The following is a 40557-nucleotide window of genomic DNA, read 5'->3' as shown; positions in this document are numbered from 1 at the left end:
TCCGGCGGTCGGCCCAGTACAACAAGGTAGCCAACCAGAAAATCCACCAAATGCTGTCGGGACAGGTGCGGCGGATGCTCACCTACAAGGCAGAGAAGTTGGGGATGTGGGTGGTGTTGCAAGAGGAACGGTACACCTCGCAGAAGTGCCCGCGTTGCCACATGCCCCACAAGCCCACTGGTAGGGAGTATCATTGCCGGGCTTGTGGCTTTCGGTTTCACCGCGACGGCGTAGGGTCGGTAAATCTGAGACGAAAGTATCTGGGGCAGTTTGATGTCCCAGTAGTTGGGGTGATGGCATCCCCCATCGGGTTGAGGTTTCGACCCCATACCCGGTGTAGCTCAGTAAGCAGGAGTCATTCTGCAACCTGAGAAAGAATCCCCCGGCTTCAGGCGGGGGAGAATGTCAAATAAGATGGTGGTGTATGATTTGAGCCGATGGCGGGCGATAAGAGGGGGAAGTCCTCATTCTGGGGTTAACTGCAGCTTCGTTGCCTGGCCGTCCTTGGGCTGCCGTTTCCAACACCTCAACCACGCCGAGCGCACCCATAGCATGAACGCTTCTGCTGCCCAACCCAACCCTGCTCACCCGGTCTTGATCTTCACCGATCAGATGGGTCGGCGCGGTGTTGTCCTGGACAACATTTACTACTCGGTAGGCTGGGCAGTGAACAACCACATTCGCCTTTACGACCCTTGCGTCTCTCGCAAGCATGCGTTGATCATCCGCATTCCCGATGAGAACCGGGTTGGATATGGCTATGTGGTGTTCGATGGCGGCTCTGGATCTGGCCGCAGCACCAACGGCCTATTCGTCAATGGGAAACGGGTTTTGTCCCATCGCCTTGAGTTGTTGGATAAGATAGGCTTTGGCCCGAATGTGACGGCAATTGTGGAGAGCACCGACCGCCTCACTCCCGAAACCCTGGCCGGTCTGTTAAAGCCTTTATCCCCCGGCGACCACAGGGCCCTGCTGGGATCCCAGAAGAAAACCTCGGAAGAGATCCCGAAAAAAAACGGCGACTTTACCGCCGCCTGATTCCCTGCCCCGAATTCAGCAGATGATCGAGCTCTGATTGCTGTGCCCCCCATTCCACCTGCGCTGAGCGGCTACTGGCAAAATGCCTTTGACCTAGAAGACCATCTGGGATCCTTCCTGGGCCTTGCGGCTGCCGATCTGCGGGAGAGGCTGCGGGCAGGGCAGCAAGAATTGGCGGAGTTGGGCCGGCGAGACTTTGGCTGGGATCGGGCAGATGCGTTTTATCGGGATCAGGTGGGATCCGCCTATTTGCTGGACTTGGCTGCTTGGCACCTGAGCAGCACCGACTACATCGGCGATACCTTACGCCTGGTTGCGGATCATGCCCGCGGGCTGGTGCTGGATTTTGGCGGCGGCATTGGCACCCATGCGATTGGGGCAGCCCTTTGTGGGGCGGTGGAGCGGGTCATCTTTTGGGACATCAACCCTGTGCATCGACAACTGGTGCGGCTGCGGGCCGAGAAGTTGGGCCTAAAAGAGCGGATCCACTGTCCAGAAACCTTCCCAGAAGGGATGCAGTTGGATACAATCCTCTGCTTTGATGTGATAGAGCATTTGCCAAGTCCGGCAGAGCAGTTGCGGCAGTTTTATGGTTGGCTACAGCCGCAAGGTAGGCTGTTGATCAACTGGTATTTCTTCAAGGGGTTTAACGGCGAGTTTCCTTTTCACCTGGACGACCCGCAAAAGGTAGAGCAATTCTTTCAGGTGCTGCAAAGCTGTTTTTTGGAGGTGTTTCACCCCTATTTCATTACCGCCCGCTGTTACCGCAAGTGGGATAAAAGCTGAGATTGGAGAAAACCAAGGTGCTGCGCTATTTGCGGATACTGTGGCTGTTTTGGAGCACCTCAATCGCGGCAGAAATGGAGTACCGTGCCAATTTTTTCTTTGCCAGCCTCAGCAGTCTGGGTGGCTTGGGATCCGCTCTGTTTGGGCTGTCGTTGTTTTACCAGCAGGGGCACCGGCTGGGCGGTTGGAGTTGGCCGGAAGCCCTCATCGTGTTGGGGGTGTTCACCATTCTGCAGGGGGTGTCGGCCAGTCTCTTTAACGTCAACCTCAATCGCATTGTGCAGCAGGTGCAGGAAGGCACCTTGGATTTTGTTTTGCTAAAGCCAATAAGCAGCCAGTTTTGGCTGTCGGCCAGGGTGTTTTCCCCCTGGGGCCTGGTGGATATCGGCTTTGGCCTGTTGCTGATTCTCTACGCCGGGATCCAGCTCCATTTGCCTGCTTGGGCCTATGCTCTGGGGCTGCTGCCTCTGCTGCTGGGGCTGATCATCCTCTACAGCCTCTGGTTTATGTTGGGAGCCACCAGCATTTGGTTTGTGAAAATCTACAACGTGACCGAGGTGTTACGGGGCTTGGTAGAGGCAGGGCGGTTCCCGATGGTGGCTTATCCGGTGGCCTACCGCGTGTTTTTTACCTTCATCGTGCCGGTGGCTTTCCTGACCACCATCCCGGCGGAGACCCTGCTGGGGCGAGCCCAATGGCCGTGGCTGCTGGGATCCGGTCTGCTGGCGGCGGGGCTGTTGTGGGGATCCCATCTTTTCTGGCGCTTTGCCCTGCGCTTCTACACCAGCGCTTCCAGTTAAAGTCTGGTCCAAAACCCTTGGATCCCAGGCATCCGAGTTCTGGGGAGTTGAGTAATTTCTACAGACGCGCCCCATGCGCTGCCATCGCAGAGAACAACTGCCTTCTCCTTCACAAGGCAGAGGGGATCCCAGCCTGCAGCCGGGATCCGGGAGTTCTCTCGATGGACTGCAAAAAAAGGTTTCCACTACAGCGATCTGCAGCCACAGGCTCTGTGGTTTAGGGGGGCTTGTCTGTCAGTGGTTTTGATGGTTTGTCGATCTTTTGAGGAGCCTGTTCAATGCACAAACACACAAGCTTTGTAGCAGCATCTGTGATAGCCGGCAGTTTTGCTCTCTTGGGCTGTGGCAGCAGCACTTCGTCTTCGATGATGCCTTCCCAAGCGGATTTGGTGGCTTTGAGCGGCGGCAATCGCCTCACTTTCATCCGCTCTGCCGATGCCTTTGTGCAGGGATCCCTGACGGTAACAGGAGTGAACGGCAACCTCATTGGTATCGATGTGCGCCCTGCCAACCGGCTGCTTTACGGGCTGACCGACACCAGCATCCTTTACACCATCAACTTGCAGACCGGTGTCGCTACCGTGGCCAGCACTCTGTCGGTTCCCTTCACCGCGGGCACGCTTTCTGGCATGGATTTCAACCCTGTTCCGGATCGGCTGCGCTTGGTGGGAGCCAATGGCCAGAACTTCCGCATCAATGTGGATACGGGCGAAGTGATCCAAGATAGACCTTTGGCCTTTGGCCCAATGGAACTACAGGGATCCCAGCCGGCCATCACCGCCGCCGCCTACACCAACAATGTGGCGGGTGCCCAATCCACGCGGCTGCTGAACATCGACGGGCAACGGAACCTGCTGGTGTTGCAGAATCCCCCCAACGATGGGGTTCAGGTGCCCATTGGCCCCCTGGGGGTGAACTTCGGCCCTGTGGGCGGGTTTGACATCCGTACTGCTGATGGGGTGGATACCGGCTTTGCCATCGGCGGCTCCACCTTGTATCGAATTGACCTCAACACCGGTCGGGCCACATCCCTGGGCACGCTGCCGGGTGGGCCGTTCTTTGGCTTGGCTGCCCTCTAGGAAGGCCGATTCCTATTTGCCTATCTAAATCAAGATTCATCAGCGTTAATCAACATTTTGAATTCATGGGTTTGGATCAACTTTTTGAAATCATTGCCGCAGTTGATCCCTTGCGTGGCCCGATCCCAGCTCAGGATTGGGCCTTCTATTTCCCCACAAGTCAGGGTTGACCTTCGCCTATGCAGACGATAAATTATGAAAGCCGCTGCCCTGCTTGGGTTGTCCTGGGCGATGCTTGTGCCTCTGCAGTTTCTCTCTCTCTTCCATCCCGTTTCCTCTTCCCGCTCATGAAGATCGAGGGCGACAAAGCTGAGGGATCCCTGCAGGAAAAAACCGATGCAGAGGTGTTTGCAGCCCTAAAAGCAGGCCGGTCACAAGCTCTGGCCATTCTCTACGACCGACATGCCGGCTTGGTGTACGGAATTGCCTGCAAAATGCTGGGCAACACTGCCGAAGCCGAAGATCTCACCCAAGATATTTTTTTGAACTTGGCCCGTTCCTCCTTTGATCCCAGACGGGGATCCCTGCGCACCTACCTGAGCATCTTGGCTCGCTCTCGCTGTTTGGATCGGCTGCGCTCTTGGCGGAATCGACAGCGCTCCCTGGAACAGGGCAGAGTGGAATTGCAGGGTAGTCCTGCTGCGGATCCCACCTTGGAGCAGTTGGCCCAAGCGGAACGGGTGGCCGAGGTGCAAACGGCTTTGGCCGAGTTGTCCGAAAGTCAACGGCAAGTCTTAAAGATGGCCTATTACGAAGGCATGAGCCAAACGGAAATTGCCAAGCAACTGGATCTGCCTTTGGGAACGGTCAAAGCCAGAGCTCGGCGGGCTCTGCTGCGGCTGCGCGAGTTGTTGGGAGGCCCCTCATGAAAGCCGAATCTGTGTCTCCCGAAGAACTGCAACTGTGGCTGGCAGGCTATGTGCTGGGGGATCTCTCCCCGGAAGAGGCCGACCGGCTGGAGGCATTGCTCAAGCTGCGCCCGGAGCTGCACCGAGAACTGCAGGCTTTGCAACAGGCATTGGAGACAGCCTACGGCGTGGAGGAAAAGCAACCTCCCCCCGCCCTGCGGGCTTCTCTGTTGCAGGCACATGCGGAGCAGGCAGCCCAACCGATGCGCACCCCCACCTGGGTTGCCAAGGGATCCCGTCTCTGGCAGCGGGGCTTGGGGGCAGTGGCCGCAGGCTTGATCGTCGCTTTGGGGCTGGGGAACCTCTACCTGTGGCGCAGGCTGCAGCTAGCCCAGACTCAAGGGATCCCTGCCGAGGTGTTGACTTATGAGTTGCAGCCGACTGCGGAGAACCTAACCGGCTCGGTCAGGCTTGAGGTGGATCCCCAGCGCTTGCAAGGGCGATTGGTGGCCCAAGGTTTGCCACCTCTGCCGGAAGGCCGGGTCTATGCCCTGTGGGTGGTGGTGGATCCTGAGGCGCCCTTCACCACCGATAGTGCGGGGGCCATCCTCATGGCAGCTTTTCCGGTGGATGAAACAGGAAACCGCCAACAGGAGCTGCGCCTACCGCCGGTGTTTGAATCTGCAGAATGGGTGCGGGCTGTGGCCATTAGCGAAGAGGACAGCGAGCGTCCCCAAGAGCACGAAGGATCCCCCTTGTGGATTTCCGGCTAGGGAAAGCATCGGCAGGCCCATGGATTGGCGTGGCCTGATGGCGTAAATAGGCGATTATTATGCAGATTGATATCCACCCAGTCTTGTGACCCAGACAGAAAACCTTAAGATAAAAGTCGCCACCCGGCGAAGAACTCGGAGGCTACCCCATGGGCGAAGCAAAGCGCCGTAAAACCCGCATCAGCCAAGATCCCGACCAAGAGCTGGTGTTTCCCAACCTCAAAGACATTCCCCTCACCAAAGGGCAAGCTCGCGCGATCTACAATTGGACAACCCGTGGTGCTTGGGCAGGCATTATTCTGCTGGCGATTGTTTGGGTTGTGATCCGATTTGTGGGGCCTGCCTTGGGCTGGTGGCATCTGGTCGGCTAGCCGGCCGGATCCCCTTTAGCATCCTTTGGAGTTTCCGTCTATGCGCTCTTATCTGGCAGCCGCCATTCAAATGACCAGCATTCCCGATCTGGCCAGCAACTTGCAGCAGGCGGAAGAGTGGATCGACTTTGCGGCGCGCCAGGGGTGCGAGCTGGTGACGCTACCGGAAAACTTTGCCTTCATGGGGCCGGAAGCCGAGAAAGCCCGCCTTGCCCCCGAGATTGCGGAGCGGGCTGAGGAGTTTCTGAGCAAGATGGCCCAGCGCTACCAGGTATTTATTTTGGGAGGAGGGTATCCTGTGCCGGATGGGCAGGGCAAAGTTTACAACACCGCCGCCCTCTACAGCCCTGACGGCAAAGAGCTGGCCCGCTATCGCAAAATTCACCTGTTCGATGTGAATTTGCCCGATGGCAATACCTACCGCGAGTCGAACACGGTGGTCAGCGGAGATGAGGTGGTCACCTGCGAGCAAGAGCAACTGGGGAACCTCGGTTTGTCGGTCTGCTACGACGTACGCTTTCCAGAGCTGTACCGATCCCTGGTGGATCGCGGAGCCCAGATTTTGCTCATCCCTGCCGCCTTCACGGCCTACACGGGTCGGGATCACTGGCAGGTTTTGCTGCAATGCCGGGCCATTGAGAACACCTGTTACGTGATAGCCCCCGCCCAGGTGGGCACCCACTACGAGCGGCGACAGTGTCACGGCCATGCCATGATCGTGGACCCCTGGGGGACTATCTTGGCGGATGCGGGTGGCGAAAAACCGGGGGTGGCCATTGCTGAAATTAACCCAGAGCGTTTCCAGTTGGTCAGGCGGCAGATGCCTTCCCTACAACACCGTCGGCTGGCCTGCACCGTCACCCGCTAGGGATCCGCTATGCCATCCCCTTGGCCTGCGCTGATTCTCTACAGCAAGCCCGGCTGCCACCTGTGCGAAGGCTTGGCCAATAAGTTGCGGCAAATCCCTGAGATCACCCTGTTGGAAATCCGCGACATCACCTCCAACCCGAGTTGGTGGGAGCAATACCAACTGAAAGTTCCCGTGCTCACCCTGGCAGGGGATCCCGAGCGACCTTTGCCACGTCCTTCCCCTCGGCTGACGGTGAGCCAGTTGCGGGCTTGGCTTGAGAAACAGCTCCGTTGAATTTCTCCTGCTGCTGCCGGAGCTTTCTCTGCCATGCCTATGGAGAGAGCAGCGATTCGCTGCGGGCGGTGTAGCCGGCTTGACGCAGGGCTTCAACGGCGGCTTGGGCATTGTTAACCCAAAATTGGGATCCCATTCTCACCCAAAGGGTATGGGGATGGGCGGTGATGGCAGCCACGACAGGAATGCGATTTTCTTCTTTGGTTTCCGAGCGTTGGCGGGCGATCAAGGTTTGTAAACGATATCGATCCTCCAGTGTCCCGGCAGAGTCGAGAGGGATCTCCACCGTTACCCAGCTAACAGATTCAATCGGTTGTAAATCTTCCACAATCAGTTGCACCTGTTCATCCCGCTGATCCACTTTGGCCCAGACCCACAGCCGTTGATCCACCTCCAGGCGACCTCGCAAACGTTCGTAGGTTTTGGGAAAGATCACCGCTTCACAACTGCCGGTGAGATCTTCCAGTTGCAAAATGGCCATGCGATCCCCTTTCTTGGTTGTCACACTTTTCATGGCAGTCACCAAGGCGAGAACACCCACAGAGGCATCGGCTGCACAGCCGCCCAGGTCAGCTAGGTTGACGGGGGCCAGTAGCCGCGCTTGTTCCTGAATGCGACGCAGCGGATGATCCGAGACATAAAACCCCAACAGTTCCCGTTCCAGCCTCAACTTTTCCTGGGGTGGAAAATCCTCGGTAACCGGCCCACGCGGAGCTTCCACAAATCCATTGCCGGCGCTGCTATTGCTCCCCAGTAGATCGAACAAGCTGGCTTGGCCGATGGCTTTGGACTTGGCTCGCTGCGCTGCCCAACTGAGGATGGGATCCAAATCGGCAATTAGTTGTTTACGATTTCCAGAAATACAATCAAAAGCGCCCGCACAAATCAGGGCCTCCAGGGCACGACGGTTAACAATACGCAGATCCACCCGCTCACAGAAATCGGCCAGAGAGGTAAAGGGGCCACCAGCTTGACGGGCGGCAAGAATGTTTTGAATGGCACCTTCCCCCACATTCTTCACGGCTCCCAGGCCAAACAAAATGCTGGATCCCTGGGGAGTAAAGTCCATTCCAGAACGGTTGATATCCGGTGGCTGAATTTGGATCCCAATTGACAGGCAATAGGTGATGTAGCGCTGTACCTTGTCCTGATCCCCCCCCACAGAAGAGAGCAAGGCTGCCATATATTCGGTTGGGTAATTGGCCTTGAGGTAAGCTGTTTGAAAAGTAATCAACCCATAGGCAGTAGAATGCGATTTATTGAAGCAATACTCGGCAAAAGCAACCATTTGATCAAACAATTCTGTGGCAACTTCTTGGCTTACACCCCGCTTGGCTGCCCCCTGCACAAATTGCTCGCGGTGTTTCTCCATCTCGGAGACTTTCTTTTTCCCCATCGCTCGCCGCAGCAGATCGGCTTGGCCTAAGGTGTATCCGGCCATGTCTTGGGCAATGCGCATGATCTGTTCCTGGTAGAGGATGGCTCCGTAGGTATCCTGAAGAATGGGCTTGAGGAGTTCGTGGGCATAGGTTACCGGTTTGCGACCGTGCTTGCGATCGATAAAGTCGGGGATCATTCCCGTATCCAATGGGCCTGGCCGGTACAAGGCCAATACTGAAGAAATATCTTCCAGGTTGGAAGGTTTGAGCTCCCGCACCACCTGCTTCATGCCAGAAGATTCCAGTTGGAAGATCCCTTCCAGCTCTCCCTTTTCCAAAAGCTGGTAGGTTTTCTTGTCGTCTAGGGGTAGGTTATCCAGATCTATATTGACGCCATTGTGTTCTCGGATCAGTTCCACTGCCCGCTGAATCATCGTCAGGTTGCGCAGACCCAAAAAGTCCATCTTCAGCAAGCCCAAAGACTCGATATCTTCCATCGAGTACTGGGTGATAATTTGGCCTTCATTGTTGTACTGCAGAGGCACGATCTCATCTAAGGGATCCTTAGCAATCACCACACCGGCAGCGTGAACCCCGAAGGTTTTGTTGGTGCCCTCCAACAAACGTGCCAGCTCGATCCAGCGGTGGGTGGTTGGGTCTTTCTCGTATTTTTCTTTGAACTCTGGAGCGGGAGTATCCTCGCCAATCATCTCTTCCAATTTTGCGGGCTTGCCTCGGGATACCGGGATCAATTTCGCCATTTTGTCGGCTTCTGAGTAGGGAATGTCTAAGACTCGACCGACATCTTTGAGAATGGCTTTAGAGGTCATGCGGTTAAAGGTGATGATCTGGGCGACTCGCTCTTGGCCGTATTTGCGGGTCACATAGTCGATCAGCTCTCCCCGCCGCTCGATGCAAAAATCCGTATCGATATCCGGCATCGATTGACGTTCTGGATTGAGAAATCGCTCAAACAGTAGGCCGTATTTAACCGGGTCAATGTTGGTAATTTGTAGGGCATAGGCCACCAGGGATCCTGCTGCCGAGCCTCGCCCCGGCCCCACCGGGATCCCCTGCTCGCGGGCATAGCGAACGTAGTCCCAGACCACCAGGAAATAGCTGGAGAAGCCCTTTTGTTGGATGATGTTCAGCTCAAAGCGCAGGCGCTCCTGGTAGTTTTGGGGGATCTGATCCGGCTGAGCAACACCGCAGCGCTTCGCCAGCCCCTGCCAGGCCAATTCTGTGAGATAGCTATCGGCAGAATGGCCCGGTGGAACCGGGTAGTCGGGCATGCGCATTTCCCCAAATAGGTCATAGCCCTCGATCTTTTCCAGCACCTTCAGGGTGTTGGCGATGGCCTCGTCAATCACCTCCTGTTCCAAATGGTCACGGCAGAGACGGCGCATCTCTTCTGGGCTTTTCAGGTATTCGGTTCCGGTGTAGCGAAGGCGATTTTTTTCAGTAAGGGATTTGCCTGTTTGAATGCAGAGCAGCGCATCGTGGGCCTCTACATCCCAGCAGGAAATAAAATGGCTATCGTTGGTGAGGATGATCGGGATCCCCAATTCGCGGGCGATGCGCACCAACTGCACATTGACAAAGCGATCTTCTTGATAACCGTGATCCTGAATCTCGATGTAATAATCATCCCCAAACTGCTCTTGGTACCAAGCGGCAACTTCACGGGCAATTTCTGGCCGCCGCTGCAAAATAGCTTGAGGCACTTCTCCTGCCAAGCAGCCGCTGGTGACGATCAGCCCTTCTTTGTATTGCACCAAATACTCTTTGTTGATGCAGGGGCGAGAGAAAATCCCTTTCCCTTGAATGCCATGTAGATGGGAAATGGTGGTTAGCTTCACTAAGTTTTTGTAGCCCTGGGTGTTTTTGGCCAGAACCACCTGGTGATACTTGGGGTACTTGCGGCTTTTATCGCGGATATCGCCGTTGATTACATACATTTCATTGCCGATGATTGGAGTAATCCCTTTGCTTTTACACAGTTTCACCAGCTCTAACGCCCCATACATGACACCGTGATCCGTCAGGGCCAGCCCCGGCAAACCCATAGCGACCACCTGCTCGATCAGACGCGGCAATTGGCTGGCGCCATCCAAGAGGCTGTATTCGCTGTGGAGATGCAAAGGAACAAAAGACATGGCAACGCTATGGATAGTGGGATCCCTTTAACCTTAACTCAGCGTGTCCATTTCTCGACTGCCTGCAGATGCCGCTACAGTAAAGTCAGCTGATGTTTTTTCCCTTTTCTTGAATCTATGGATGCTCCCATTCGCCTCACCCAGTACTCCCACGGCGGTGGCTGCGGCTGTAAAATTGCCCCGGCCCTGCTGCAACAAATTCTCAGGGATGTGCCCCTGCTATCCCCAAATCCGGCTTTGTTGGTGGGAGCTGAAACCAGCGATGATGCGGCTGTCTATCAACTAAACGACCACCAAGCCCTAATTTTGACCACCGACTTCTTCATGCCGATTGTGGATGAGCCGGTGGATTTTGGTCGGATCGCGGCGACCAATGCCCTTTCCGATGTCTACGCGATGGGGGGCACTCCCATTCTGGCTTTGGCAGTTTTGGGCATGCCGGTCAATACCCTGCCGATGCAGGCCATCCAAGGGATCATGGCCGGAGGGATCCAGGTTTGCCAAGAAGCCGGGATCCCTTTGGCAGGGGGGCACTCCATCGATTCGCCGGAGCCCATCTTCGGCTTGGTGGCAGCAGGTTTGGCCCATCCACACCACATTCGCCGCAATGCCACGGCCCAAGCCGGGGACGATCTGATCCTGACCAAGCCGCTGGGGATCGGGGTGATGACCACCGCTCTGAAAAAGGGTCAGCTCAGTGCGGCAGGCTACGCGGAAGTTTTGCAGGTGATGACCCAGCTGAATCGCATCGGCTCGCAACTGGCTCGGCGACCGCAAGTTCACGCCATGACGGATGTAACAGGGTTTGGCCTGGTGGGACACTTGCTGGAAGTCTGCCGCGGCTCGGGGGTGGGGGCCAGTTTGGATCTGGCTTCCATTCCGTTTTTGGCAGAAGCGCTCTCGCTGGCAGAGGCGGGGATCTTTCCAGGGGCGGCTCGTCGCAATTGGCAGGGCTATGAGGGGGTACAGGCAGAATCCCTGCCCGAGTGGCAGCAACTGCTGCTGGCGGATCCCCAAACCAGCGGGGGCTTGCTGGTGGCGGTGGATCCCGGCTACACCTCAGACCTCTTGCAAGAGCTGCACAGTGCCGGCTACCCCTACGCCCGTCGCATTGGCCGCTGCCAAGCCGGAGACACCAGAATCCATGTTACCGGCAAGATCAGCCTCAGCCCAGCGGCAGCCTGAAGAAGACCCTCTGGCAATACTGATACATTCACGCTGAACTCTCCTGAACATGGTTCAGGAAAGAAGCGATCGCATCCTGCCTATCTCTGTTCGCGTCAGCGGGACGGAGTCCAAACAGGAAGGCGGTATCCCGCAAAGCCCTGAGGAATACCCCCCGAGCGCTTTCCCCCTTCACTTCCCGGCAACCGTTGCGGTGGACTCAAGGATCAGGGGGAAACTTGGTCTACTATATCCCTCTCAATGACTTTTGCCAAACCGCCTAAAGCTCAGTAAATTCAGCAAAGTTCAGGGTTTTGGGGGTTAGAGGCATGCTCACCATGCAAAGTCTCATGCAAAGTCTCGATAGAGGGCTCAGTATGAAGATTGCGTCAAGCAGCTCTGAGAAAGTTAAAGATACCATGTGAGGCAAGGGAAGGTTGAGATATCCTGAGATCTATGAGCGAGCTTCCCCCCAGCCGTAGTCTGGTTCAGCGAGTTGAGCCTGGCCAGCTGATTCGAACCCTCAGCAGTGGGCAATTGCTGATGGTGGACCCCCAGCGGCACAACGCCCTGATCATCTGCAAGACGTTTCATGCTGAGTTTGCCGGGCCGGGTGCTGCTGTTGGGGGGCCATTGGATGTGGAGTCCGGCGGCGTTGTCCCCATTGGGGATGTGGTTTTGCTGCATCCGCAAGACCACCAAGAGCGGCAAAATGCCTATGCCAAGCGGCTGCACTGGATGCGTTGGCTGCAGCAAATCACCGACAATCCTTTGCCGGCCCAGCGGGCGCGGGTTTTGCTCTTTAGCTTAGAGGAATTTTTCTCTGCGGATTTGGTTAGCCAATTGCCCGATGACATTTTGGCACGGCTGGTGGGGGTGCTGCCCCAGACGGTTGCTGCGGTGCGGATGGAGATGATGGCCCGCTATAGCCCCAGCTATTCCTTGGCAGGCTGAGCTTGTCTTGGACTGGGGAAGGGACTCGTCCTGCCAGCATGAATCGGTGACACCTTGCAGCCCTCTCTGCAACTGGAACAAGACACGATCAGCTACACTGAAAGCCAATTTGCGTTGGCATTTGGTTCAACTGGACTCGACTGGAATCTTTGCCTCATGCAGTGGTGGAAACGGCTTCGCCGCAATCGATGGGCCCAAGCAGGAGCCTACATTCTTCTTGTTTTCTACGCCTGCGCCATTTTTGCCGAGTTCGTTGCCCCCTACAGCCCACTGGAATCTCAACCGGGGGGATCCCTTCTGCCGCCCACCGCCATTCACTTTTGGGATGAATCGGGCGCTTGGATTGGGCCCCACGTTTATCCAACCCGCCAGGGGCCAGTGGATCTGGAAACGGGAGAACGCCCGCTCTTGGTGGATACCAGCCGTCCAGCCGGGATCCGCTTGTTTGTGGCCGGTACTCCCTACCGTTGGTTGGGGTTGATCCCCTCCAATCGGCATCTGTTCGGCACCGTCCCGCTGCGGCCTGTTGCAGAAGCAGGACAAGTGGGATCGCAAATCAGCGAAGAGCCACCTGTGGCACGGCTGCACCTGCTGGGCACAGATGATCAAGGTCGGGACTATTTCAGTCGCTTGGTCTATGGCGGGCGCGTCAGCCTGTTTATCGGCTTGGTGGGCATTGGCATCTCTTTCCCCATTGGTCTGCTGGTGGGGGCCATATCCGGCTACCTTGGGGGCTGGGTGGATACGCTCCTGATGCGCTTGGCAGAGGTGTTGATGTCGATTCCGACGCTGTATCTGCTGGTGTCGCTGGCAGCGGTGTTGCAGGTGAATCCGCTGACCGGGGTGCCTTTCAGCAATGCCGAGCGCTTCTTGGTGATTGTGGTGATCCTCTCTTTTGTGGGTTGGGCGGGCCTAGCCAGGGTGATTCGTGGGCAGGTGCTGTCCTTGCGAGAGCGGGACTTTGTGCAGGCAGCGCGGGTAGCCGGGGCTGGATCCCTGTACCTGCTGGTGCGCCATATTTTGCCCCAGACAGCTACTTATGTGGTGATCTCGGCAACCTTGGCGGTGCCCGGCTACATTGCGGCAGAGTCGGTGCTGAGCCTCATTGGGTTGGGGATCCAACAGCCGGATGCCTCTTGGGGCAACATGCTCTCGCTGGCCACCAACGCTTCGGTAATCATCCTACAGCCCTGGCTGGTGCTGGCCCCCACTTTGATGGTGGTGCTGACCTCTCTATCCTTTAACCTGCTGGGGGATGGTTTGCGGGACGCCCTCGATCCTCGGGAAGGGTGAGCTGCTTCCCCATTGCGCCGAGTGAGGGGAATGGAGTGGCCTGCAAATCACCGCTTTCCGTCGGGATAGAGCCGGTTTAGACCCTTGCGAGCCTTAGCATGGACATCCAGGGTGGCATCCATTTTCAGGATCTGCCGGTAAACTTGCTCGGCACGAGCCACTTCCCCTTCCCGTTCCAACTTTTCTCCTAGCTTGAGCAAGTTTTGGGCTGAGAGATCTGCCCAAGGATTCTGTTCGGCTGTTGGCTCCTGCAGTTGCCGCAGCTCTTCTAGGCGCTCTTGCACCATCGGTCGTAACAGCCAAGAGTCATCCAGATCCAAAACCTCTCGGTAGTAGCGCTGGGCCTCTTTAAAGTTCTTTTGCTCGTCGTAGGCTTCCGCCAGTTGTAGCGCCAGTTCCGCTGTGGGCTGATCCTTAAACTGGCGATGCAGTTGGTTCAGTCGCCGCACAAAGGGGGATCCCTGCTGCGGGTTTTTCAAATCCGGGGCGTGCTGAACCGGCAGATAGTCGTCCCTCTTCGCCGATGGTTGAGGAGAAGGGGCAGGCTCTGCAGCTTGAGGTCGAAGGGGCGCTTGGCGGCTGATGCTTTTGGGATCGATGGGGGTGGGCTTGTAAACCCAAATTGGCTGATCCGGAGGAGATGCGGGTGGGGTTGGGCGTGGGATCGGCTGCGGCAAGGGAATGGTCTTGCGATCCGGCGGTTCAGGCGGTGGCTGCTTCAGCTCCTCAAGGGTGCTGGGAGGTTTGGGGGCCTGAAATTGAATCGCTTTGGGAGTCTCCCTGCGCTCTTGGGCCAATTCTCGGTACAGAGCGGCCAATTGAAGGTAACCCGCCTCCTCGTAGGCGGTGGCCAGCCAACGGGCATTCTCTGGGCTGGGATCCGCACGATAAGCTCGCCGGAGCAACTGCAAAGCAGTGCCGTAGTTGCGCTCTCGAATGGCTGCCCGTCCCAAACTCGCTGAGCTGACCCCGATGGTATCGCTGGCCATAGTCCCCCATCTGTCTTGGCGCCGACAATAGAGCTAAGAGTCAAGGCTGAGCTGCTGATAATTCATGTTTTCCAAGCCAGCCACGTGGGTTGACGCTTGCTTAATATAACTGGATTCCTTGGCCATAGCATACCCTCACCAGCCGGGATGTTATCTGCTCGGACAGCTCCCTCTTGTTGAGATCTCTCGCTCTATATCAATTCAATGTCGATATTGAGGGTGGGATTGGATTGAGATCTGGATGCCAAGTTAACTTTCGGGCTAGCTTGTAGTTAGAGCTTCAGCAGCAACAGGTTCTGACGCCAACATGATCCAAGACTTTCGAGAGCGGTACCCTATGGGCAGTTTGCTCACCGATCTGTTGCGGGTGGAAGAAGGGATCTACATCGTCAGAGCCCAGGTGGTGGTGAACAACACGGTTTTGGGCAGTGGCATGGCTGGCTCGAACACCGTCGAAGAGGCGGAAGATGCTGCCTTGAAGCGCGCCCTCCACCACGCAGGATTTGGTCGCCCCACTTCCTCTTTGAGTTTGAGCATGGATTCTGCTGCCGCCAGGGTGCCTTATCTGCCAACTCCTGAGTTGGCCAACGGACACGCTCAGTCTTCCCCTGCTTCTCCAGCCCCTGAGTCGATAGGGATCCCTGCAAAGCCAAGTTCCCCAGAGCTGCCCGGTCTAAGTGAGCCGGCGGCCTATGGGGATGACCTATCGGACATCATTGCCCAAACGGATGTGGAGATGCAGCGCATTGGCTGGGGCCGCAAGGAAGGACAAGAGTTTTTGGAACGTCGCTTTCAGAAGAAATCTCGCCACCAACTCAGCGACGCCGAGCTGCGGGAGTTTTTGCGCTACCTAAAACAGCAGCCCTCCCGCCTCAGCAGCGAACCCCGCTTTTGAAGTCTTCTCGGCCTTGCCGCCAAGATCTCGGGATCTGGAGATCTGGCAACTCCTATCTTCCAACTAGGGTTGTTCCGAGCCCGTTCAAGTAGCCTCTGACCCTTGCCCCCGGCCCCTCTGGAAGGGGGAGTTGGGAATCAAGCCAGCCAACTGTTTTACTGCTAGTTGGCTGCTACTTGGAATAAGCCCGTTCTACCGTCGGTGTCTTGCTGCTGCTGAAGCTAGGGCGCACCTACAATCACGCTGGTGTCTTCCATTTGCTTCACGACCGTTTCTCCCCCTTCCGAGAGCACAACCCGTCGCTCTGGCACCGATACTCCGGCCACCTTGGCGGTTTGGTAGTTTTGACCGGCCTGCACCACAGAGGGAATGACACCTGGGCCAGAAACCAGAGCAAAGGACTCGCCGCCAATCTGTATCATCCCGGAAACCTGTACACTGCGGGCAAAGGCAGCCGGGTCAGGGGTAGGCGTTGGGATCGGGGTAGCCACGGCTACAGGGGCGCCATTGCCACTGCCAGGAGGGGGCAAAACCGGAGGTGGAGGCAGGGGCGGCAGGACAATCTGCGGTTCAGGAGCACGCACATTTTGAGGCACAAAGGGATCCACACGGCCAGCCCCACTCAAGGCCCGCTGGGTTTCCTGCTCTCGATCCACTGGCGGGATCAGGCTAGAGGCAGCTTGGGTAGCCTGCAGAAGGGAGGGCACCGGCGGCGGGGGTTGATCGGGGGCGGTCTGGCCAAAGCCGGCAGGCAAGTTCACCGTTTGTTGCCGGGCGAGAGCTTGCATCTGGCTGGCTCCGCGGGCCAAGGTGGCGCTCATATCCTGTTCCCAAGTCCCTGCAGCATTCAGCCGCATGATCACAGGGCTGGTTCCTCCCCGAGACTCCACCCAAATTTCCGCTTCTGTGTCGCTCAATCGCCGCGAGCTGAGGATCCGGGATCCCGGAGGCAAGAGGGGCCGAAGCGCCAGTTCGGCCTCAGGAACAGCCTGTTCGTTGGCCAGAGCCGGGAACCAACGGGGGGCCAAAAACGCAACGCCCCCTGCCAACAGCAGGCCGGCTACAAGAAAGCAGGACAATGGGCGAGCAGGCAGCGATTTCAGCATAGAGACCACCGGGAGAGCATGACTCTAGTCAATAATAAGCTCAACTATACTGAAAATAATGTATAATATGTTCAGTACGGATTACTACCAGTTGATCTTTCTGTTTACTTTCGAGTCTGCCAACATGGTAGCCAAAGCAAAGCAGAAAATTGGTAGTAAGACGACACGGAAACTGCGCTTTGGGTATTCTACTCAAAGCTTTGCGGGATACCGCCATTCTGGTTGGAAACAAACAGAATGCTATCGCTGCATAGTTGAACAGTGATGTTCAGCAGTGTTCAGCGTAAATGTATCAGCCTCGTATCCTCTCCACCAAAATATCCAAAATCTTCGTGATGGGGCCAAGTCAACCTGCTTTTCTCGACAACAGTGCTAGGATTTGTCGATCGAAACAGTGGCACCATGTCCCCAGAGATCCCGACCGGGCCAGACAAAGACGGCCTCTGTCCAAGCGCAGCCTCGTTTGCCATACTGAAGAAAGATTGTAAATATTTGTTAACGCCATGACTGTCTCTGCTTTGGATCCCGCCAACCCCGCCCGTTTACAGGAGATCGCTCAACGCTTGCGCAGCCCGCGTTCTGCAGACCGGATGGTGGCCTTGGCCCAGTTGCGGGATGTGCCGGCAGAGCAGGCGGTGCCGCTGATTTTGCAGGTCATCGACGATGAGAACCTGCAGGTGCGCTCTTTTGCCGTCTTTGCCCTGGGGATCAAGCAAACGGACGCCTGTCTGCCCAAATTGCTGGAAATCCTCACCCAAGACCCGGATTATGGCATTCGCGCCGACGCGGCAGGTGCCCTGGGCTACTTGGAAGATCCGCGGGCTTTTGAAGCTTTAGTGCGTGCTTTCTACGAGGATGTAGAATGGCTGGTGCGCTTCAGTGCCGCGGTGGCCTTGGGGAACTTGAAGGATCCGCGGGCTTACGACGTGCTGCTGCGGGCGTTGGAGGGGCCAGAAGAGCTGCTACAACAGGCGGCCATCGCAGCTTTGGGAGAACTGGGGGATCCGCGGGCCCTGGATCACATCCTGCGGTTTGCCCAATCGGAAGACTGGCTGGTGCGGCAGCGGCTGGCCCAAGCGCTGGGCAATTTGCCTTCCCCCAAGAGCGTTTCTGCTCTCAACTACCTGGCCAGGGATCCCCACGATAGCGTTGCGGCGGCGGCTCTGGATTCGCTGCGGCGCTTGCGGCAAAGGGGCATCTCAGAAACCACCCCTGAGAAGGGATCCGGGCCAGCCAATTCTGAGGAAGGCTAAAGTAAAGATCCCGGCTCAGCTTGTTCCGGGTTCCCCAATTCCCAGAGAGAGGCTTCCTCTGTTTCCGGCTGAGCCTTTCTTTTCCTAGGATCCCTTGTCTCAATGGTTATCAGCCCCCACTCATCGGTTTCACCTGTTGCATCCCCGTCGCGGCCCCGCATTGTGGCGGCCCTTTCTGGGGGTGTGGATAGCTCTACGGTGGCGGCCCTTTTGCAGGAACAGGGCTACGCCGTGGAGGGGGTCACCCTCTGGCTCATGAGGGGGAAGGGCCAGTGCTGCACCGAAGGCTTGGTGGATGCGGCAGCTGTTTGTGAGCAGCTGGGGATCCCGCACCATGTGGTGGATAGCCGCGAGCTGTTCCAGGCCAACATTGTCGATTACCTGGTAGCCGGCTACGCGGAGGGCATTACTCCCCTGCCCTGCTCCCAATGCAACAAGCTGGTGAAATTCGGCCCGTTGCTGGCCTATGCCCGCGAAAAGCTGGGCATCTCCCAGATTGCCACCGGCCACTACGCACGGGTGCGCTTTAACGCCGGGCTAGGACGTTACCAACTCCTGCGGGCGGTAGATCGGCAGAAGGATCAGTCCTATTTTCTCTACGACCTCAGCCAAGAGCACCTAGCCCATAGCCTCTTCCCCTTGGGCGAGTACACCAAGGCCCAAACCCGCCAGTTGGCCGCCCGCTATGGGCTGGTTACAGCCGACAAGCCCGAAAGCCAGGATCTCTGCTTGATTGAAACCTATGGCTCGATGCGGAGCTTTTTGGATCAGTACCTTGGGCAAAGGCCAGGGGAAATCGTCGATACCCAGGGGCGAGTGCTGGGATCCCATGAGGGCATCCACCACTACACGGTGGGCCAGCGCAAGGGGTTGGGGATTGCCTCTTCCCGTCCGCTTTACGTGGTGCGCATCGATGCGGCCATGAACCGCATTGTCGTGGGGGAACGGGAGGAGGCTACCCAGGCTGAAGCGTGGGTAAGCCAAGTCAACTGGGTCTCTATCCCGGCGCCGACGGCATCCTTGGCTGTTGAGGTTCAGGTGCGCTACCGTACCCCCCCAGTGCCCGCCATGGTGATCCCGGAATCGCCAGAGCGGGTAAAGCTGCAGTTTGCCGAGCCGCAGTTTGGGGTCACTCCTGGCCAAGCCGCCGTCTGGTACCACGGGGATCTCCTGCTGGGGGGAGGGATCCTGGAGCGCCCTTCTCCCTAGGCCAACTGCAACTTCCCTCTCGCCAGGGGGGAAGGATTGGGGGTGAGGGCAAGCCAAACTACGCTGCTTGCGCTTGCAGCTGCTGCAGGGATCGGAATAGGAGCACCGTATAGATATCGAAGATAGGCGCAACTGCTGTGGCGACGGCATTCCGAACCACAACTGCACCTAGGGTAGCTCCCAGGATCCCCCCAACAAAAAACGAAATCAGGATCGCGATGCCGAAGATCAAGGCCACAGCCAGAAATGCCCAAAACACCCCCCACCAACGGCCCCTGACGAGGTTCCAACTGTAGCCCAACCCTTCCGTGGCACCTTTGTCTTCCAGGGCAATCGCGCAGAGCGTGAAAGCCAGCCTCACCCCCCAGTAGATTCCGGGAAGCACAAACAACAGCATCCCCAGCGAGACAATCAGCACCAGCAGAATGCTGCCGAATACCAGAGGCACTGCCCTAGAGACAGCCCGATCCAGGCTGTTGCCCAGGGGAGGAGTGCGCTGCTTCAAGTGCTGATCCACCAGCCAAAAGGCTGCCCCGGCCAGGATGGGCAGGCCGATCAGGCCATAGGCCAGGAGGAGCAAGGAGAGGATCATCCCGAGGGAAGGTGAGGTCAGACCTACAACGAAGAACGCGATATGGCTAGAAGAGGTCAGGATCAGCAGCGGCCAGTAGATGGGACCTACCAACTCAAACGACCGCCGCAAGAGCAGAATCGGGCTAAGGGTGGCGCTTTGCATGGCAGAGGGATCCTCGTGGGCAGCCCAGTCCACCCCCTTCATACCACGGGATCTCACCTAGGACATCTTGGGTTGAGCCGAAATCCCAAAAAGGGATCCCTTCTCATCTCAAAGCTAGGCACGGGGAGCACCCTTTTTGCTATCCCCAATGGGGGCAAAAGCGGAAACTAGGAGGCTGCTTGCCCCTTCAATCGTTGCAGGGATCGGAACAGGAGAACCACATAGACCCAGAAGATGGGCACAACGGCTGTGGCAGCGGCAGCCGCAACCATTCTCACCCCAAAGTCGCCAACATCAGCCACAACTATGACAAATCCAACTATCAATCCACCCGCAAAACCAAGAATCAAGCCCAGGACCAGAAGGGCCCAAAACACGCCCCACCAACGACCTTTGACGAGATTCCAACTGTAGCGCAGCCCTCCTGTAGTTCCTTGATTTTCTAGAGCAATGGCACAAGGTGTGAGGGCCAGCTTAACCCCTACATAAATGCCTGGAATGATCAGAAAGATGGAGGCAAGGGAAGAGAGGAGTGCTGCTAAGAGGGTGCCCAGAACTAGAGGCACTGCCTTCGAGACAGCTCGGTTGAGGCTGTTGCCCAGCAGGGGAGCTTGCCGCTTCAGGTGCTGATCCACCAGCCACAAGGCTGCTCCAACTAGGATCGGTGCAACAATGCCATAGGCCAGTTGGAGGATCCCCCCGAAAAGTGGGGTCAGCTCCGTGACGATGGCCCGAATAAAGCCTGGAGAGGCCAGGATCAGCAGCGGCCAGTAGATGGGGCCTACGACTTCAAACGACCGCCGCAAGAGCAGAATCGGGTTAAGGGTGGCGTTGTGCATGGCGGAGAGATCCTCCTGGGCAATCCGATCCACTCCCTTCATACCACGGGATCTCACCTAGGACATCTCGGGTTGAGCCGAAATCCCAAGAAGGGATCCCTTCTCATCTCAAAGCCAGGCACGGGGAACCCCCTTTTTGCTATCCCCAATAGGAGACCGCCTGCCCCTTCAATTGTTGCAGGGATCGGAACAGGAGCACGACGTAGACATTCAGGATAGGCACGACTGCCGTGATGGCAGCAATCCCAGCCACAGGGCTTCCAGCTTCCACGATTCTGTCAGCAAAGGTCTCAGCGGAAGGCGAAATCACACCTACCGTGAAGCCAAAGATGAAAGCTCCAGCAAAAGGTGCCACAATCATTGCCATGAAGACAACCATAAGAAGTGCCCAAAACACTCCCCACCAGCGACCCTTGACAAGGTTCCAACTGTAGCCCAACCCTTCTGTGACTCCTTTGTCTTCCAAAACAATCGCGCAGAGAGCGAAAGCCAGCCTTACCCCCCAGTAGATGCCGGGAAGTACAAGCAGCGGCATCCCAAGCAAGACAATCAACACCAACAGGATGTTGGCGAATACCAGAGGTACTGCCTTCGAGGCAGCTCGGTCGAGGCTGTTGCCCAGTAGGGGAGCTTGCCCCTTCAGGTGCTGATCCACCAGCCACAAGGCTGCTCCTGTCAGGATGGGCATGCCGATTAGGATATAGGCCAAGCTAAAGATTCCCCCGAAAAGTGGGATCAGTTCCGCGATGATGGCAATGACGACAAAGCCAGGAGAGGCCAGGATCAGCAGCGGCCCATAGATGGGGCCTACCAACTCAAACGATCGCTGCAGGAGCGGGATTGGGCTAAGGGTGGCGTTTTGCATGGCGGAGGGATCCTCGTCGGCATCCAGTCCACCCCCTTCATACCACGGGATCCCGGCTTTGGTTCGGGGAGTAGAGTTAAGAAAGTCTACATTGCTTTTTTTTACAGATCTAGGCCGATTTTTGCAGGATCCATGCTGCTGCCTGTTCGCCGCTGCGCAGTGATCCCTCGATGCTGCTCTGGTGGGTGTATTCCCCAGCCCAGAGAAGGCCTGGCAGACCGCTATAGGTGGGAACCAAATGCTGCTGGAAGCTAGGCGGCTGCAAAAACTGGGCAAAAGGGATCCGGTACACCCGCAGCAGGCGCAGTTGCTCCAAGGGGGCTTTATCGCTACGCGACGCTGCCGCGACGGGGAAGTAAGTTTGCAGCTCGGCCCGGCAGGCTTGGGCCAGTTCCTCGTCCCTCAAGGGGGGATCCCCTAGCACCACCACCGAATACAGGTGTTGGCCAGGAGGAGCCAGCGCCGGGCTGATGCGGGTAAGTTGGACCCAATGGTTGATCCAGCCCTGGCCGGTGGCGTTGAGGTACAAGTAGGCGCCGCGGCTGAGGGAAAAGGGGGCGCAGAAGTAGAGACAGGTCACCGCTCGCCCCTGGGTGGGAATGGGGGTGGGGGCTTGAGGGCACAGCTCCGCCTGCCAGGCCCGTGCCTGAGGGGCATCAGTAGCACAAACTACCCACTCGGCAGGGATCTCTTCACCCTTGGCGGTGCGGATCCCGCGCACTTTCCCGTCTTCTGCCAGGATGCGCTCCACCGGGGTTTGGTAGCGAATCTGTTCGGGGGACAGGTGACCGGCCAGTTGTCGGGCCAGTTCTCCCATGCCCAAGGCCGGGGTGACAATGGATCCCTCGGCCATCATCTTGAAATAAAAGGCAAAGAGGCGGGCGCTACTGCCCAGATCCGGATCTAGAAGGATCCCGCGGAAAAAGGGGTAGAAAAAGTGCTGGCAGATCTGTTGGGAAAAGCCGTACTGCTCCAGAAACTCCCGCAGCGAACAATCGGATCCCCCTAGACCTTCTTGAAAAACCTGCTCCGGGCTGCGGCGCGCCAGCTCGGATCGCAATTGCAGCACCTTGAGCTTGTCCCCAAAGCTGGCCAAGGGGTTGAGCAAAGAGGGGAGAAGGCTGGACAGATCCCGCAGGGGATCCCCCAACAGCCAGCAGCGACCGGGTTGAGCCAAAATAGCGCCGGGCCGGTAGGGACGGGGATCGAGCTTGCCCAGATCCAAATGCTGTCGCACTTTGGGATAGGCGGTGAACAGCACCTGAAAACCGCGATCCAGGCGAAAGCCATCCACCTTGTCGGTACGCACCCGCCCCCCAGGGCCGTCGCTTTTTTCCAGAACCAGGACATCCCTCCACCCCGCCTGGCTCAGCACTTTGGCGCAAGCCAAGCCGGCCAGCCCCGCCCCAATGATGACAACTTTGCCCATGCTCTGCCGGGATCCCTTCTTCGTCGAGTATTTTATCTGCTTGGATCCCACTAGGGCTGAGCTGGGTCGGCTGGCCCCCAAATGCGAATTGAGCCATCGGCGCCACCACTGAGAAGGGTCTGCCCATATCGCTGCGCGACGCTTCCGCGACCGGGGCCAAACAGCAAGACGCTCACCATCCAAGTCTGGCCGCCCAGGGTGCGCAACTGTTCTCCGCTGCGCAGATCCCAGAGCTTGATCTGGTGAGCGCGGTAATCGGTGCCGCTGGCGAGCAAGCGGCCATCAGGGCTGAGGGCAAGGGCGGCCAAGCCGGACAAAGTCTGGGGCAAGGTGCGCTCCAAGGATCCCGTGCCCAAGTTCCAGACCAAGATGCCACCGGTACTGCCAGCGAGCAAATAGCGGCCATCTGGGCTCAGAAGCACCTGCTCGATGGGGTAGTCGGCCTTTAGGGTTTCCAGCAAGGCCCCGCTGCCAGGATCCCAAAGGTAAACGGTGGGATCTCCATTGGCGGCCACCAAGATCCAAGGGGGGATCCCTTCAGACTGGCGGGAAGTATCCATACGGGTGGGTCTTGGGCCAAAGGCCACCGCTGTAATGCCTGCCCTCTGAGTGGTCTCCTGGGCGGCGGCAGCAGTGTGAGGCGATAGGGTGCGGATCAACTGGCCGTTGTCGGCCTGCCAAAGGCGGATGGTGCGGTCGGCGCTGCCACTGGCGATCCAGCGACCCTCTGGGCTGATGGCGACGCTGTTGATCAGCTCCGTGTGTCCCTGCAACTGCAACCGTGGCACCCCATCCCCCGGCGGGAGAGCCGGAAAATCCCAGACGCGCACTGTTTTGTCGGCCCCCCCACTGACCAGAAAAGTGCCATCCGGGCTGATGGCCAACGCTTCGATGGATCCCTTGTGGCCTGCTAAGGTTTGGAGAAGTTCACCGGCGTGGGGATCCCAAAGCCGGATTATGCCGTCGTCTCCCCCGGCAGCAAGGAGATTTCCATCCGGGCTGATGGCCAGAGCAGTGATGGCGGCAGGGCCTTCCAGCGTGGCCTTGAGCTGCAAAGACTTGGCCCAGTCTGCCGGGTCGTTATCGCTACGCGACGCTGCCGCGACCGTGACGGCGGTGGGGACGGAGGCATGAGAACCGTTCTCGCGAGTAGGACGGAGTCCTAGGCCGTTGCGCCCTGCCGGGCCAGAGGATCCCGTTCTCGTGAGGGGGACAGAATCCTTGGGCTCCCCCCGCAGGCCAAGGTTCGCCCTCATCTGCCAGGCCCCTGCCACCATCAACACCAGCAAAGCCGCTAAGCTGCCCCCCGCCCAAACCGGTGGGATCCAGGGACGCGCCCGCAGAGCAACGGGAGAACGGGGTGGAGTGGTCGGCTCCTGCAGAGGATCCGCCGCAGCGCCGGGATCGGGAAAAAGCAAAGTGCTCCGCACCCAATCGGCAGCAATGGGGGCAACGGAGCTGTCACCTGCCGGCAAAGCCTGCAAAGCGGCCAGAGCTTCCGCTGCTGAAGGAAAGCACTGCTGTGGGTTGCAGCCTACCAAACGATCCAGAAAGGCAGCGAAAGGGGCGCTGAGAGCAGGATGGAGTTTTTTGGAGACCAGATCATGCCAGCGCAACTCCCCCGTCAACGGATCGCGAAACAACTTCTGGGGCGGGATCCCGCTGAGGGCCTGCAGGGCGATCAGCCCAAGAGCATGGAGGTCGCCGCAACGCCTGGAGCCAGGAGGGTTCTCGGAGCCAGAGCCGGAAAAGGCCCCAACTCCCCACCCCAACAACACCCATCGGCCATCCGGCTGACGGTAGATCAAGCGAGAGGGCTGCAGGTTGCAGCAGCTCACCCCTTCCCGGTTTAGGAAGGCCAAGGTTTGTAGCACATCTTGCAACAAGGCCCGTACCTCAGCCTCCGTCCAGTCGCGTTCGCAATAGCGGTGCATGGCACTTTGGTGGGAAGGAGTCGTTGGCTGGCCCTTCTCGGTTGTGTCGCCCAGCAATAGAGTCTGTTCCAGGGTGGGCCCTTCAACCCATTCTTCCACCCAATAAAACTCCCCCTCTTGCTCAAAGCAGGCCAACAGGCGGGTAATACCTTCGTGGGATCCCAAGTGTTCCCGCAGGGCCGCTTCTTGTTGAAAGAGATGCCGCAGCGAGGCGGAGTCCTCACCCCGTTCGCGGTGCAGAGCACTTTGGCCGGGCTGCCAGCGCCTGATCACCACCCGAAGCCGCTCAGGGTGATGGCCATCTTGTGCCAAGTAGGTCTGTCCGCTGGATCCCAGTGCTTCCAAGATCTGATAGCGGCCACCCAGGGTCTGCCCTACCATGGGGAGAGTGCGAACCTTTTCCTTCCGACCCATCATGCCATAGCGACGTGAGACTCAGGCTAACCGTTCACCCTTGCGTTCACGGTGCGGAGCGCCTGGGTGGGATAGAGTCCTCGCCGCATCAGTCCTCCACCGCCATGGCTGAGGTGAGCAGAGCAAAAAGCGAAAGGGGATCCCGACAGCCGCTTTCGGTCAACTTTCTCCCTGGAGCAGGCTGAGTTGCTCAGCGACCTGGGGGATGTTGTTGCAAAACCTGCTTCAAATATCGCCCTGTATGGGATCCGGGGTGCTCAGCCACCTGTTCTGGAGTGCCAACGGCGATGATCTGGCCGCCGTGGTCGCCGCCCTCTGGCCCCAAGTCAATAATCCAATCAGCACAGCGGAGAATGTCCAGGTTATGCTCGATCACCAGCACGGTGTTGCCTGTATCCACCAGCCGTTGCAGGACGTTCAAGAGCTTGTGGACATCGTAAAAAGACAAGCCGGTGGAGGGCTCATCCAGCAGATAGAGGGTTTTGCCGGTGGAGCGGCGGGCCAGTTCTGCGGCCAGCTTGACCCGTTGCGCTTCCCCACCGGAGAGGGTCGGGGCTGGCTGGCCCAGCTTGATGTAATCGAGGCCCACATCGGCCAGAGTCTGCAGGATCTTGGCGGCGGGGGGCAGAGCCGAGAAAAAATCCAGCGCTTCCCCCACTGTCATGTCCAGGACTTCGGCGATGTTTTTGCCTTTGTACTTGATCTGCAGGGTTTCGCGGCTGTAGCGGCTGCCCCCACAGACTTCACAGGTGACGTACACATCGGGCAGAAAGTTCATTTCAATCACGTTCACCCCCTGCCCTTTGCAGGCTTCACAGCGCCCCCCCTTGACGTTGAAGGAAAAGTGGCCGGATTGGTAGCCTCTGGCCTTGGCATCCAAGGTTTGGGCAAAGGTTTGGCGGATCGGGTCGAACAGGCCGGTGTAGGTGGCAGGGTTGGAGCGGGGGGTACGGCCAATGGGAGATTGGTCGATCACGATCACCTTGTCAATGTGTTCGATGCCCTCAAGTGCTCCCATCTCCGTGGGTTGGGGCACCTTGTGTCCAAGATGGTGCTGCAGGGCAGGGTAGAGCAATTCGTTGACCAAGGTGGATTTGCCGGAGCCAGAGACGCCTGTAACACAGACCAACTTGCCCAGGGGGATCTCTACATCAATGTGCTTGAGGTTGTTTTTGTGGGCATTGGTGAGCTTGAGAGAAACCGCCTTGCCGGCCCGCCGCTGCCCAGGGGTCGGGATCCGCTCCCGCCCTGAGAGATAGGCTCCGGTGATGGAGCGTTCGCAGGCCATGATGTCCGCCAGGGATCCCTGCACCACCACTTCCCCCCCGTGGATCCCGGCTCCAGGGCCGATATCCACGATGTAATCGGCGGCACGGATGGTTTCTTCGTCGTGTTCCACCACGATCAGCGTGTTGCCTAGATCCCGCAGGCGAAACAAGGTCTGCAACAGGCGCTCATTATCCCGCTGGTGCAGGCCGATGGAGGGTTCGTCCAACACGTAGAGCACGCCCGTCAAGCCGGAGCCCATTTGGCTGGCCAGCCGGATCCGCTGCGCTTCGCCGCCGGAGAGGGTCATGGCCGGACGGGCCAAGGTGAGGTAGTCGAGGCCCACATCCACCAAAAACTGCAGCCGGGTTTTGATCTCCCGCAGCACCAACTCGCCGATCTGCGCTTGGCGGGGGGTAAGGTTTAGCTGCTCCAGGCGGCGCAGGCAGTCTCTGATAGAGATTTCGGTGAGATCCGTGATGCGGTAGCCCCCAATGCGCACGGCCAGAGCTTCCGGCTTGAGACGGGATCCCCCACAGGCGGAACAGGGACGGTTGGTGAGGTAGGTTTCCAGCTTTTGCCGATAGACTTCGGAAGTGGTTTCCTGGTAGTGCCGCTGCAATTGGGGGATCACCCCTTCATAGCGGCGATAGTACCCCCGGCCTCGGTATTGAGATTCCGCCTCGACGATATAGATCTCTTGGTCTGCACCGTAGAGGATGATCTGCTGTTGCTGGGGGGTGAGATCACACCAGCGGCTGCTGAGGTCAAAGCCAAAAGCCTTGGCGGCTCCCGCCAACAAAGCCAGATAGTAGGGGTTCTCCCGCTCTGCCCAAGGGGCGATGGCCGCGTACAAGGGGAGCTTGGGATCGGGCACGATCCGCTCGGGGTCGAAGATGGGCTCAAAACCCAGCCCGTGGCAGACAGGACAGGCCCCAATCGGCGAGTTGAAGGAAAACAGGCGCGGCGACAGCTCGCCCATCACCGAACCGTGCTCCGGGCAGGCAAATTGCTCAGAAAAAATCAGCTCCGTTGGCTTGCTGTTCAGGTATTGCCCCGCCGACTCGGCCACCTTTTGCAGCAGGAATTCTTGTTCGCCCTCGCGAGGCATCACTTCCACCACCGCGATCCCCTGCGACTGCCGCAGACAGGTAACCAGAGAGTCGGTGAGTCGCTCTGCCAAATCCGGGCCTTTCACCAGCCGATCCACTACGATCTCGATGTCGTGGGCTTTGTTTTTGGCCAAGGTGATCTCCTCACTCAGCTCCCGCACCTGGCCATCGACACGCACCCGCACAAACCCCTGGTGTCGCAGGCTTTGTAACAAGTTGGCGTGGGTGCCCTTTTTTCCTTTCACCACCGGCGAAAGCAACTGAAACCGCGTCCGATCCGGCAGAGCCATGATCTGATCCACAATCTGATCCACCGTCTGCGGGGCAATCACCCGGTTGCAATGGGGACAGTGAGGGATCCCAGCTCTTCCGTACAGAAGCCGCAGGTAGTCGTAGATTTCGGTAACGGTGCCGACGGTGGAACGGGGGTTGTGGCTGGTGGACTTTTGATCGATGGAGATGGCCGGACTCAGCCCTTCGATGCGATCCACATCCGGCTTGTCCAGTTGCCCCAAAAACTGCCGCGCATAGGCACTGAGGGATTCCACATAGCGCCGCTGCCCTTCGGCAAAAATGGTGTCAAAGGCCAAAGAAGATTTGCCCGATCCGGAGACGCCCGTGAATACCACCAGGCGATCCCGCGGGATCCGCAGCTCGACATTCTTGAGGTTGTGCTGCCGCGCCCCCACCACGTGAATTTCGTTTTGGCTGGACATCTCACCACCTTTTCGCGCAGCGTGTCACAGGCATCCCGTCGAGACCGGCGAGTAACAAAATCTTAACGATTCTTAGTTAACGATTCTAATGCTCTTCGCTTTGTCCAAAAGGGGATCCCAGGGAGGGCAAACCGGTAGCAAAAAAGACTTGGCTATGCTGGAAAGGATTGAATCCCAAGGGCCATGACCTGGACACTGCCATCCGTTCAAAAGGTGTTTGTTTACCTGTTGGTGGGGATCGCCTTCACGGCCCTTTGTCTGGGGGATCAGGCTCTGTCGCCACCGGTCATTGCCGTTTGCTTGGCCGCAGGGGCCTGCAGTTGGTTTTGGGAGCCGCCAAGGATTGCTTTTGCCCGCTATGCCCCCCTGTGGATGCCCCTGACGGTGGCGGTGTTGCTTAGCCTGCTGGCTTTGGTTATCTTTGGGATCCTTCCCTTTTCCGATGGGGCCATTGGCTTGGTGCTTTACCTAACGGGGGCCAAGCTGTTTCAGCGGGAACGGGCAGCCGATCACATCCAGTTGGCGGTGCTGTCTCTGCTGCTGATGGCCATTGCCACCCTGTTCAACGAAGACATCAGCTTTGGGCTGCTGTTTTTGCTGTACGTGGGGGTAGGGCTAATCAACCTCACCCTTTACCACCTGCGCCTGCAAGCAGAGCAGCACCCGCAGGCAGCCAGCCAAACCCGTGGCATCAACCTCAACTTTTTGGGCTTTCTCGGATCCCTGGCTTTGCTGGCGGTGATCCTGTCCGTGGCTTTGTTTTTCTTGTTCCCGCGGGTCAGTTTAGGAATTCTGGGTCGCCAGGCCCGCTCGCCGGTGATGACCACTGGCTTTGCCGAGGAAGTCAGCCTGGGAGCATTCGGCACCCTCAAAACCGATAACACCGTTGTCATGCGGGTGGAATTTCCGGCAGGGGTGCCGCCCCGTGTGGAGTCCCTCTACTGGCGCGGGATCAGCTTCGATCGCTACGATGGACGGGCCTGGTCGCGAACGCTAGACCGCTTCATCCCCATTTTCCCCAACGCAGCAGGGGTATTTGATCTCTCTGCCTCCAGCTTGATCCCCACTGCTCCTGACCTGCTGCTTCTCCCCTTGGAGCAGCTTATCTATCTGGAGCCGCTGGTCACCAACACCGTTTTTGGGGTGGCCCCGCTGGTGGAGATGGAATGGCTGGAGCGGGGCGGAGCGGCGACGGTGCAACAAGCTTGGCAACGGCAGAATCGCCGCCTCATCTTGAGCGAGACCGGAGATGTTGGCCATTCTCTGCCTCGGCAGGTGCCCCATCTTTACCGCGCCCGGAGCCGGATCTCAAGGGAGTTAAGCCCGCGCTTGCGCCGGCTAGGCCACGCGGAGCTGTTCAGTGCTCTCGACCCAGTCCAACAGGCAGCCTATCTGCAGTTGCCAGCAGACCTGGATCCGCGCATTCCCGCCTTGGCTGAAGACGTTACCGCTGGGATCCCCGATGTCTTTGGCAAGGTGACGGCTTTGCAGAACTACCTGCTGGAGAACTACGCCTATACCACCGATCTGCCGGATCCCGGCCCTGAACCGCCTTTGGAAGCCTTTCTGTTCACCCATCGGCGGGGCCACTGCGAATATTTCGCCACAGCCCTGACGATACTGGCCCGCAGCATTGGCATCCCGGCCCGGATGGTGAATGGCTTTTTGGGCGGGCGCTGGGTGGCGCAGGAAAATTATCTGGCAGTACGCAATGCCGACGCCCATTCCTGGACGGAGATCCCCTTTGGCCCCTACGGCTGGGTCATCTTTGACGCTACGCCGGCAGAGGCCAATGTTAGTCAGCGGCAGAGCTGGTGGGATCCCCTTCAAGATTTCTACGACAGCTTGCGCTTCCGCTGGTTTAAGTACGTCATCCAGTACGACCTATCCACCCAGCGGCAGATCTGGCGGCAGATCCAGGAGCTGGCCAGCGCTGTAGCCGCCTCTCCGGATCGAGAGGATGTCGGTGCTGGCTTCCGTCGCAGCCTGGTTGCCTTGGGGCAAACGTTGCAGCAGAATGGCCTGCCGGTGTTGGGGGTGGTTTTGATCACCGGATCCATGGCCTATTGGGGTCGCCGCCGCCGCTATCGGGCTTTGCGCTGGCAGGATGGGGGGTGGATTCTCCTAGCCACTGCCGGCAATGGGGTGGTGATGGGATCCCTGTGGCAGCCTCCGCCCCCCTGGCCCACCTGGATGGTTGGCCTCTTGCTACCGAGTCTGGCCTTTGCTGGGATGCGCTGGATCCCGGCGGCTCTACCCAAGTCGCAGCAGCGCCGCCAGCTTATCTCAAGGCTTTATCTGCAACTGCGGGATCTGGCGACGGCGGTGGGGATCCCAGCCCACCTAGGCCCTGAGGCCTGCCTGGAACACTTGCGCCACTCCGACTTACCACAAGCCCAGGTGGCCATCCAGTTCTTGGAGCGCTACCTGGAGGTGCGCTTCGGTGGGATCCCGTTGGAGGCGGGCGAATTGCAGCGCTGGCAACAGCAACTCAGACAGCTTAGGCAAGCATGGCAGCCACTGGCCAAAACCCCCAGAAGAGCCGCCTGACCAGAAGGACGGCTATGCCCTGGAGCAGGTACCCCAAAAGCCCTGCGAGAAGCCTTGACAGTTATGAGACAGTTAAGAGATAGTTAACGTTAGTTATAGACCCCGTAAGCTGCACTGTCAGACGGGGAAATCGCTCAGTGGCGCACTCGCTTCAGGCACGTCTCGCGCTGCTGCATCGCTATGCCCTTGCAAACTCATCTGAAGCTGTGTTACGTTTCTTAACGTTCAGCTTCGAACGAGCAAGGGCGTGTTAGCTATGCGTAGCTATTCTTTGAGGGTAGCGTTGGCTGCGACTGTATGCGTTTTGTCTTCTTCCGTCTTCTCCTCTAGCCTGGCTCAAGCAGCGCCTCAGCCGACCGGAAACGGGGCCATCTTCTTCCACCCGGATGGCACTTCGGCTTCCCACTGGGACATCACACGCATTCTCCACTACGGCCCCGATGGCTTTCTGAACTGGGATCGTCTCCCCGTGATTGCCCCCTATCGCGGGCACCTTCTCGACCAGCTTGGGGGAACTTCCAACGCCGGAGCGGTGATCCATGCCACGGGAACCCGTGCCCACGCCAAGAGCTTTGGGTTGGATCCGGACGGCAAGGAGTATCCTTCTGCCAACGGCACCCTGAACACGATCATGGAAGATGCCGTGGCGGCAGGCTTGGGTACGGCTCTGGTGCAAACGGGATCCATCATTGAGCCGGGGACGGCTGCCTTCGTTGCCAAAGCTGCCAAGCGCAGCGACTATGAGGAGATTGCCCTGCAGGTGGTGGAGTCGGGGGTGGACATCATTCTCGGGGCTGGCGAGGAATGGCTGCTGCCGGAAGGTGTCCAGGGCCGCTTTGGCCAAGGGAAGCGCAAGGATGGCCGCAACCTGATTGAGGAGGCCAAGAAAAAGGGGTACGCCGTTGTCTACACCCGCGACGAGCTGCTCAAGCTGCCGGCAGATGTCTCCAAGGTTTTGGGGGTGTTCAACGTCGAGGACACCTTCTACGACAAGCCTGAAGAAGAGTTGCGGAAAGAAAACTTGCCCAACTACATCGCCAGCGCCCCCACCATTGCCGAGATGACCGAATTTGCCCTGGCGCGGATCTCCCGCAATCCTAAGGGCTTCTTCGCCGTCATCGAAGAAGAGGGCACTGATAACATGTGCAACAACCTCAATGCCTCTGGCTGCCTGGAGGCCATGAAGCGGGCCGACGATGCCATCGGGGTGATTCTCAACTTTATCGAGAAGAATCCCAAGACCTTCATGATCACCACCAGCGACAGCAATGCCGGTGGCATGCAGTTGGTGGATGTCGAGTCCGCCGATGAGCCGTTGCCCCCTACTGACCCCGAAGGCAGTGGTGCCCCCATTGACGGAGTTGACGGCACGGGCACAAAGCCGTTTATTTCTGCTCCTGACAAGAATGGCAAGCGCTTTCCCTTTGCCGTGGCTTGGGCTAGCGGAGATGACGTGGGCAGCGGCGTCATCGCTCGCGCTGCGGGCTTGAAGGCCCAAGAGCTGGTGCCGACCACCGGGATCCTGAACACGGACATTTATCGGATTCTCTACTTCGTGCTCTTCGGGGAGCAGATCCCCAGCGAGCTGAAGCCCTAGTGCTGCAGTTACCTGCTTTGGACGGGCATTTGCCTTAAGCTCTGGTAGCCACGGGGGATCCATTGGATCCCCTTTTTTTACGAGACTACACAACGCTTGGATTTCTTTCTATGATCGTTTGATCGTTGAACAGACTTGGAGTACCCCTGCTGCACCGCCTGGTAGCGCCGTTTGAACGCCTGCTGCTGCACCTTGTGATCCACAATGGGATCCGGATAGCCACAACTTCGCCGTTCCCGCAAAGCCCAGGCTCCCTTGGGGTCATCTCCCACCCACAGCAGAGCCGGCGTATCCAGCCGTGCCAGCTCCGGCAGATAGCGACGGATGTACTCTCCTTCCGGGTCATAGCGGGCTGCTTGCGTGGCCGGGTTGAAGATGCGCAGGGGCTTGGGATCCGTGCCCACACTGGCGCTCCACTGCCAACCGCCGTTATTGGCCGCCAGATCCCCATCCACCAGCTTTTGCATAAAGTAGCGTTCCCCCCAGCGCCAATCGATAAGCAGATCCTTGGTTAAAAAGCTGGCTACAATCATGCGGCAGCGGTTGTGCATCCATCCAGTTTCGTTCAGTTGGCGCATGGCCGCATCCACGATGGGGTAGCCCGTCTGACCGGTGCACCAGGCCTGAAACCAGTCCTGCCGATTGTCCCACTCCAGGGCGTCGAAGGCTCGTCGATAGGCTCCGGTTTCCACGTGGGGCCAGTGGGCCAAGACATGCTTGTAAAACTCTCGCCAGCACAGCTCCTGCCGCCAAGTTTGCAAGCTGCTTTCGGCCTCTTGGCTGCGCACCTCGGCTTCCACCTCCCGCGTGGCTTGCCACACCTGGCGAATGCCGATCGTTCCCCAGCACAAGTGGGGGCTCAGTAGAGAAGTGCCCGGCTCAGCCGGGAAGTTGCGGGCTCGCTCGTAGTCCAAAATGCGCAAACCCTGACAAAAGTCTTCCAAAAGGGCTTGAGCCGCTGCTTCCCCCGCTGCTGGGATCCGCTGGTCGCAGACAAAGCCCAAATCTGCTAAAGTGGGCAGAGGCTGCGCCTTCAGACCGGACACCGGTTGTAGCCCTTTGGGAATCGGGTAGGGATCCCGCTTGGGCAAGCTCGCCCACCTGCGCCAGAAGGGAGTGAAGACCGAATAGGGCTCCCCCGCCTGGGTCAACACTTCCCCCGGCCCGTGCAGCAGCATATCTTGGTAGGAGAAGGACTGGATCCCGGCTGCGGCCAAACTGGCCTGCACTCGACTCTCTTGCTGTAGGGCGAACGGCTCCCCATCGGCATTCCAAAACACGGCCCTGGCTCCCAGGTCTGTGGCCAAGCACCGCAACTCCACCGAGGGATCCCCCAGCCGCCAGATCAGTGGGATCCCCATCTGGGCGTAGCGCTCTTGGAGCTCTTGCAGAGCCTGGAGCAAAAAGGCCACCCTAGCTGGGGCCATGTCCGACCGTCTCAGCATCTGCGGGTCGAAAATGAAGACAGGCACCACCTGGGAGCTGCGCTGGGCTGCCTCATGCAGGGCTGTGTTGTCCTCTAACCGCAGATCGCGACGATGCCAAAGCAAAACGGGGGAAGTCATAGGCTGCCAAGCAATGGGATCCCATCTTGGCTGGTTTCCACCGCCTCTTTCAACTCACCCCCCCCAAGGCCGGGATCCTGGGCAGCCAGAAGCTACACTGCGTTGTAAAGAACCTTGAAGAACCCTATCAAAGCTCTAGACTGTCGAACACCCGACTGGGACAATAGCGGCAGCGCTCATCCGGCTTTTGCTGGCCATCGCTGTATCCCATCGCGTAAGCTGTATCCCCCAACATCACCACAAGCTGAGTCAGCTTCAGGGAAAGCAACGGGTCAAGCGGCTCCGTCACATTCAGCATAAACTGCTCAATGGAGCGCCGCAGCGCCTCTGGCGTCTTGATCATCACGTCTCCATCCATCCATCGATGGCTTTAGGTATTCATACTCAAGGCAAGATGGACATGGACTCAGGATAAAGGTGGAAGGAAGAGATGCTCGTAGCATTGGCTACTGTTCTTGGGGCCAAGCTGGCGGGGGCTATGCTTCACACCGACCAGAGCAGGCTTGCGGATGATGTTAGCCTAGGTATCCAAAAATGGCGACAGCGCGACGAGTGGCACGGGTAGCAGAACTGATCAAACGAGAGGTCAGCCAAATCCTGCTCTCGGAGATCAAAGATGACCGGGTCGGGGCAGGGATGGTCAGCATTGTGGATGTCGAGGTTTCCAATGACCTGCAAAATGCTCGCATCTTCGTCAGCATTTATGGGGATGAGACAGCTCAACACCGGGCCATGGAAGGGTTAGCGGCGGCCACACCCTTTGTGCGGCGGGAAATCGGCCAGCGCCTCAGCCTGCGACGGGTGCCAACAGTGGTGTTTTTGCAGGATCGCTCTTTGGAGCGGGGATCCCGCGTTTTGGCTCTGCTTAACCAACTGAGACAGACCTCTGAGGCCCAGGAACCGGAGGGATCCCAAGCTGGGGTTGAGGACACCGCCGAGGGCGAAGAAAACGAATCGAGCGGCGAATAGTTGCACCATTTCGAGGGATCCGCGCTGGAGCTCAGCCTGCTTTGCACGAGAGAGCAAAGGATCTGCCTTGATGGCCACTAGATAGAGGGGCCTTTGCTTTGCAGCAATGCGGACAACATCCAAGAAAAGTTTTTGACGTTCGCGTAAGCGGGCCGGAGGCCCTGAAGTTCTTGGATTTGTTAGGCTTAAGGGAGCCATACAGCCCTTCCTCTGGTCATCCATCTGTACAGGACTCAATGTCTGCGGCACGCTTGCGCAAACCAGAGCGCTCTGCTCCAATGGGCAGCGGCGTTGTTGTGGTCAACCTGCGAAAGGGCTGTAAAGTTGCTGTTCATGCCTTTTCTGCCTTTTCATGGATGTTCAAAGCCCACTGCAACCGGATCCCTCTTTAGCGGGTGCTACTCCACTCCAAGCTCTGCAGGCCCTCAACCAGAGTGTTGCCGAAGCTCTGGTTTCCTGCTTGAAAGGGCAACCCCAACAGGCCACTCAGCACCTTTTGCTGGCTCTGCCGCAGCTCATGGCAGCTCTGGGGGCCTTGAGGCAAAAATCTTCCGTTCGCGTAAGCGGGCCGGAGGTCTTGGCCGAGCCTGCAGGCTGCCCTTCAGAAGCCCAGCCCAAGCGCATCCTTCACATCGAAGGCAACCGCGTGGAAGTGTGGGTGGATAACCAAATTCGCAGCAGTTGGAGCATTTGGTCGGTGGGAGATCTCAAGGAAGTCTGCCGGCTGGCAGAAGAGTTTGACTGTGGCCTCAGCTATTCTCTAGGAGAAAACTCAGAGTCTCAGTCGGAAATGCTGCTGTTGCCCCCCAATTCTGCTGGTGTGTCCGACCGACTCTCCAACCCCGTTCGCGCAAGCGGGCCAGACGCCTCAGGCTCCGCCGCCTAGTACCCTCAGCTTCGGTTGCTGCTTTTGCTGTTCAAATCCCTATGGCAGAACCCCAACGGCTACAGAAGCTCTTGGCTCAGCAGGGATTGGCCTCGCGTCGCCAGGTGGAAGCTTGGATCCTGGCCGGGCGCATTCGAGTGAACGGGAAGGTGGTCACTGAGCTGGGCTCCAAAGCCGATCCAGAGCGGGATCGCATCGAGGTGGATGGTCAGGTGATCCCTTTGGCCAAGGATCCGGCGCGCTATGTTTTGCTCCTGCACAAGCCAGTGGGGGTTTTGTCAACCTGTGCAGATCCTTGGGGACGCAAGACGGTGCTGGATCTGCTCCCCCCATCTTGGAAACGGCAAACCCGCCTCTACCCGGTGGGCCGGCTGGATGCGGACAGCAGTGGCGCTTTGCTGCTCACCAATGATGGCGACTTGACCTTGAAGCTGACCCATCCGCGCTATCATCTGCCCAAAACCTACCGGGTACAGGTACAAGGGCATCCGAGTCAGGCCACTCTGCAACATTGGCGAGACGGAGTAGACTTAGAGGGGTACACCACTCTGCCGGCGGAGGTGGAGTTTTGTCCTGCCCCGGATTTCCGGCAAAGGGAGCATCCCAATTGCTCCTGGCTGAGGGTGGTGTTGTTTGAGGGACGCAACCGGCAAATTCGGCGGGTGGCGGAGCGTCTTGGGCATCCGGTGCTCAGCTTACATCGGGAAGCCATTGGCCCACTGGGCTTGGGCAACCTGAAAGCAGGCCAGTTCCGCCAGTTGGATCCCCATGAGCTCCAAGCTTTGCTGGCCCCTCTCACCGGGCACAGCAGCTCATCCTCGCAAGGACTCCGTCCCGCTTACGCGATCGGGAAGCGCCCTCTAAGGCCTCCGGCCCGCTCACGCGATTAGCTCGTCAGAGCCTCTAACTGAGTGCAAACTCTCACAGTAGCCTCCTTTCTTCCGCAGGTGGCCAAATGATGCAAGAGCCAGCACACTCTTTAGAAGCCCTGGGATCCCTGTTGCGGCAAACACGGGAGGCACGGGGACTGACGTTGACAGAAGTAGCTAACGATACCTTCATTCGCTGCCAATATCTGCAGGCGCTGGAGGAAGCTGACTTGAGCCGGTTACCGGAGCCGGTGTATGTGCAAGGGTTTCTCAAGCGCTATGCCGACTATTTGGGGTTGGATGGCGAAACCCTCTCTCGGCGTGCCTCTCCGCTTTTATCGGCCAAAACGCCCCACGCGCCAGCTCCTCTTGCCGTTGTCGGCCAGCAACCTACCTTTGCCCTGCGCCCTCTCCACCTTTGGGCCGCTTATGTGGTGCTGATTGTGCTGACGGTGGGGGGATTATCAGCTCTTTTGGAGGGCACAGGCAATCCTTTTGGGCGTTGGCTGGTGAGCCTGCCAACAGTTGGCCGGGAGGGATCCGGCCAGCAACCGCCTGCTGCCAACTCCCCGGATCCCACTCTGTCGGCAGCTCAGCCCACGGCCCGCCAACTGTTTCCCACCCTCGACCAATGGACGCGCATCCAAGGCGTCTTCCCCGAGGTCTTGGAAGCTCACTTGGGGGGGGCGGGGCGCAAGCCGGTGCGTCTGGATATTCGCGTGGTGGAGCGCCCTTCCTGGTTGCGGGTCATCGCCGATGGGCAAACGGTCTTCGAGGCCACCTTACAACCGGGGGCTGAGTTGAATTGGGAAGCAGAGCAATCGATTGTGTTGCGTACCGGCAATGCGGGCGGTGTGTTGGTGACCTTTAACGACCGGGAGCTTGGAGTGATGGGCCGATTTGGGGAAGTGAAAGAGCTGATGTTCGAGCCGGGGTTGGATATTCAGTCGCTGCAGTAGGAACCCAGCCAAATGATCATCCCGTTGCGCTTGGCGTTATCGGCGGCAGAGTAGGAGCAATCTCCCACCCCTGGGAGCCAAGCTGCTGCAGCAGGTGCCGGACTTTGTCGATGTCTTTATCGCCTGGCCGACGTTCCACACCACTGGAGAGGTCGATGCCGCTTGGCTGCAGGTGGCTGAGTGCCTGCAGAACATTGTCCGGGTTCAGCCCACCAGCCAGTAGCCAAGGCAAGGGCAGAGCCCGCTCACGCGAAAGGCGAGCAAGTTCTGGCCAATTCAGAGTTCGCCCCGTTCCACCCGCCTGTTGGGGGTGATAAGCATCCAAAAGCAGCATCTCCACACAGTCTCGGTAGAGATTGGCCACTTCCAGATCTTGCGGCTGGCGGACGCGCAGGGCCTTGATGCGGCGGATCCCGGGAAGCCATTCCCCCAATTGCTGACAATCTTGCGGGGATTCTTGGCCATGCAACTGGACAGCCGTGAGGCCCACCGTTTCCACCCAGGCGGCGATGGCGCGGGGATCCTGATCCAGGAAGACCCCCACCTTTTCCACAGGGCCGGGCAGGGATCCCACCCAACGGGCCATTTCCGAGAGGGGCAAATAGCGGGGGGTATTGGGCACCGCGATAAACCCAAGGGCACTCACCCCCAGCGCGGCGATAGCCTCCGCTTGATCCTGACAGGTGATGCCGCAGATTTTGACAAACAACCGGCCCATTGGGAGTGCTAGCTAATAAATAGCTAATAAACAAAGAATAAACACGGTTAGCTGCTGGTTCTTTAGATTTTTCTGAGGGTGCCGATACATCTACTTTTGTTCAGGGCGCATTTGCAAAGGATCCGGGTGCTCCGGGTGAAGCTTGTTGATCCGGCGCACCATTTGCCACAGCCGTCCGAAGTTGCGCTGGTTGAAGTGCATCACCAGCCGTGGCAGATGGGCAATATCTTCCTCGGCTTCCTCCGGCAAGGCCCCAGTTTGCTCGATCCGGCCCGAATCGAGAATATCGGCAAACTCTTCGTTTAAGATGTCTAGGGCTTCCGGTGAGAGTCTGGTGTTCAAGCGCAAAACCAGGAGCTCCCGCACGTAGCGATTGCTGTGAAAGACGCGATAAAAATCGACAATCTGCTGGCAGGCATCTTCCACGTCGTCGGTTAGGGTGTAGAGGAAGAGATCTTCTGGGCTGATCAAGCCGCGACCAAGCAGGTGCTCCCGCACGTATTCGTCCCATTCTTTCCAGTAGCAGCCACCTGTTCTGTCCACCAGCACCAAGGGCATGAGCTTGGTTTTTCCGGTTTGCATTAGGGTTAGGCATTCAAAGGCTTCATCCTGAGTGCCGAAACCGCCGGGAAAAAGCACTAGCGCGTCAGTTTCTTTGACAAAAAAGAGCTTGCGGGAAAAGAAATACTTGAAGTTGATAACCCGATCGCTGGCAGCAATGACGGGATTGGCCATTTGCTCGAAGGGAAGCTGGATGTTGAGCCCAAAAGAGTTCTCCAGCCCTGCCCCTCGATTGCCGGCTTCCATGATGCCGCTGCCGCCCCCCGTCATCACCATGAACCCCCGTTGACTGATGCAGTGGGCGAACAACTGGGCCTGGCGATATTCGGGACTTTCTGGCCCCAGTCGTGCCGACCCGAAAACGGTGATCTTGCGTTGGTGGGCATAGTTTTGGAAGGCGGCAAACCCCTGCTCCAGATCCTCAAGAGTAGCCGCCAAGATCTTGGCATCTAAACGGCTCAGCTCTAGGGATCCCATGCGCTGCAGCGACTGCAAAATACGCAGCCAGGCTGTCCGGTTGGGGTGATGCTCCAACTGCTTTAGGCGGGTCTCAGCGTTGCAAAAAACCTCTCGCAGAAGGGAAGAAACAGAATCGGTCAATCTGGGATCCTAAAGTTCTCTGGGATTCACTTTAATCAGTTCTCAGCACAAAATATCAACCAGGTTCCAATGCAGAACCCAAAAGTTACATTCTGAAACATCCAGGCTCCTGGCCTCAGGGCTGTCCTCAGGCTTCGGCAGGTGTGTCGAAGTGCTTTTCCAGGATCGTGGTCAGAGTTGCCTTGGGTACGGCGCCGACCACCACATCCACTTTCTGGCCGCCCTTGAACAACATCAGGGTGGGAATGCTGCGAATACCGTACTGGCTGGCAGTTTGAGGGTTCTCGTCGGTGTTGATTTTTACAACCTTAACTTTGCCAACATACTGCTCAGCTATCTCCTGAACCACAGGAGCCACCATCCGACAGGGGCCACACCAAGGTGCCCAAAAATCGACCAAAACCGGAATATCGCTGCGCAGCACCTCTGCCTCAAAGGTGGCATCAGCGATATCTATTGCTGCAGACATGCCTGGATAACTCCTGAAACAATACCTATCATGGTTTCTAATCTTAGCACAGCTCTCTGGCTGCTGCTGACCGAAAACTCGGCGTCGCAGGCCCCGGCATTCATGCCTGGGGATAAGTCACCGTCTCATGACAGGACGGGAGACTCGCTGATACATTTACGCTGAACACTTCTGAACATCACTGTTCAACTATGCAGCGATAGCATTCTGTTTGTTTCCAAACAGAATGGCGGTATCCCGCAAAGCTTTGAGTAGAATACCCAAAG

General features: G+C 58.1%; 36 protein-coding genes and 1 pseudogene. 23 read left to right on the top strand and 14 right to left on the bottom strand.

Annotated elements, in window-relative coordinates; genetic code table 11:
• The 10 genes from ACVWVQ_RS11330 to ACVWVQ_RS11285 form a co-directional block, all read left to right on the top strand.
• Positions 1 to 371, top strand: a 371-nt coding sequence (locus ACVWVQ_RS11330; RefSeq protein WP_457508510.1) for a zinc ribbon domain-containing protein, incomplete at its 5' end; no start/stop codon positions are given.
• A 31-nt stretch (positions 372 to 402) separates the two neighbouring features.
• The gene (locus tag ACVWVQ_RS11325; protein ID WP_457508508.1) at positions 403 to 1038 is read left to right on the top strand and encodes an FHA domain-containing protein; all 636 of its coding nucleotides are present in this window, start codon (positions 403 to 405) and stop codon (positions 1036 to 1038) included.
• Between the two features lie 42 nt (positions 1039 to 1080).
• Complete coding sequence (locus ACVWVQ_RS11320) at positions 1081 to 1824, top strand: class I SAM-dependent methyltransferase (protein WP_457508506.1); 744 nt, start codon at positions 1081 to 1083, stop codon at positions 1822 to 1824.
• A gap of 17 nt (positions 1825 to 1841) precedes the next feature.
• The gene (locus ACVWVQ_RS11315; protein ID WP_457508514.1) at positions 1842 to 2624 is read left to right on the top strand and encodes an ABC transporter permease; all 783 of its coding nucleotides are present in this window, start codon (positions 1842 to 1844) and stop codon (positions 2622 to 2624) included.
• Between the two features lie 365 nt (positions 2625 to 2989).
• Positions 2990 to 3703: a DUF4394 domain-containing protein gene (locus ACVWVQ_RS11310; protein WP_457508504.1), complete on the top strand. Its 714-nt coding sequence runs from the start codon at positions 2990 to 2992 to the stop codon at positions 3701 to 3703.
• Positions 3704 to 3990: 287 nt separating this feature from the next.
• Positions 3991 to 4572, top strand: coding sequence for a sigma-70 family RNA polymerase sigma factor (locus tag ACVWVQ_RS11305; RefSeq protein WP_414418040.1), 582 nt, complete (start codon positions 3991 to 3993; stop codon positions 4570 to 4572).
• Complete coding sequence (locus tag ACVWVQ_RS11300; RefSeq protein WP_457508501.1) at positions 4569 to 5324, top strand: anti-sigma factor domain-containing protein; 756 nt, start codon at positions 4569 to 4571, stop codon at positions 5322 to 5324. Before ACVWVQ_RS11305 ends, ACVWVQ_RS11300 begins: the two co-directional genes overlap by 4 nt.
• A gap of 149 nt (positions 5325 to 5473) precedes the next feature.
• Positions 5474 to 5695 (top strand): DUF2839 domain-containing protein, encoded by a 222-nt coding sequence (locus tag ACVWVQ_RS11295; protein ID WP_011432808.1) that lies wholly within the window; start codon positions 5474 to 5476, stop codon positions 5693 to 5695.
• A gap of 40 nt (positions 5696 to 5735) precedes the next feature.
• Positions 5736 to 6563 (top strand): carbon-nitrogen hydrolase family protein, encoded by an 828-nt coding sequence (locus ACVWVQ_RS11290; RefSeq protein ID WP_457467333.1) that lies wholly within the window; start codon positions 5736 to 5738, stop codon positions 6561 to 6563.
• 9 nt (positions 6564 to 6572) lie between these two features.
• Entirely contained in the window at positions 6573 to 6839 is a 267-nt protein-coding gene (locus tag ACVWVQ_RS11285) for a glutaredoxin family protein (RefSeq protein WP_457508499.1), read from the top strand.
• A 37-nt stretch (positions 6840 to 6876) separates the two neighbouring features.
• On the opposite strand, the gene ACVWVQ_RS11280 is transcribed toward ACVWVQ_RS11285, so the two are convergent.
• Entirely contained in the window at positions 6877 to 10374 is a 3498-nt protein-coding gene (locus ACVWVQ_RS11280; RefSeq protein WP_457467332.1) for a DNA polymerase III subunit alpha, read from the bottom strand.
• A 117-nt stretch (positions 10375 to 10491) separates the two neighbouring features.
• On the opposite strand from ACVWVQ_RS11280, the gene selD reads away from it, so the two are divergent.
• The 3 genes from selD (at position 10492) to ACVWVQ_RS11265 (ending at position 13785) form a co-directional block, all read left to right on the top strand.
• A complete protein-coding gene (gene selD, locus ACVWVQ_RS11275) occupies positions 10492 to 11559 on the top strand; it encodes a selenide, water dikinase SelD (protein WP_414329229.1) in 1068 nt (355 codons plus the stop codon).
• A gap of 435 nt (positions 11560 to 11994) precedes the next feature.
• Positions 11995 to 12492 (top strand): hypothetical protein, encoded by a 498-nt coding sequence (locus ACVWVQ_RS11270; RefSeq protein ID WP_457508497.1) that lies wholly within the window; start codon positions 11995 to 11997, stop codon positions 12490 to 12492.
• A gap of 156 nt (positions 12493 to 12648) precedes the next feature.
• Complete coding sequence (locus tag ACVWVQ_RS11265) at positions 12649 to 13785, top strand: ABC transporter permease (RefSeq protein WP_457385892.1); 1137 nt, start codon at positions 12649 to 12651, stop codon at positions 13783 to 13785.
• A gap of 47 nt (positions 13786 to 13832) precedes the next feature.
• Here the strand turns inward: ACVWVQ_RS11265 and ACVWVQ_RS11260 are convergent, their stop codons facing one another.
• On the bottom strand, positions 13833 to 14774 hold the full coding sequence (locus ACVWVQ_RS11260; protein WP_457508495.1) for a hypothetical protein: 942 nt from the start codon (positions 14772 to 14774) through the stop codon (positions 13833 to 13835).
• A 307-nt stretch (positions 14775 to 15081) separates the two neighbouring features.
• Here ACVWVQ_RS11260 and ACVWVQ_RS11255 point away from each other — a divergent pair, with 307 nt between their 5' ends.
• Positions 15082 to 15669 carry a hypothetical protein gene (locus tag ACVWVQ_RS11255; protein WP_457508493.1) on the top strand — a complete coding sequence of 196 codons (588 nt, stop codon included), beginning with the start codon at positions 15082 to 15084 and terminating at the stop codon, positions 15667 to 15669.
• A 221-nt stretch (positions 15670 to 15890) separates the two neighbouring features.
• Here ACVWVQ_RS11255 and ACVWVQ_RS11250 read toward each other — a convergent pair whose 3' ends face one another.
• Positions 15891 to 16775: a hypothetical protein gene (locus ACVWVQ_RS11250; protein ID WP_457508491.1), complete on the bottom strand. Its 885-nt coding sequence runs from the start codon at positions 16773 to 16775 to the stop codon at positions 15891 to 15893.
• A gap of 503 nt (positions 16776 to 17278) precedes the next feature.
• On the opposite strand from ACVWVQ_RS11250, the gene ACVWVQ_RS11245 reads away from it, so the two are divergent.
• Both ACVWVQ_RS11245 and mnmA read left to right on the top strand, forming a co-directional pair.
• On the top strand, positions 17279 to 18028 hold the full coding sequence (locus ACVWVQ_RS11245; RefSeq protein ID WP_049749566.1) for a HEAT repeat domain-containing protein: 750 nt from the start codon (positions 17279 to 17281) through the stop codon (positions 18026 to 18028).
• Between the two features lie 102 nt (positions 18029 to 18130).
• On the top strand, positions 18131 to 19237 hold the full coding sequence (mnmA, locus tag ACVWVQ_RS11240; protein WP_457508489.1) for a tRNA 2-thiouridine(34) synthase MnmA: 1107 nt from the start codon (positions 18131 to 18133) through the stop codon (positions 19235 to 19237).
• A gap of 58 nt (positions 19238 to 19295) precedes the next feature.
• Here the strand turns inward: mnmA and ACVWVQ_RS11235 are convergent, their stop codons facing one another.
• From ACVWVQ_RS11235 to uvrA, 6 genes are all read right to left on the bottom strand, one after another.
• Positions 19296 to 20015 (bottom strand): glycerophosphoryl diester phosphodiesterase membrane domain-containing protein, encoded by a 720-nt coding sequence (locus tag ACVWVQ_RS11235; protein ID WP_457508487.1) that lies wholly within the window; start codon positions 20013 to 20015, stop codon positions 19296 to 19298.
• A 125-nt stretch (positions 20016 to 20140) separates the two neighbouring features.
• Positions 20141 to 20854 carry a hypothetical protein gene (locus ACVWVQ_RS11230; protein ID WP_457508485.1) on the bottom strand — a complete coding sequence of 238 codons (714 nt, stop codon included), beginning with the start codon at positions 20852 to 20854 and terminating at the stop codon, positions 20141 to 20143.
• 97 nt (positions 20855 to 20951) lie between these two features.
• Complete coding sequence (locus ACVWVQ_RS11225) at positions 20952 to 21677, bottom strand: glycerophosphoryl diester phosphodiesterase membrane domain-containing protein (protein WP_457508483.1); 726 nt, start codon at positions 21675 to 21677, stop codon at positions 20952 to 20954.
• A 109-nt stretch (positions 21678 to 21786) separates the two neighbouring features.
• Complete coding sequence (locus tag ACVWVQ_RS11220; protein WP_414399595.1) at positions 21787 to 23106, bottom strand: NAD(P)/FAD-dependent oxidoreductase; 1320 nt, start codon at positions 23104 to 23106, stop codon at positions 21787 to 21789.
• 50 nt (positions 23107 to 23156) lie between these two features.
• Complete coding sequence (locus ACVWVQ_RS11215; RefSeq protein ID WP_457508480.1) at positions 23157 to 25421, bottom strand: WD40 repeat domain-containing serine/threonine-protein kinase; 2265 nt, start codon at positions 25419 to 25421, stop codon at positions 23157 to 23159.
• Between the two features lie 223 nt (positions 25422 to 25644).
• Positions 25645 to 28548 (bottom strand): excinuclease ABC subunit UvrA, encoded by a 2904-nt coding sequence (uvrA, locus tag ACVWVQ_RS11210; protein ID WP_457508478.1) that lies wholly within the window; start codon positions 28546 to 28548, stop codon positions 25645 to 25647.
• Between the two features lie 183 nt (positions 28549 to 28731).
• Between uvrA and ACVWVQ_RS11205 the strand changes: the two genes are divergently transcribed.
• Positions 28732 to 31098: a transglutaminase family protein gene (locus ACVWVQ_RS11205; RefSeq protein WP_457508476.1), complete on the top strand. Its 2367-nt coding sequence runs from the start codon at positions 28732 to 28734 to the stop codon at positions 31096 to 31098.
• Positions 31099 to 31345: 247 nt separating this feature from the next.
• Complete coding sequence (locus ACVWVQ_RS11200) at positions 31346 to 32695, top strand: alkaline phosphatase (protein WP_457508474.1); 1350 nt, start codon at positions 31346 to 31348, stop codon at positions 32693 to 32695.
• A gap of 77 nt (positions 32696 to 32772) precedes the next feature.
• On the opposite strand, the gene ACVWVQ_RS11195 is transcribed toward ACVWVQ_RS11200, so the two are convergent.
• Complete coding sequence (locus ACVWVQ_RS11195; RefSeq protein WP_457508472.1) at positions 32773 to 34260, bottom strand: cryptochrome/photolyase family protein; 1488 nt, start codon at positions 34258 to 34260, stop codon at positions 32773 to 32775.
• Positions 34261 to 34387: 127 nt separating this feature from the next.
• Positions 34388 to 34603 carry a hypothetical protein gene (locus tag ACVWVQ_RS11190; RefSeq protein ID WP_414341860.1) on the bottom strand — a complete coding sequence of 72 codons (216 nt, stop codon included), beginning with the start codon at positions 34601 to 34603 and terminating at the stop codon, positions 34388 to 34390.
• 191 nt (positions 34604 to 34794) lie between these two features.
• On the opposite strand from ACVWVQ_RS11190, the gene rbfA reads away from it, so the two are divergent.
• The 5 genes and pseudogenes from rbfA (at position 34795) to ACVWVQ_RS11165 (ending at position 37943) form a co-directional block, all read left to right on the top strand.
• On the top strand, positions 34795 to 35229 hold the full coding sequence (gene rbfA / locus ACVWVQ_RS11185) for a 30S ribosome-binding factor RbfA (RefSeq protein WP_414328963.1): 435 nt from the start codon (positions 34795 to 34797) through the stop codon (positions 35227 to 35229).
• Between the two features lie 352 nt (positions 35230 to 35581).
• Positions 35582 to 36115: a hypothetical protein gene (locus tag ACVWVQ_RS11180; RefSeq protein WP_414357651.1), complete on the top strand. Its 534-nt coding sequence runs from the start codon at positions 35582 to 35584 to the stop codon at positions 36113 to 36115.
• Between the two features lie 41 nt (positions 36116 to 36156).
• Positions 36157 to 37005, top strand: coding sequence for a pseudouridine synthase (locus ACVWVQ_RS11175; protein ID WP_457508470.1), 849 nt, complete (start codon positions 36157 to 36159; stop codon positions 37003 to 37005).
• 65 nt (positions 37006 to 37070) lie between these two features.
• Positions 37071 to 37283: pseudogene (locus ACVWVQ_RS11170) on the top strand (helix-turn-helix domain-containing protein); the annotation flags it as partial.
• Positions 37284 to 37415: 132 nt separating this feature from the next.
• Entirely contained in the window at positions 37416 to 37943 is a 528-nt protein-coding gene (locus ACVWVQ_RS11165; protein WP_457508512.1) for a DUF4115 domain-containing protein, read from the top strand.
• A gap of 16 nt (positions 37944 to 37959) precedes the next feature.
• Here the strand turns inward: ACVWVQ_RS11165 and ACVWVQ_RS11160 are convergent, their stop codons facing one another.
• The 3 genes from ACVWVQ_RS11160 to trxA form a co-directional block, all read right to left on the bottom strand.
• Positions 37960 to 38661 carry a phosphoribosylanthranilate isomerase gene (locus ACVWVQ_RS11160; RefSeq protein WP_457508468.1) on the bottom strand — a complete coding sequence of 234 codons (702 nt, stop codon included), beginning with the start codon at positions 38659 to 38661 and terminating at the stop codon, positions 37960 to 37962.
• 90 nt (positions 38662 to 38751) lie between these two features.
• Positions 38752 to 39822, bottom strand: a complete 1071-nt coding sequence (locus ACVWVQ_RS11155) for an LOG family protein (protein ID WP_457508466.1) — start codon at positions 39820 to 39822, stop codon at positions 38752 to 38754.
• 127 nt (positions 39823 to 39949) lie between these two features.
• Entirely contained in the window at positions 39950 to 40291 is a 342-nt protein-coding gene (gene trxA, locus ACVWVQ_RS11150) for a thioredoxin (protein ID WP_011431863.1), read from the bottom strand.
• Between the last annotated feature and the right edge of the window lie 266 nt (positions 40292 to 40557).

This window comes from Thermostichus sp. MS-CIW-36, from assembly GCF_054059035.1.
The sequence above is the reverse complement of the archived record's forward strand: the minus strand, read 5'-3'. Positions and strand labels throughout refer to the sequence as shown.

Excerpts from the sequence above, each read along its gene's own strand:
- ACVWVQ_RS11325 (WP_457508508.1), top strand. The coding sequence starts at position 403 with ATGTCAAATAAGATGGTGGTGTATGATTTGAGCCGATGGCGGGCGATA.
- ACVWVQ_RS11310 (WP_457508504.1), top strand. The coding sequence starts at position 2,990 with ATGATGCCTTCCCAAGCGGATTTGGTGGCTTTGAGCGGCGGCAATCGC.
- ACVWVQ_RS11305 (WP_414418040.1), top strand. The coding sequence starts at position 3,991 with ATGAAGATCGAGGGCGACAAAGCTGAGGGATCCCTGCAGGAAAAAACC.
- ACVWVQ_RS11300 (WP_457508501.1), top strand. The coding sequence starts at position 4,569 with ATGAAAGCCGAATCTGTGTCTCCCGAAGAACTGCAACTGTGGCTGGCA.
- ACVWVQ_RS11295 (WP_011432808.1), top strand. The coding sequence starts at position 5,474 with ATGGGCGAAGCAAAGCGCCGTAAAACCCGCATCAGCCAAGATCCCGAC.
- ACVWVQ_RS11290 (WP_457467333.1), top strand. The coding sequence starts at position 5,736 with ATGCGCTCTTATCTGGCAGCCGCCATTCAAATGACCAGCATTCCCGAT.
- ACVWVQ_RS11285 (WP_457508499.1), top strand. The coding sequence starts at position 6,573 with ATGCCATCCCCTTGGCCTGCGCTGATTCTCTACAGCAAGCCCGGCTGC.
- ACVWVQ_RS11280 (WP_457467332.1), bottom strand. The coding sequence starts at position 10,374 with ATGTCTTTTGTTCCTTTGCATCTCCACAGCGAATACAGCCTCTTGGAT.
- selD (WP_414329229.1), top strand. The coding sequence starts at position 10,492 with ATGGATGCTCCCATTCGCCTCACCCAGTACTCCCACGGCGGTGGCTGC.
- ACVWVQ_RS11270 (WP_457508497.1), top strand. The coding sequence starts at position 11,995 with ATGAGCGAGCTTCCCCCCAGCCGTAGTCTGGTTCAGCGAGTTGAGCCT.
- ACVWVQ_RS11265 (WP_457385892.1), top strand. The coding sequence starts at position 12,649 with ATGCAGTGGTGGAAACGGCTTCGCCGCAATCGATGGGCCCAAGCAGGA.
- ACVWVQ_RS11260 (WP_457508495.1), bottom strand. The coding sequence starts at position 14,774 with ATGGCCAGCGATACCATCGGGGTCAGCTCAGCGAGTTTGGGACGGGCA.
- ACVWVQ_RS11255 (WP_457508493.1), top strand. The coding sequence starts at position 15,082 with ATGATCCAAGACTTTCGAGAGCGGTACCCTATGGGCAGTTTGCTCACC.
- ACVWVQ_RS11250 (WP_457508491.1), bottom strand. The coding sequence starts at position 16,775 with ATGCTGAAATCGCTGCCTGCTCGCCCATTGTCCTGCTTTCTTGTAGCC.
- ACVWVQ_RS11245 (WP_049749566.1), top strand. The coding sequence starts at position 17,279 with ATGACTGTCTCTGCTTTGGATCCCGCCAACCCCGCCCGTTTACAGGAG.
- mnmA (WP_457508489.1), top strand. The coding sequence starts at position 18,131 with ATGGTTATCAGCCCCCACTCATCGGTTTCACCTGTTGCATCCCCGTCG.
- ACVWVQ_RS11235 (WP_457508487.1), bottom strand. The coding sequence starts at position 20,015 with ATGAAGGGGGTGGACTGGGCTGCCCACGAGGATCCCTCTGCCATGCAA.
- ACVWVQ_RS11230 (WP_457508485.1), bottom strand. The coding sequence starts at position 20,854 with ATGAAGGGAGTGGATCGGATTGCCCAGGAGGATCTCTCCGCCATGCAC.
- ACVWVQ_RS11225 (WP_457508483.1), bottom strand. The coding sequence starts at position 21,677 with ATGCAAAACGCCACCCTTAGCCCAATCCCGCTCCTGCAGCGATCGTTT.
- ACVWVQ_RS11220 (WP_414399595.1), bottom strand. The coding sequence starts at position 23,106 with ATGGGCAAAGTTGTCATCATTGGGGCGGGGCTGGCCGGCTTGGCTTGC.
- ACVWVQ_RS11215 (WP_457508480.1), bottom strand. The coding sequence starts at position 25,421 with ATGGTAGGGCAGACCCTGGGTGGCCGCTATCAGATCTTGGAAGCACTG.
- uvrA (WP_457508478.1), bottom strand. The coding sequence starts at position 28,548 with ATGTCCAGCCAAAACGAAATTCACGTGGTGGGGGCGCGGCAGCACAAC.
- ACVWVQ_RS11205 (WP_457508476.1), top strand. The coding sequence starts at position 28,732 with ATGACCTGGACACTGCCATCCGTTCAAAAGGTGTTTGTTTACCTGTTG.
- ACVWVQ_RS11195 (WP_457508472.1), bottom strand. The coding sequence starts at position 34,260 with ATGACTTCCCCCGTTTTGCTTTGGCATCGTCGCGATCTGCGGTTAGAG.
- ACVWVQ_RS11190 (WP_414341860.1), bottom strand. The coding sequence starts at position 34,603 with ATGATCAAGACGCCAGAGGCGCTGCGGCGCTCCATTGAGCAGTTTATG.
- rbfA (WP_414328963.1), top strand. The coding sequence starts at position 34,795 with ATGGCGACAGCGCGACGAGTGGCACGGGTAGCAGAACTGATCAAACGA.
- ACVWVQ_RS11180 (WP_414357651.1), top strand. The coding sequence starts at position 35,582 with ATGGATGTTCAAAGCCCACTGCAACCGGATCCCTCTTTAGCGGGTGCT.
- ACVWVQ_RS11175 (WP_457508470.1), top strand. The coding sequence starts at position 36,157 with ATGGCAGAACCCCAACGGCTACAGAAGCTCTTGGCTCAGCAGGGATTG.
- ACVWVQ_RS11160 (WP_457508468.1), bottom strand. The coding sequence starts at position 38,661 with ATGGGCCGGTTGTTTGTCAAAATCTGCGGCATCACCTGTCAGGATCAA.
- trxA (WP_011431863.1), bottom strand. The coding sequence starts at position 40,291 with ATGTCTGCAGCAATAGATATCGCTGATGCCACCTTTGAGGCAGAGGTG.